Source organism: Rhizobium sp. 01T437, from assembly GCF_056398505.1.
Map to the genome: position 1 here is coordinate 113,171 of NZ_JBFTPM010000004.1, position 54,682 is coordinate 167,852.

Annotated in this window: 59 protein-coding genes (2 of these 59 cut by a window edge); 31 read left to right on the forward strand and 28 right to left on the reverse strand. The window is 60.7% G+C overall.

Going from position 1 to position 54,682, the window contains the following annotated elements; genetic code table 11:
- The 3 genes from AC1DM5_RS09160 to rcdA all read left to right on the forward strand — a co-directional run.
- A protein-coding gene (locus AC1DM5_RS09160; protein ID WP_477818301.1) for an MFS transporter crosses the window boundary here: on the forward strand, window positions 1-445 show its 3' end. 836 nt of this gene lie to the left of the window's left edge; the window shows 445 of its 1,281 coding nt (coding positions 837-1,281); the start codon falls outside the window, past its left edge; its stop codon occupies window positions 443-445.
- A 123-nt stretch (window positions 446-568) separates the two neighbouring features.
- A complete protein-coding gene (locus AC1DM5_RS09165; protein ID WP_037103740.1) occupies window positions 569-760 on the forward strand; it encodes a DUF1192 domain-containing protein in 192 nt (63 codons plus the stop codon).
- Between the two features lie 374 nt (window positions 761-1,134).
- Entirely contained in the window at window positions 1,135-1,650 is a 516-nt protein-coding gene (rcdA, locus tag AC1DM5_RS09170) for a protease adaptor protein RcdA (RefSeq protein ID WP_037103737.1), read from the forward strand.
- 135 nt (window positions 1,651-1,785) lie between these two features.
- On the opposite strand, the gene rpmE is transcribed toward rcdA, so the two are convergent.
- The gene (rpmE, locus tag AC1DM5_RS09175) at window positions 1,786-2,007 is read right to left on the reverse strand and encodes a 50S ribosomal protein L31 (protein WP_007826526.1); all 222 of its coding nucleotides are present in this window, start codon (window positions 2,005-2,007) and stop codon (window positions 1,786-1,788) included.
- 193 nt (window positions 2,008-2,200) lie between these two features.
- Here rpmE and AC1DM5_RS09180 point away from each other — a divergent pair, with 193 nt between their 5' ends.
- From AC1DM5_RS09180 to AC1DM5_RS09200, 5 genes are all read left to right on the forward strand, one after another.
- Entirely contained in the window at window positions 2,201-4,003 is a 1,803-nt protein-coding gene (locus AC1DM5_RS09180) for an ABC transporter transmembrane domain-containing protein (protein ID WP_477818300.1), read from the forward strand.
- Window positions 4,004-4,124: 121 nt separating this feature from the next.
- The gene (locus AC1DM5_RS09185) at window positions 4,125-5,114 is read left to right on the forward strand and encodes a Bug family tripartite tricarboxylate transporter substrate binding protein (protein ID WP_477818299.1); all 990 of its coding nucleotides are present in this window, start codon (window positions 4,125-4,127) and stop codon (window positions 5,112-5,114) included.
- Window positions 5,115-5,284: 170 nt separating this feature from the next.
- The gene (locus AC1DM5_RS09190) at window positions 5,285-5,473 is read left to right on the forward strand and encodes a YegP family protein (protein WP_192729246.1); all 189 of its coding nucleotides are present in this window, start codon (window positions 5,285-5,287) and stop codon (window positions 5,471-5,473) included.
- A gap of 231 nt (window positions 5,474-5,704) precedes the next feature.
- Complete coding sequence (locus AC1DM5_RS09195) at window positions 5,705-6,046, forward strand: YciI family protein (protein WP_477818298.1); 342 nt, start codon at window positions 5,705-5,707, stop codon at window positions 6,044-6,046.
- Window positions 6,047-6,053: 7 nt separating this feature from the next.
- A complete protein-coding gene (locus AC1DM5_RS09200) occupies window positions 6,054-7,304 on the forward strand; it encodes an RNA polymerase sigma factor (RefSeq protein ID WP_477818297.1) in 1,251 nt (416 codons plus the stop codon).
- Here the strand turns inward: AC1DM5_RS09200 and AC1DM5_RS09205 are convergent.
- The 3 genes from AC1DM5_RS09205 to AC1DM5_RS09215 all read right to left on the reverse strand — a co-directional run bounded on the left by AC1DM5_RS09205 (window position 7,285) and on the right by AC1DM5_RS09215 (window position 10,333).
- Window positions 7,285-8,316: a peptidoglycan -binding protein gene (locus AC1DM5_RS09205; RefSeq protein ID WP_477818296.1), complete on the reverse strand. Its 1,032-nt coding sequence runs from the start codon at window positions 8,314-8,316 to the stop codon at window positions 7,285-7,287. The two genes, AC1DM5_RS09200 and AC1DM5_RS09205, sit on opposite strands and share 20 nt — an antisense overlap.
- A gap of 3 nt (window positions 8,317-8,319) precedes the next feature.
- Window positions 8,320-9,420, reverse strand: coding sequence for a flagellar motor protein MotA (locus AC1DM5_RS09210; RefSeq protein ID WP_477818295.1), 1,101 nt, complete (start codon window positions 9,418-9,420; stop codon window positions 8,320-8,322).
- A gap of 112 nt (window positions 9,421-9,532) precedes the next feature.
- Window positions 9,533-10,333 (reverse strand): inositol monophosphatase family protein, encoded by an 801-nt coding sequence (locus AC1DM5_RS09215; RefSeq protein ID WP_113320882.1) that lies wholly within the window; start codon window positions 10,331-10,333, stop codon window positions 9,533-9,535.
- A gap of 212 nt (window positions 10,334-10,545) precedes the next feature.
- Here AC1DM5_RS09215 and AC1DM5_RS09220 point away from each other — a divergent pair, with 212 nt between their 5' ends.
- Window positions 10,546-11,124, forward strand: a complete 579-nt coding sequence (locus tag AC1DM5_RS09220) for a TetR/AcrR family transcriptional regulator (protein ID WP_477818294.1) — start codon at window positions 10,546-10,548, stop codon at window positions 11,122-11,124.
- Window positions 11,125-11,198: 74 nt separating this feature from the next.
- Window positions 11,199-11,939: a 3-oxoacyl-ACP reductase family protein gene (locus AC1DM5_RS09225; protein WP_477818293.1), complete on the forward strand. Its 741-nt coding sequence runs from the start codon at window positions 11,199-11,201 to the stop codon at window positions 11,937-11,939.
- 59 nt (window positions 11,940-11,998) lie between these two features.
- On the opposite strand, the gene AC1DM5_RS09230 is transcribed toward AC1DM5_RS09225, so the two are convergent.
- From AC1DM5_RS09230 to AC1DM5_RS09280, 11 genes are all read right to left on the reverse strand, one after another.
- Window positions 11,999-13,096 (reverse strand): protein-glutamate methylesterase/protein-glutamine glutaminase, encoded by a 1,098-nt coding sequence (locus tag AC1DM5_RS09230; protein ID WP_477818292.1) that lies wholly within the window; start codon window positions 13,094-13,096, stop codon window positions 11,999-12,001.
- 9 nt (window positions 13,097-13,105) lie between these two features.
- On the reverse strand, window positions 13,106-13,960 hold the full coding sequence (locus tag AC1DM5_RS09235; RefSeq protein ID WP_477818291.1) for a CheR family methyltransferase: 855 nt from the start codon (window positions 13,958-13,960) through the stop codon (window positions 13,106-13,108).
- 33 nt (window positions 13,961-13,993) lie between these two features.
- Window positions 13,994-14,470 (reverse strand): chemotaxis protein CheW, encoded by a 477-nt coding sequence (locus AC1DM5_RS09240; protein ID WP_113320887.1) that lies wholly within the window; start codon window positions 14,468-14,470, stop codon window positions 13,994-13,996.
- 76 nt (window positions 14,471-14,546) lie between these two features.
- On the reverse strand, window positions 14,547-16,367 hold the full coding sequence (locus tag AC1DM5_RS09245; RefSeq protein WP_477818290.1) for a methyl-accepting chemotaxis protein: 1,821 nt from the start codon (window positions 16,365-16,367) through the stop codon (window positions 14,547-14,549).
- Window positions 16,368-16,537: 170 nt separating this feature from the next.
- Window positions 16,538-18,601, reverse strand: a complete 2,064-nt coding sequence (locus AC1DM5_RS09250) for a HAMP domain-containing methyl-accepting chemotaxis protein (protein WP_477974886.1) — start codon at window positions 18,599-18,601, stop codon at window positions 16,538-16,540.
- Window positions 18,602-18,800: 199 nt separating this feature from the next.
- Complete coding sequence (locus AC1DM5_RS09255) at window positions 18,801-20,738, reverse strand: HAMP domain-containing methyl-accepting chemotaxis protein (RefSeq protein WP_477974888.1); 1,938 nt, start codon at window positions 20,736-20,738, stop codon at window positions 18,801-18,803.
- Window positions 20,739-20,963: 225 nt separating this feature from the next.
- Entirely contained in the window at window positions 20,964-22,676 is a 1,713-nt protein-coding gene (locus AC1DM5_RS09260) for a methyl-accepting chemotaxis protein (RefSeq protein ID WP_477818287.1), read from the reverse strand.
- 29 nt (window positions 22,677-22,705) lie between these two features.
- Window positions 22,706-23,215, reverse strand: a complete 510-nt coding sequence (locus AC1DM5_RS09265) for a chemotaxis protein CheW (RefSeq protein ID WP_007826497.1) — start codon at window positions 23,213-23,215, stop codon at window positions 22,706-22,708.
- The gene (locus tag AC1DM5_RS09270) at window positions 23,212-25,275 is read right to left on the reverse strand and encodes a chemotaxis protein CheA (protein WP_477818286.1); all 2,064 of its coding nucleotides are present in this window, start codon (window positions 25,273-25,275) and stop codon (window positions 23,212-23,214) included. The genes AC1DM5_RS09265 and AC1DM5_RS09270 overlap by 4 nt, the downstream gene beginning before the upstream one ends.
- The gene (locus AC1DM5_RS09275; RefSeq protein WP_477818285.1) at window positions 25,272-25,640 is read right to left on the reverse strand and encodes a response regulator; all 369 of its coding nucleotides are present in this window, start codon (window positions 25,638-25,640) and stop codon (window positions 25,272-25,274) included. The genes AC1DM5_RS09270 and AC1DM5_RS09275 overlap by 4 nt, the downstream gene beginning before the upstream one ends.
- The gene (locus AC1DM5_RS09280; RefSeq protein ID WP_477818284.1) at window positions 25,637-25,966 is read right to left on the reverse strand and encodes an STAS domain-containing protein; all 330 of its coding nucleotides are present in this window, start codon (window positions 25,964-25,966) and stop codon (window positions 25,637-25,639) included. The genes AC1DM5_RS09275 and AC1DM5_RS09280 overlap by 4 nt, the downstream gene beginning before the upstream one ends.
- Window positions 25,967-26,309: 343 nt before the next feature.
- Between AC1DM5_RS09280 and AC1DM5_RS09285 the strand changes: the two genes are divergently transcribed.
- Window positions 26,310-28,055 carry a chemotaxis protein gene (locus AC1DM5_RS09285; RefSeq protein ID WP_477974890.1) on the forward strand — a complete coding sequence of 582 codons (1,746 nt, stop codon included), beginning with the start codon at window positions 26,310-26,312 and terminating at the stop codon, window positions 28,053-28,055.
- 12 nt (window positions 28,056-28,067) lie between these two features.
- On the opposite strand, the gene AC1DM5_RS09290 is transcribed toward AC1DM5_RS09285, so the two are convergent.
- Both AC1DM5_RS09290 and AC1DM5_RS09295 read right to left on the reverse strand, forming a co-directional pair.
- The gene (locus AC1DM5_RS09290; protein ID WP_477818282.1) at window positions 28,068-29,147 is read right to left on the reverse strand and encodes a tetratricopeptide repeat protein; all 1,080 of its coding nucleotides are present in this window, start codon (window positions 29,145-29,147) and stop codon (window positions 28,068-28,070) included.
- Between the two features lie 10 nt (window positions 29,148-29,157).
- Window positions 29,158-29,811, reverse strand: a complete 654-nt coding sequence (locus AC1DM5_RS09295) for a thiamine phosphate synthase (protein WP_025669778.1) — start codon at window positions 29,809-29,811, stop codon at window positions 29,158-29,160.
- A 108-nt stretch (window positions 29,812-29,919) separates the two neighbouring features.
- On the opposite strand from AC1DM5_RS09295, the gene AC1DM5_RS09300 reads away from it, so the two are divergent.
- On the forward strand, window positions 29,920-30,684 hold the full coding sequence (locus tag AC1DM5_RS09300; RefSeq protein ID WP_007826478.1) for a sulfite exporter TauE/SafE family protein: 765 nt from the start codon (window positions 29,920-29,922) through the stop codon (window positions 30,682-30,684).
- 65 nt (window positions 30,685-30,749) lie between these two features.
- Window positions 30,750-31,010, forward strand: a complete 261-nt coding sequence (locus AC1DM5_RS09305; RefSeq protein ID WP_477818281.1) for an ArsR/SmtB family transcription factor — start codon at window positions 30,750-30,752, stop codon at window positions 31,008-31,010.
- Between the two features lie 154 nt (window positions 31,011-31,164).
- Here the strand turns inward: AC1DM5_RS09305 and AC1DM5_RS09310 are convergent, their stop codons facing one another.
- Entirely contained in the window at window positions 31,165-31,338 is a 174-nt protein-coding gene (locus AC1DM5_RS09310; RefSeq protein ID WP_007826474.1) for a YdcH family protein, read from the reverse strand.
- A gap of 230 nt (window positions 31,339-31,568) precedes the next feature.
- On the opposite strand from AC1DM5_RS09310, the gene AC1DM5_RS09315 reads away from it, so the two are divergent.
- The 6 genes from AC1DM5_RS09315 (at window position 31,569) to AC1DM5_RS09340 (ending at window position 35,495) form a co-directional block, all read left to right on the forward strand.
- Entirely contained in the window at window positions 31,569-31,772 is a 204-nt protein-coding gene (locus tag AC1DM5_RS09315; protein WP_007826473.1) for a YdcH family protein, read from the forward strand.
- Window positions 31,773-31,788: 16 nt separating this feature from the next.
- Complete coding sequence (gene purE / locus AC1DM5_RS09320; RefSeq protein WP_007826471.1) at window positions 31,789-32,283, forward strand: 5-(carboxyamino)imidazole ribonucleotide mutase; 495 nt, start codon at window positions 31,789-31,791, stop codon at window positions 32,281-32,283.
- Complete coding sequence (locus AC1DM5_RS09325; RefSeq protein ID WP_477818397.1) at window positions 32,280-33,347, forward strand: 5-(carboxyamino)imidazole ribonucleotide synthase; 1,068 nt, start codon at window positions 32,280-32,282, stop codon at window positions 33,345-33,347. Before purE ends, AC1DM5_RS09325 begins: the two co-directional genes overlap by 4 nt.
- A 177-nt stretch (window positions 33,348-33,524) precedes the next feature.
- Window positions 33,525-33,650 carry a type B 50S ribosomal protein L36 gene (gene ykgO / locus AC1DM5_RS09330; RefSeq protein ID WP_007826467.1) on the forward strand — a complete coding sequence of 42 codons (126 nt, stop codon included), beginning with the start codon at window positions 33,525-33,527 and terminating at the stop codon, window positions 33,648-33,650.
- Window positions 33,651-33,749: 99 nt separating this feature from the next.
- Complete coding sequence (locus tag AC1DM5_RS09335; RefSeq protein WP_113181450.1) at window positions 33,750-34,367, forward strand: tetratricopeptide repeat protein; 618 nt, start codon at window positions 33,750-33,752, stop codon at window positions 34,365-34,367.
- A 78-nt stretch (window positions 34,368-34,445) separates the two neighbouring features.
- On the forward strand, window positions 34,446-35,495 hold the full coding sequence (locus AC1DM5_RS09340; RefSeq protein ID WP_477818280.1) for an alpha/beta fold hydrolase: 1,050 nt from the start codon (window positions 34,446-34,448) through the stop codon (window positions 35,493-35,495).
- Here AC1DM5_RS09340 and AC1DM5_RS09345 read toward each other — a convergent pair.
- Window positions 35,447-36,250 (reverse strand): SDR family oxidoreductase, encoded by an 804-nt coding sequence (locus AC1DM5_RS09345; protein ID WP_477818279.1) that lies wholly within the window; start codon window positions 36,248-36,250, stop codon window positions 35,447-35,449. The two genes, AC1DM5_RS09340 and AC1DM5_RS09345, sit on opposite strands and share 49 nt — an antisense overlap.
- Window positions 36,247-36,576 (reverse strand): nuclear transport factor 2 family protein, encoded by a 330-nt coding sequence (locus tag AC1DM5_RS09350; RefSeq protein WP_477818278.1) that lies wholly within the window; start codon window positions 36,574-36,576, stop codon window positions 36,247-36,249. Before AC1DM5_RS09350 ends, AC1DM5_RS09345 begins: the two co-directional genes overlap by 4 nt.
- 106 nt (window positions 36,577-36,682) lie before the next feature.
- On the opposite strand from AC1DM5_RS09350, the gene AC1DM5_RS09355 reads away from it, so the two are divergent.
- Window positions 36,683-37,048 (forward strand): winged helix-turn-helix transcriptional regulator, encoded by a 366-nt coding sequence (locus tag AC1DM5_RS09355; RefSeq protein ID WP_310383568.1) that lies wholly within the window; start codon window positions 36,683-36,685, stop codon window positions 37,046-37,048.
- Window positions 37,049-37,052: 4 nt separating this feature from the next.
- Here AC1DM5_RS09355 and AC1DM5_RS09360 read toward each other — a convergent pair whose 3' ends face one another.
- Window positions 37,053-37,769, reverse strand: coding sequence for an SDR family oxidoreductase (locus tag AC1DM5_RS09360; protein ID WP_477818277.1), 717 nt, complete (start codon window positions 37,767-37,769; stop codon window positions 37,053-37,055).
- 114 nt (window positions 37,770-37,883) lie between these two features.
- Here AC1DM5_RS09360 and AC1DM5_RS09365 point away from each other — a divergent pair, with 114 nt between their 5' ends.
- Together AC1DM5_RS09365 and ggt are read left to right on the forward strand one after the other, a co-directional pair.
- On the forward strand, window positions 37,884-38,738 hold the full coding sequence (locus tag AC1DM5_RS09365) for a helix-turn-helix transcriptional regulator (protein WP_477818276.1): 855 nt from the start codon (window positions 37,884-37,886) through the stop codon (window positions 38,736-38,738).
- Between the two features lie 62 nt (window positions 38,739-38,800).
- Window positions 38,801-40,543, forward strand: coding sequence for a gamma-glutamyltransferase (gene ggt / locus AC1DM5_RS09370; protein ID WP_477818275.1), 1,743 nt, complete (start codon window positions 38,801-38,803; stop codon window positions 40,541-40,543).
- Window positions 40,544-40,551: 8 nt separating this feature from the next.
- On the opposite strand, the gene AC1DM5_RS09375 is transcribed toward ggt, so the two are convergent.
- A complete protein-coding gene (locus tag AC1DM5_RS09375; protein ID WP_477818274.1) occupies window positions 40,552-41,259 on the reverse strand; it encodes a hypothetical protein in 708 nt (235 codons plus the stop codon).
- 149 nt (window positions 41,260-41,408) lie between these two features.
- Here AC1DM5_RS09375 and AC1DM5_RS09380 point away from each other — a divergent pair, with 149 nt between their 5' ends.
- Both AC1DM5_RS09380 and AC1DM5_RS09385 read left to right on the forward strand, forming a co-directional pair.
- Entirely contained in the window at window positions 41,409-42,467 is a 1,059-nt protein-coding gene (locus tag AC1DM5_RS09380; protein ID WP_477818273.1) for an AraC family transcriptional regulator, read from the forward strand.
- Window positions 42,468-42,536: 69 nt separating this feature from the next.
- Complete coding sequence (locus AC1DM5_RS09385) at window positions 42,537-43,511, forward strand: threonine ammonia-lyase (RefSeq protein WP_477974893.1); 975 nt, start codon at window positions 42,537-42,539, stop codon at window positions 43,509-43,511.
- Window positions 43,512-43,708: 197 nt separating this feature from the next.
- On the opposite strand, the gene AC1DM5_RS09390 is transcribed toward AC1DM5_RS09385, so the two are convergent.
- Complete coding sequence (locus AC1DM5_RS09390) at window positions 43,709-44,506, reverse strand: SDR family NAD(P)-dependent oxidoreductase (RefSeq protein WP_477818271.1); 798 nt, start codon at window positions 44,504-44,506, stop codon at window positions 43,709-43,711.
- A gap of 130 nt (window positions 44,507-44,636) precedes the next feature.
- On the opposite strand from AC1DM5_RS09390, the gene AC1DM5_RS09395 reads away from it, so the two are divergent.
- On the forward strand, window positions 44,637-45,581 hold the full coding sequence (locus AC1DM5_RS09395) for a GlxA family transcriptional regulator (protein WP_477818270.1): 945 nt from the start codon (window positions 44,637-44,639) through the stop codon (window positions 45,579-45,581).
- Between the two features lie 34 nt (window positions 45,582-45,615).
- On the opposite strand, the gene AC1DM5_RS09400 is transcribed toward AC1DM5_RS09395, so the two are convergent.
- Window positions 45,616-46,422, reverse strand: coding sequence for a phytanoyl-CoA dioxygenase family protein (locus AC1DM5_RS09400; RefSeq protein WP_477818269.1), 807 nt, complete (start codon window positions 46,420-46,422; stop codon window positions 45,616-45,618).
- A 226-nt stretch (window positions 46,423-46,648) separates the two neighbouring features.
- Window positions 46,649-47,581 (reverse strand): LysR substrate-binding domain-containing protein, encoded by a 933-nt coding sequence (locus tag AC1DM5_RS09405; RefSeq protein ID WP_477818268.1) that lies wholly within the window; start codon window positions 47,579-47,581, stop codon window positions 46,649-46,651.
- 107 nt (window positions 47,582-47,688) lie between these two features.
- On the opposite strand from AC1DM5_RS09405, the gene AC1DM5_RS09410 reads away from it, so the two are divergent.
- From AC1DM5_RS09410 to AC1DM5_RS09420, 3 genes are read left to right on the forward strand one after another with little or no spacing between them, the layout of a single operon-like run.
- Complete coding sequence (locus AC1DM5_RS09410) at window positions 47,689-48,108, forward strand: tautomerase family protein (RefSeq protein ID WP_477818267.1); 420 nt, start codon at window positions 47,689-47,691, stop codon at window positions 48,106-48,108.
- A complete protein-coding gene (locus AC1DM5_RS09415) occupies window positions 48,105-48,503 on the forward strand; it encodes a cupin domain-containing protein (protein ID WP_477818266.1) in 399 nt (132 codons plus the stop codon). The genes AC1DM5_RS09410 and AC1DM5_RS09415 overlap by 4 nt, the downstream gene beginning before the upstream one ends.
- A complete protein-coding gene (locus AC1DM5_RS09420) occupies window positions 48,500-49,051 on the forward strand; it encodes a DUF4865 family protein (RefSeq protein WP_477818265.1) in 552 nt (183 codons plus the stop codon). Before AC1DM5_RS09415 ends, AC1DM5_RS09420 begins: the two co-directional genes overlap by 4 nt.
- Window positions 49,052-49,128: 77 nt before the next feature.
- Here AC1DM5_RS09420 and pyk read toward each other — a convergent pair whose 3' ends face one another.
- Entirely contained in the window at window positions 49,129-50,568 is a 1,440-nt protein-coding gene (pyk, locus tag AC1DM5_RS09425; protein WP_007822873.1) for a pyruvate kinase, read from the reverse strand.
- A complete protein-coding gene (locus AC1DM5_RS09430) occupies window positions 50,568-51,041 on the reverse strand; it encodes a DUF1036 domain-containing protein (protein ID WP_037103631.1) in 474 nt (157 codons plus the stop codon). Before AC1DM5_RS09430 ends, pyk begins: the two co-directional genes overlap by 1 nt.
- Before the next feature lie 214 nt (window positions 51,042-51,255).
- Here AC1DM5_RS09430 and AC1DM5_RS09435 point away from each other — a divergent pair, with 214 nt between their 5' ends.
- From AC1DM5_RS09435 to AC1DM5_RS09445, 3 genes are all read left to right on the forward strand, one after another.
- Window positions 51,256-52,044, forward strand: coding sequence for an N-formylglutamate amidohydrolase (locus AC1DM5_RS09435; protein WP_477818396.1), 789 nt, complete (start codon window positions 51,256-51,258; stop codon window positions 52,042-52,044).
- A 17-nt stretch (window positions 52,045-52,061) separates the two neighbouring features.
- A complete protein-coding gene (locus tag AC1DM5_RS09440) occupies window positions 52,062-52,367 on the forward strand; it encodes a DUF1244 domain-containing protein (protein WP_477818264.1) in 306 nt (101 codons plus the stop codon).
- Between the two features lie 90 nt (window positions 52,368-52,457).
- Complete coding sequence (locus tag AC1DM5_RS09445) at window positions 52,458-52,721, forward strand: DUF2312 domain-containing protein (protein ID WP_007822869.1); 264 nt, start codon at window positions 52,458-52,460, stop codon at window positions 52,719-52,721.
- Window positions 52,722-52,878: 157 nt separating this feature from the next.
- On the opposite strand, the gene AC1DM5_RS09450 is transcribed toward AC1DM5_RS09445, so the two are convergent.
- Window positions 52,879-54,682 carry the 3' portion of a peptidoglycan L,D-endopeptidase MepK gene (locus AC1DM5_RS09450; protein ID WP_477818263.1) on the reverse strand. It continues 71 nt past the right edge of the window, so only the last 1,804 of its 1,875 coding nucleotides appear in the window; its start codon lies off the right edge, out of view; its stop codon occupies window positions 52,879-52,881.

The following is a 54,682-nucleotide window of genomic DNA, read 5'->3' on the forward strand; positions in this document are numbered from 1 at the left end:
GATCTTCGTGCTGCACCCCTCGTCCCCTGCCTTCCTGATCGGCCTCGTCATCCTCTACGGTGCCGTCGCCAATACGCTCTATCCGATCGCCGTCGCCCATGCGAACGACTTTGCCGCATCGGAGGATTTCGTAAAGGTCTCGGGCGGCCTGCTGCTTCTCTACGGCATCGGCACCGTCATCGGTCCGACGATCGGAGGTCCGGTCATGTCGATCATCAGCCCGCATGCACTCTTCCTGGTGACGGCGCTCGCCCATCTTCTGATCACCGGCTATGCCATCGTCAGGAGCCGTATTCGCGCAGCCATTCCGGCAAGCGACCGCGATGCCTATACGACGATCCCGACAGCAACATCTCCTACGCTCACGCCGCAAAGCATGTCGCTTGCCGATCGCGGCTCCAACAAGTCTCCCGAAAGCGGCGATCCTGCTGTAAAGTTCGGCTGACGAACTGAAGCATGTCGCGCAAAACTGTGCAGCGGTTTTGCGATAACGACATGCCGGAAACAGAGACTTAAAGCGTGGAGGCGAATCTGAAAGATCGCGGCACGGTTTAAAGGAGGAGCGACAATGAGCTTGATGGATGACGACAGGCCGCAGAAGAAGACTGCACACGAGATCGGCTCCGATCTCTCCCTGCTTTCGGTGGACGAGCTGAAGGCGCGCGTGGAACTCTTGAAAGCCGAGATCGCGCGGCTCGAAGCCGAGGCGACCAAGAAGGCTTCCGGCAGATTAGCCGCCGAAAGCCTTTTCCGATCATAAGACTGTGAGCGAGCAACTATTGCTTCAAAATTACTTTCTCTAAGTCTTAAATTGGAACGACATTAATAAAGAATTAAGCTTTATAAGATATTACTCAAGCTGTTCAGATCCTTCTGAACCTCAGACAGTTTTCCAAGCGGTGAATTGGTCTGATTTTTCTCCCTGTTTTACCTTGAGAGCCGCTTTTGCGGCTCTTCTTTTTTGCGCTGCCCTACTCCTTTCCACGAAACTGTGGAGATTAACCTTTTCTTAAGAAACGGCTTGCGCATTTAGGTTAAAGCTACCATCTTGAAATCATAAAGACCGGCCTGGGAAACTTTTCCGCGGAAACCGGCGTTACCTGATAGTAGATGCGTGCAACAGGGATTCTTGAGATGTCGGAACTTGGATTGAATACGATCAGTTTTGCGGGTCGCGCTGCGGCATCCTCGCAGTTCAAGACGCTGTATGCAGAGGGCATGTCGCTCGTCGAAGAAACCGCATCCTACCTCGACGGCCAGGGCCGCGCAGCCGCTAAGGTGCTGCCGCGCATGGCCTCGGTCCTTTATGCGGCTGAATCGATGCGCCTGACCACGCGCCTCATGCAGATGGCTTCCTGGCTGCTCCTGCAGCGCGCCGTCAACAATGGCGAAATGTCCCGCGATCAGGTTCTGGCCGAGAAGAACAAGGTTCGCCTCGACGGCTTTAATGTCGACCGCAACGCTCCGGGCTGGGGCGACCTGCCGGAATCCTTCCGCGATCTCGTCGAACGTTCGCTCCGCCTGCAGAACCGCATCGCCCTGCTTGATCGCGAAATCTATCGCCCGACAGAAGCTGCGATCGTTCCGGACAATCAGAACAGCGTCCAGGCTCAGCTTTCCCTGCTGCAGACGGCCTTCGGCAACAACTGATCTGGCACCATAGAATTTCATGAAACCGGCTGCGGCAACGCGGCCGGTTTTTTGTTTGCTCACCGGTATAGGCCCGGAAAACAAAAAGCCCGGCACAAGGCCGGGCTTTTGAATATTCCGCCAAGCGGAGGCGAATTAGAGGCCGAGGCCGCCGAAACGCTTGTTGAACTTCGAAACACGACCGCCGCGGTCCATCAGCTGCTGGTTACCGCCGGTCCAGGCCGGGTGTGACTTGGAGTCGATTTCGAGGTTCATGACAGCGCCTTCCGAACCCCAGGTCGAGCGGGTTTCGTACTCGGTGCCATCGGTCATGACTACCTTGATGACGTGGTAGTCGGGATGGATGCCTTCCTTCATGACAATCTTCCTGCGATGCCGGGGTTCAATTTGCCGCAGACAGTTGCGGGGAAAGAACCAATTGAATAAATGAAGCCGCAGTCGTGAAGGCTACGGCTTCCCATTAGGATGCGGTGCCTATACATGAAGGGCGCCGGGATAACAAGGGCCAAGGAGCCGCAATACGCGGTCTTCGAGGGCGATCGGAGACGATTTGGCAGAGCAGGCAGAACCTGGGGAAAAGAAGTCGCGTTCGCTAAGGCCGCTCGGCAGGTTGACACCTTATGTGGCGCGTTATCGCGGCCTCGTCGCGGGCGCTCTGGTTTCGCTGGCGCTCGCCGCCGTCACATCGCTGGCTATACCGCTTGCGGTGCGCCGCATGATCGACCACGGCTTCACCCAGGCCGATGGTACCTTCATAAACAGCTACTTTGCCATGCTGATGATCATGGCCATCGTGCTCGCCGTCGCCAGCGCTCTTCGCTATTATTTCGTCATTACCATCGGCGAACGCATCGTTGCGGATCTGCGCCGTGACGTCTTTGCTCATGTCACACGGCTCTCACCCTCGTTCTTCGACGTCAACCAGTCGGGCGAGATCGTCTCGCGGCTGACGGCCGACACCACGCAAATCAAATCCGCCGTCGGCGCCACGGCTTCCGTGGCGCTCCGCAACCTGATCCTCTGTATCGGTGCGCTCGGTATGATGATCATCACCTCGCCGAAGCTCTCGAGCCTCGTCATCGTCGCAATCCCGGTCATCGTCTTTCCGCTGGTCGCCGGCGGGCGATCGGTGCGCAAGCGCTCCCGCGCGGCACAGGATACGCTGGCAGAAGCCTCCGCCTTCGCCAATGAGACGATCGCTGCAACCCGCACCGTACAGGCCTTCAATGCCGAAACCGCCGCAGCGGACCGTTACGGCTCGGCAGTCGAATCCGCCTATCAGGCCGCACGTTCCGCCGTCTCCTCCCGCGCCCTGCTGACAGGCATCGCCATTACCCTGATCTTCGGCAGCGTGGTCGCCGTTCTCTGGTTTGGCGCCCATAGTGTCCTCGCCGGCACGCTTTCGGCCGGCACACTCGGCCAGTTTCTGCTCTATGCGGTCATCGCAGCCGGATCGCTCGGTGCACTCTCGGAAGTCTGGGGCGAGCTTTCGCAGGCAGCAGGTGCAGCTGACCGCCTGACTGAGCTTCTCGACGAAGTCTCGCCGATCACCGCCCCCGCAAATCCGCAGCCGCTGCCCTCGCCTGCACAGGGCCGCGTGGAATTCGACGGCGTGCACTTCGCCTATCCATCTCGTCCAGGCAAGTCGGCCCTGCACGGCCTCGATTTCACGGTGCTGCCAGGAGAAACAGTCGCGATCGTCGGTGCATCCGGCGCCGGCAAGAGCACGGTCTTCTCGCTGCTGCTGCGTTTCTACGATCCGCAACAGGGTAGCGTGAAGATCGACGGTATCGGCGCCCGCCAGGCAGATCCGGACGCCTTGCGCCAGCGCATTGCTATCGTGCCGCAGGATGTCACCATCTTCGTCGCCTCGATCCACGACAACATCGCTTTCGGTGTTCAAGGCGCCACGCGCGAGCAGGTACGCGCCGCCGCGATCGCGGCCCAGGCCGATGAGTTCATTAATCGGCTGGACAAAGGCTACGATACGCAGGTCGGCGAACGCGGCATCACGCTGTCCGGTGGCCAGCGCCAGCGCATCGCCATCGCCCGCGCGATCCTGAAGAACACACCTATCCTGCTCCTGGACGAAGCGACCTCGGCCCTTGACGCCGAGAGCGAAACGCTTGTGCAGAGGGCGCTTGACGGGCTTATGCGTGGCCGCACTACGATTGTCATCGCCCACCGTCTCGCCACTGTTCTCAAGGCCGACCGCATTCTCGTCATGGATCAGGGCCGTGTCGTCGAGGAAGGCACACATCAGAGCCTGATCCGGCACGGCGGCATCTATGCGAAGCTCGCGAGCCTGCAATTCGATGCAGCCAACGAGGATGTGCTGGCAGCCGCCAAATAGCTGCCTCATACGTCATCGCGACTAAAGCCTGATCGATATAGCTCCCCGGACGCGGTTGCCTTAACCTCCCTATGCCCGAGGTAGGGGCCTCTGCTGTTGAAATCTGTGGGAGAAGATTCGAATGGCGCTTTCTGATATTACCCGTCGCATGAGCCTGGCGCTCGGTCTTGGCCTGCTCGCAGCGGCCACAGGCACGGCCGCATCGGCCCAGAGCTTTCCTGATCGATCCATAACCATGATCGTGCCCTTCGCGGCCGGAGGCTCGACCGATGTCGTCGCGCGTATCGTCGCGCAGAAAATGTCCGAAGATCTCGGCCAGCAGGTCATCGTGCAGAACGTTGCGGGAGCCGGCGGCAATCTCGGCGCTGACAACGTCGCGCGTGCCGCCCCGGACGGCTATACGATCCTGATGGGCACTGTCGCCACCCACGCGCTCAATCCGCTGATCCTGAAATCGACGCCTTATGATGCCGAGAAGGATTTCGCGCCGATCTCGTTGCTCGTGATCGTCCCTAACGTGCTGGTCGTCAATCCGGAACTGCCCGCAAAGAACGTGCAGGAATTGATCGCGCTGCTGAAAGCCGATCCGGACAAATACAGTTACGCCTCATCCGGCAACGGCACGCCGCTGCATCTTTCCGGCGAACTTTTTAAAAGTATGGCGGGCGTCGACATGCAGCATATTCCCTATAAGGGCGCTGGACCGGCACTGAACGACGTCATTGGCAATCAGGTGCCGATCATGTTCGACAACCTGCCCTCGTCGTCGAGCCATATCAAGGCCGGCACGCTGCGGGCACTCGCCGTAACGACCGCCGAACGCGCTTCATCCTTCCCTGATATTCCGACCATCGCAGAATCCGGTATCCCCGGATACGAGACCTATACGTGGAATGCGCTCTTTGCGCCGGCCAATACGCCGGCCGATATGATCACTCGCCTCAACGCCTCCGCCAAGAAGGCGCTGACCGATCCGGCCGTTGCCGAGCGGATGAAGGAATTCAGCGCAACGATCGTCGGCTCCACGCCAGAAGAACTCGGCGCCCATGTGAAGGCCGAGCTTGCGAAATGGAAACCAGTCGTGGAGGGCGCCCATATCCAGATGGAGTGATCGCAACGGGAGGGGACAGCGTGCCGCTAGCCCCTTCTCTCGCGCCCGATCCAACCGGCGGCAATTGGACGCCATGCAATTGAATTCTAATTAAGGTAGTGGAAAAGCTCGCAATTCTGGGCTAGCTTTCGGAAGGCTGATGCATGATTTCAGCTTACCAGGAGGGATCCATGTACAGATTTGAAGTTTACAAGGATAAGGCCGGTGAATTCCGCTTCCGCTTCAAGGCGTCGAACGGCGAGACCATGTTCTCGTCGGAAGGCTACAAGGCGAAGGCATCCGCGATGAACGCCATCGAATCCATCAAGAAAAATTCGCCTGGCGCTGATGTAGTGGATCAGACAAAGGCGGAAGCCTGATCGGAAGCGGAGGCGGCATCAGTCGCCTCCAGCACTTTCCGCTCAGCGTATTTTTCGCGCGCATTTCCATGTGATCGATTTTTTCGACCGCGATGTCGAAATGAGGACGACTGAGACCTCATTGTTTCGGAACGGCTTGCGGCCGCGCCACCGGAGCATTGCAGCACGGGTGAATTCGGCTTTAGATGCTGTCTGCCCGGTCAAACGCCCCTAGAGGATCAGGAGTTTCCGATGCAATACGCACTTATCATCCGTGAATCCGCAGAAGACTTCGTCCGCCGCAGCGACCCTGCCTACCGCGACGGCTGGACGGCCTATACCAAGGCACTGGTGCAAGCCGGGATCTTGACCGCCGGTGCCGGCCTGACCCCGCCTGAGACAGGCACGATCGTGCGTCGCAAGGGCGGGGACCATGATGTACAGGATGGCCCCTACCCGGAAGGCAAGGAATCGCTCGGCGGCTTCTACGTGATCGACGTGCCCGATCTCGATACGGCGCTCGAATGGGCCACGCGCGTTCCCGTCTCCGAACAGGGCTCGGTGGAAATACGGCCCCGGCTGCAGGTCGCGTGAGGCCGTTGTGACATCAGATGCGGGCCGTGCCGCCGAGAAGGTGGCACGGCAATCCTACGGCAAGCTCATCGCCTTCCTTGCTGCCCGCTCCCGCGATGTTCCGGCGGCGGAGGACGCACTGTCTGATGCGCTGGCGGCCGCGTTGCGGGTCTGGCCCGAGCGTGGCATTCCCGACAATCCCGAAGGCTGGCTGCTCACCGCAGCTCGCCGCAACCTCATACAGGCTGCCCGCCATCGAACTGTCCGCGACAATGCCAGAGAAACGATTGCGCTGGCTGTCGAGGAAGCCGAAGAGCGAATGAACGATGCACGAATTGGCGACTTTTCCGATGAGCGACTGAAGCTGCTTTTTGCCTGCACACACCCGGCAATTGACCGGTCCGTTCACACACCGCTGATGCTTCAGACCGTGCTCGGCATTGATGCGAAGACAATCGCACAGGCCTTCGTAGTCTTGCCGGATGCCATGAGCCAGCGCCTGGTGCGGGCCAAGGTCAAGATCCGCGACGCCGGCATTCCCTTCGCCATTCCCGAGCGGCAGGTTCTGACACAACGGCTGGCAGGCGTGCTCTCGGCAATCTATGCCGCCTACGGGCTCGGCTGGGACGGTCTTGATGGTGAAGGAGACAGTCGCACGGGCCTGACCGATGAGGCGATCTGGCTTGGCCGCGCCCTCGTGACCATTCTGCCCGAGGAGCCGGAGGTCATCGGGCTGCTCTCACTGATGCTTTATTGCGAGGCGAGAAGACACGCGCGACGTGATGGCGATGGCGCCTACATACCGCTTGAGGAGCAGGATACCGGTCTCTGGAACGAAATCATGATGGCCGAAGCCGACGCGTTGCTGCGCAAGGCGGGCACCTTCGACCGCTTCGGTCCGTTCCAGTGCCAGGCGGCGATCCAGTCCGTCCACACCACGCGCCGCCGGACGGGCACAACGGACTGGAAGGCGCTCGTCACCCTCTACCGAGCGCTCATCGCGATGAAACCGACACTCGGCTCCAAGGTCAGCCATGCCGCCGTGATCGGCAGGGTCGATGGCGCAGCCCCGGCCATCGCCCTGCTGGACGGGTTGGAACAACGGGGCATCGCTAGCTACCAGCCTTACTGGGCGGTGCGGGCGCATCTGCTGGAAGACCTTGGCGAAAGCGATGCCGCGGCAGAAGCCTACAGGATGGCGATCGACCTCAGCGACAGTCCCGCCGTCCGCACCTTCCTCACCGGCAAACTTCAGGCCGTTATTTCTCGGTCAGCTTGAGCTCGATACGGCGGTTGGTGGCGCGCGCTTCCGGCGTATCGCCCGGTGCAATAGGCTGGAATTCGCCAAAACCTGCCGCAACGAGCCGGTCCGCAGGCACGCCCTGCGCGATCAGGAACTTCACGACCGAAATCGCGCGGGCGGATGAAAGCTCCCAGTTGTCGCGGTAGCGGCCCGAGCCCGACAGCGCGACATTGTCCGTATGGCCATCGACGCGCAGAACCCAGTTGATCTCAGGCGGAATTTCCTTGGCAAGATCCAGCAGCGCGGCGGCAAGCTTTGCCATTTCCGCCTGCCCATCCGGATTGAGGTCGGCACCGCCGGATGGAAACAGCACTTCGGACTGGAAGACGAAACGGTCGCCGACGACGCGGATATTCTCGCGATCGGACAGGATTTCGCGCAAGCGACCGAAGAAGTCCGAGCGGTAGCGATTGAGTTCCTGCACGCGCGCAGCCAGCGCAACGTTCAGGCGGCGGCCGAGATCGGCGATTTTCGTCTGCGAGGTCTGGTCCTTCTCCTCGGAGGCCTGAAGTGCTGCCTCGACAGCAGCGATCTGGCTGCGCAATGCCGCGATCTGCTGGTTGAGGAGCTCGACCTGGCTGAGAGCACGGTCGCTGACCTGCTTCTGCTCATCGAGCTGCTGCGTCAGCGTTCCGATCTGCTGCTTTGCCGCATCCTGGCCGCCGGCACCGGCACTGAGAAGCGCCTGCAACCGCGTACGCTCGCCCTCGGCACTCGCAAGCGATGCCTGCAGATTGGCGACGGAATCCTGAAGATCCTGATTGCTGCCCTTCTCGAGCGCCAGCAACTGCGTGAGCTCGTTGATCTGACCGTTCAGACGCGTCAGCACCTCGTCGCGGCCGCTGATTTCGCGGCTGAGGATGAACTGGCCGACAACGAAAACCGTGAGGATGAACATGATGGCGATGAGCAGCGTCGATAGAGCATCGACGAAGCCCGGCCAGTAGTCCACCGCGCGTTGGTGGCGGCGGTTGCGGCCAAGAGGCATGGCTTACTTGCCCTCGCTCTTTTCGACCTGGCCGGACCGTTCCCGCGCTCTGTCGCTGCTGCGGTCTTGGACGCCGATGCGTTCAGCCAGACGATCGAGCGTGCGGCGCATCGCCTTTGCCTCGTCCTGCTGGACCTCGATCCAGTCGCGCAGCATCTGCTGCTCGTTGCGCATGTTCTTGACGAGCCCCTGAATGCCTTCGGCAAGGCTTGCCATGGCGGCGACCGACCGCTGGCTGGACGCGCCGTCCCCTTCGGCGACCTTTCGCAGATATTCCGACAGTGCCTTCATATCTTCCGACGAGCCGCCGGAAACGCCATCGAGCGCCGGCACCGGAATGTCGGAGCCGACATCGGTAACGGAGGAGAGCCAGTTTTCCAGCTCCGTATAGAAACGGTTCTGCGCACGTCCGGCCTGCAGATCGAGGAACCCGAGGATCAGCGAACCCGAAAGACCGAGCAGCGAGGACGAGAAAGCCTGGCCCATGCCGGAAAGCGGCATCGCAAGCCCTTCCTTCAGCGTCGAAAGCACATCGCCCGTACCATTCGAGCCGGCATCGAGCGACTGGATGACAGAGCTGATCGAGCCGATCGTGCCGATAAGGCCCCAGAAGGTGCCGAGCAGGCCCAGGAAGACGAGCAGGCCGATGAGATAGCGGGAAACGTCACGCGATTCGTCGAGACGGTTGGCAATCGAATCCAGAATGGAGCGCAGCGCGGTGGTCGATAATGCAACCCCGGACCTGCTACGATTTCCAATCAGCGCCCGCATCGGCGCGAGCAGCCGCGGATGGCGGTTCACCTTGTCGGCACTGCCAGCAGCACGGAAAGAATTGAACCAGCGTACTTCCGGGCGAAGCGACAGGACATGATTGAAAACGAGAATGATTCCAACGGCAAGAACGCCGACGATGAGACCGTTCAGGCCCGGATTATGCATGAAGGCAGTCTGCGTCTGCCGGAACAGGATTGCCGCGATGAAGCCCACGATGATGAGGAACAACACCATCGTCCAGAAGAACGACATGGGGCTGGAGAGTTTGTAAGTGTAGCCACCGGCCGTCTTCTCGGTCGAGCCGAACTCGGCCACATTCACATTTTCCATAGGTTCCTCGGCCTCCGGACTCATTACAGCCGAAGACTAGATCAACATTGTGCCGAATTGAAGTATGCGCAGGCGAAAAGCCGGACTTTACAACAGGCTGTTGCCCGGATCGTCACTTGGTCGGAACCGGCCGCTTGACGACTTCCGTGAGCGCTTTGTGGATGTGCTCGTTGCCGGCAATGATCGCACCGGTCTCCAGAATTGACGCCCCGCCGTCCCAGTCGGTCGCATAACCACCCGCTTCGCGGATGAGCAGAATGCCGGCCGCCATGTCCCAGGGCGACAGCGCCACTTCCCAGAAGCCGTCGAAACGACCGGCGGCCACGTAGGCAAGATCGAGCGAGACTGCGCCCATGCGGCGGATGCCGGCAACTTCGCCCATGACATGGCGCAGCTCGATCAGGAACTTGCCGTGATTGCCACGGCCGAGATGCGGCACGCCGCAGCCGATGACGCTGTCGGAAAGCACCCGGCGCGAGGCGACGCGCAGGCGGCGATCGTTGAGGAACGCGCCGCCGCCACGCTCGGCAGTGTAGAGCTCGTCCGTCGCCGGATTGAAGACCACGCCTGCGACGATCTCATTGTTGCGCTCGAGCGCAATGGAAACGGCAAAGGCCGGGATACCGTGCAGGAAGTTGGTCGTGCCGTCGAGCGGATCGACGATCCAGCGGTGCGCACCGTCGGTACCCTTGATCTCTTCGCTCTCTTCGCCAAGGAAGCCATAGGTCGGACGAGCCTTGAGAAGCTCTTCCTTGACGATCTTTTCGGCCTTGCGGTCGGCATTCGAAACGAAGTCGCCCGGTCCCTTCACGGATACCTGCAGGTTCTGCACTTCCCCGAAATCACGCCCCAGCGACTTGCCTGCCTTGATGGCAGCCTGAACCATGACATTGAGAAGAGCTGAACGGGCCATGTGGGCATTTTCCTTGGATAATACGGGACGCGCTGTCAGGGGCGGGATATGTCCCTGAACGCCGGAAGCGACAGCGCTGCATAGATTGGCGGCCTCAAGACCACAAAATCAGGGAAATTTCAAGGGGAATGCCGCATGGCAGGGTTGCAGCACGAAAGGATAGTTCCTAAATTATTCTGGACAGATCAGTCTAAAAACCTTATTGAGGCTTCATGGCAAGGCATAAGGAATTCGATCGCGACACCGCACTCAAGGCGGCCATCACCGTGTTCACCGAACACGGCTTCGAGGGCACGTCCACGGATGCGCTGCTGTCGGCCATGAAGATCAGCCGGCAAAGCATGTACGATACTTTCGGCGACAAGCGCAGCCTCTATCTGGCAGCGCTCGACCGCTACAATCTCGACAGCGTCTCTCAACTCGTGGCCGATCTGCGCCTCGATACGACGCCATTGAAAGCTTTGGAAGAGACACTCATCGCCTTTGCCTCCCGCCCGGAAACCGAAGCCGGCCGTGGCTGCCTTGGCGTCAGCGCCGTATGCGAGTTCGGTCGCACGGACAGTGCGGTCTCTGATCTGACCGATAAGGCATCCCGCCTGCTTTCATCCGCCGTGCAGACAATCCTCGAGGAAGGCAAGAAGCGGGGCGAGGTCGCGGACGATGTCGATACCACCGATGCCGTGCAGTTCCTCGGCTCGACCCTGTCAGGCATGAAGGTCAGCGCCCGCAACGGCGCCTCCCCCGAAGCGCTTCGCGGGATAGCCCGCCTCGCCATTCGAAGCCTCCGGTAAAAACTGGAAGTCCAAACCCGATTTCGCATGCCCAATTCCAGACTAAACAGTCCAAAAAAAGGAAGGAAACCACAATGTCCCAACTACTCTCCGGCAAGATCGCCCTCGTAACCGGTGGCTCGCGCGGTATCGGTGCCGCAATCGTCCGTCGCCTCAGCAGCGACGGCGCGGCCGTTGCGTTCACCTATTCCGCCTCTGGCGACAAGGCGAAGGCCATCGTTGCCGAAATAGAGGCGAAGGGTGCGAACGCGCTGGCCATCAAGGCAGACAGCGCTGATCCGAAGGCCGTTCAGGATGCGGTCGATGAGACCGTCTCGACGTTCGGTGGCATCGACATTCTCGTCAACAGCGCCGGAATTCTCATGCTGAATTCAGTAGAGGATTTCCCCCTCGAGGACTTCGACCGCATGTTTGCGGTCAATGTCCGCGCCGTCTTTGCCGGTACGCAGGCGGCCGCGCGCCACATGAAAGCAGGCGGACGCATCATTACCATCGGCAGCATCGTCGCCGAGCGGAGCGGTTTCCCGACGTCGTCAGTCTATTCCATGACAAAGGGTGCAGTGGCCGCCATGACACGCGGCCTTGCCCGCGATCTCGGCCCGCGCGGCATCACGGTCAACACTGTTCAGCCAGGCCCGACGGCGACGGACATGAACTCGAATGAAGCCAGCCATGAGATGCTGAAACAATTGATGGCGCTCGGCCGCATCGGCGAGGACAAGGAAATCGCCAGCTTCACCGCCTATCTCGCCAGCCCCGAAGCCTCCTTCATCACCGGCGCCAGCCTGACGATCGACGGCGGCTATCTGGCCTGATGCAGACAAGCGAACGGCGGCGCAGATACGCCGCCGTTTCATTGCTTAGTGTCCGAAATTCAGGACTTCTGCTGTGTGATCAGCACTTCGCGGGCGATCTGGTCGAGCGGCAGAATACGGTCGACACCACCCTTGGCGATCGCTTCCTTCGGCATGCCGAAAACAACCGAGGTCGCTTCATCCTGCGCGACGGTATAGGCACCGGCCTGATGCATTTCCAGCATGCCGCGTGCACCGTCATCGCCCATTCCGGTCATGATGATGCCCATCGCGTTCGAGCCGGCCGAACGGGCAGCGGAACGGAAGAGCACATCGACGGACGGGCGGTGACGGGAAACCAGCGGCCCCGGCTTGACGGATACGTAATAACGCGCGCCCTGACGCTCCAGCAGCATATGCTTGTCGCCCGGCGCGATCAGCACATGACCGCGCAACACCGGATCGCCGTCGGCTGCTTCCTTGACCTCGACTTCGCAGAGACCGTTGAGGCGCTTGGCGAAAGCTGCTGTGAATTTTTCCGGCATGTGCTGAACGATCACCATGCCCGGCGCATTGGCCGGCAGCGCCTCCAGAAATTCGCGCAGGGCTTCCGTTCCGCCCGTCGAAGCGCCGACGCAGACAACCATTTCCGTCGTCTTCGCCATCGCCCGGCCGGTTGGTGGCGGCAACATCGCATCTGCCGTCAGCTTCTTGGCCGGTCCTTCCGCCGAAGCCGAGCGGATGCTGCCTGCAGCGCGGCGCACATTGGTAAGCCGCGCATGCGAGGCGCTCTTGACCACTTCGCGGATGCGCATGGCATCATCGGCCAGGCTGTCTGCCGCACCGATCTTGGATTTCAGGATGACGTCGACGGCACCAGCCTCAAGCGCCTGAAGCAGAGTTTCCGAACCCGCTTCCGTCAGTGAGGAGCACATGACGACCGGGATCGGCCGCTGCGACATGAGCTTGCGCAGGAAGGTGATACCATCCATGCGCGGCATCTCGACATCGAGAGTGATGACATCAGGGATCTCTTCCTGGATCTTACGCGCCGCCATGAACGGGTCTGAAGCCACGGCCATGACTTCGATCTCCGGGTCTCCTTCCAGAACCCGTGTCAGCGTCTGCCTGACACTGGCGGAATCGTCGATGATGAGGACGCGGACTTTTTTGGCCATAGTATCCCCTCAGATGCGCTGGAACACCGTATTCGAAACCTGCTTCAAGGGAAGGTCGAAGCCGGTGATCGATTCCGAGTGACCGATAAACATGTAACCGCCCTTCGCGAGGCAATTGCAGAGACGGGTGAGCACCCCGGCCTGCGTCTGCTTGTCGAAGTAGATCAGCACGTTGCGGCAAAAGATCAGGTGCATCATGTCGCCAATAGGATATTTCTCATCCATCAGGTTCATGCGGGCGAAGCCGACACGGCTGCGCAGCTTCGGCGAGATGCGAACCTCGCGGCGACCCTGCTGCTTGGCAAGCATAACATATTTCTTTTGCAGGTCGCGCGGCACAGGAGCGACCAGATCTTCCGCATAAATACCCTTACGCGCTGTCTGCAGCACATCGGTGGAGAGATCGGTCGCCAGCACATTGTAGGAGACATCGCTGCGGTTCTCGACGAACTCGGCCAGCACCATAGCCATCGTATAGGGCTCTGCACCCGTCGAGCAGGCAGAACTCCATGTGCGGATCGTCCGCAGGCCGCTGTCGGCGAGCGTCGGCAGGGCGACCATCTGCATATATTCGAAATGCTTGGCTTCCCGGAAGAAGTCGGTCTTGTTGGTCGTCACGACGTCGATCAGGTGGACGGTCTCCTGCTCGAGACCATCCTCGTTGAACAGGAAATCACAATAATCGTCGAAGCTCGCATGGCGCGTGGCGCGCAGACGCCGGCGCAGCCTGCCCTCCAGCATCGTCAGCTTCGTCGGCGGCATCTTGATGCCGCTATAGTCATAGATGAACCGTGCCAGCTTGTCGAAATTACGCTTGCTGATCCTGTCACCCGGCAATTGGGTTTCTACCGCTGCCATACTCATAAAACGCGACGCTCCGAACAGGTCTTGAGGGCCTCAGGCGGCCGATTGCAGGACAGTTGCATCCTCGCGAGACAGAAGCCGGGCAAGGTCGACGATGACGACGAAGCCGTTCTCGCGGCGCACGACACCAGCGATGTAATCCGACCGCCAGCGTACGCCGATATCGGGCGCGGACTCGATCTGATCGCGACGGAAGGGCGTCACTTCGAAAACGCGGTCGGCAACGAGGCCGAGCGTCAGAAGGCGATTTTCCATCGGAACGTCGAGAACCAGCACCCGCGTGTGCGGCGTCGGCACTGTCTTCGACATGCCGAGCTTCAGGCGCAGATCGATTGTCGGAACGCCCTGGCCGCGCACGTCGCGCAGACCGAGCAGATAGTCGGGACCATTCGGAATCTTGAATGCTTCCGCATAGTCGAGGATTTCGCGCACCACCTCCACCGGAACGGCGAAGATCTCCTCGCCGAGGCTGAAGGTCACGAATTGAGCTTCCAGAGATGTTGTTGCCATGATCAACCGCTTTCCTTGGATTCGGGCGCCTCCACTATCGGAGACGCCTGTTAACATTTTGAAAGGACCCCGATGCTCAGGCGCTTTCCTTGAACTCGGCATCCCTTTCGTCGGGCCCACCCATGGAGAGGTCGAGGGCAAAACCTTTGGCGCGGGCCTGCTGGGCGGCGACCGAATTGGCGGCCGTGGTCTTCTTGCCGACCGGCTTGCGGCCTCCGGTCGGAGCCGGCGTGCGAACCGTAACCTTGGCAGCCGGAGCGCGGGACAGGCGGTTGCCAGCCATGTCCACCTTGAAGAAGGCGATCGAGGCCTGCAGTTCCTCAGCCTGGGTCGCCAGCTCTTCGGAGGTCGCCGACATCTCTTCGGAGGCGCCGGCATTCTGCTGCGTCACCTTGTCGAGCTGCTGGATCGCTTCGTTGATCTGGGCTGCACCAATATCCTGCTCGCGGCAGGCGGCGCTGATCTCGGAGACCAGTTCGGCAGTCTTGCGGATGTCAGGAACCAGACGGCCGAGCATGTCGCCGGCTTCCTGTGCTGCCTTCACCGTATCGCCGGACATCGCACTGATCTCAGCGGCTGCCGACTGGCTGCGTTCTGCAAGCTTGCGCACCTCCGAGGCGACGACTGCAAAGCCCTTGCCATGTTCACCGGCACGCGCGGCTTCGACGGCGGCGTTCAGGGCGAGCAGGTCGGTCTGGCGGGCGATTTCCTGAACGATGCCGATCTTCTCGGCGATCGTGCGCATTGCAGCCACCGCACGGTTGACGGCATCACCGGAATTCTCCGCATCCTTGGCGGATTGGCGGGCGATCTTTTCGGTCTGGGCGGCATTGTCGGCATTCTGCTTGATGTTTGAAGCCATCTCTTCCATCGAAGCGGAGGCCTCTTCAGCCGAAGCCGCCTGTTCGGTCGCGCCCTGCGAGACTTGCTCGGAGCTGGCTGAAAGTTCCTGGCTACCGGACGAGACGTTTTCCGCAGCGGCGATCGCATCGGCGACGACACCACGAAGGCGCTCCACCATCTGCTCCAGAGCAATACCCAGAGTATCCTTTTCGGACAGAGGCTTCGGAGACACGGTCAGGTCGCCGTTCGAGATCTGGTTGGCGATCTGCGCGGTGTTACGCAGGTTGCCGGTCATCCTCGTCATGGAATTGACCAGGTCGCGGATCTCGTCATTGCTCTTGTGCTCGATGTCCTGTTCGAGATCGCCGATGCTGACGGCATCCGCGAGCTGGACTGCGCGCTTGAGGCCACGGGAGATATTGAGCAGGATCCAGATGGCGGCAGCGGAGGATACGATGATCAGACCGATCGTCATCATCACGAGCATGTTGCGCGACTGCGCATACTGGTCGTTGGTGGCGGCGTCGGTTTCCGCGACATTGCCGGTCACGGTGTCGTTCAGCTTGGTGAGAATGCCGAGAAGCTGGGTCGTCACCACTTGGCCTTCGCCCATCGAAATGACGCCGGCCTGGGTGTTGGATTCGGTGGTGTTCTGCTTGGCGAGGTCGGCAACGCGATCCTGCAGCGCCGTCCACTTGCCGTAGAGATCGCCGAACTGAGCTATGCCATTCCTGATGTCAGGGTCTTCCGAAGTGGCAAGGCGAGCCTGCAATGTCTTGATCTGCTCGCGCTGCTGCGAGATCTCATCGACATAGCCGGCGATCTTGGTCGCATCGGTATTGATGATCGCATCCTTTTCGGCGCGGATGGAACGCATCACGGCATCGGAGAGATCACCGGAATCGCGCAGATTGGCGACCGGACCGGCAACCATGACCGAGATGTCGCTATTCAGCGATGAGAGATTGTAGATCGAAAGACCGGCCATGGCGCAGGTCAGGAGAACGATGAAACCGAACACCAGGCTCAGTTTGAGTTTGATCGTGAAGCGCATTCCAAGACCCCTTTAGGACTGCAGCGGATATCCCGCGAAATGACACATTGTGCCGCCGTAAAAACGCTTCATGCGTTGCCGGCCGAGCCGGTGTGCCCCGGCGCTTCCATGCGCCGGCCCTAACGGGGCCGCTGTTGCCGCGGCCCCAATGCCTGTCCGCCGGGAAGCGCCTATGCGCTTTCCCGGAAATCATCGTCCGCCGTGTCCGGTCCGCCCATGGACATGTCCAGGGCAAAACCCTTGGCCCGGGCTTGCTGAGCGGCAACGCCGTTGGCGGGAGCCGCCTTAACGACCGGCTTGCGGGCTGCAGATGGAGCCGGGCTACGCGTGGTCACCTTGGCAGCCGGTGCGCGACCCTGACGGCCGCCCGTCGCCATTGCCTTGCCACCCGCCGTATCCACTTTGAAGAAGGCGATAGACGTCTGCAGTTCCTCGGCCTGGGCAGCGAGCTCTTCGGAGGTCGCAGACATCTGCTCGGAAGCACCCGCATTCTGCTGGGTGACCTTGTCGAGCTGCTGGATCGCTTCGTTGATCTGCGACGCACCGACATCCTGCTCGCGGCATGCAGAGCTGATCTCCGCCACGAGTTCCGCCGTCTTTCTGATGTCGGGCACCAGGCGGCCGAGCATGTCCCCGGCTTCCTGGGCGGCAGTGACGGTATCGCTCGACATGGCGCTGATTTCCGCTGCCGCCGACTGGCTGCGCTCGGCAAGCTTGCGCACTTCCGAGGCGACGACCGCAAAACCCTTGCCGTGTTCGCCGGCGCGCGCGGCTTCGACGGCGGCGTTGAGCGCGAGAAGGTCGGTCTGGCGAGCGATTTCCTGAACGATGCCGATCTTCTGGGCGATCGTACGCATGGCCTCGACGGCGCGGGAAAYAGCGCTCCCGCTCATCTCCGCATCCTTGGCGGATTGACGCGCGATCTTTTCTGTCTGGGCGGCATTGTCGGCGTTCTGCTTGATGTTGGCGGCCATCTCTTCCATCGAGGAGGAGGCTTCCTCGGCCGCCGAAGCCTGCTCGGTAGCGCCCTGCGATACCTGCTCCGAGCTCGCCGAAAGCTCCTGGCTGCCGGCCGAAACATTCTCGGCGGCTGCAATTGCGTCGGCGACGACATCGCGCAAACGCTCCACCATCTGTTCGAGCGCGGTGCCGAGTGTATCCTTGGCCGAAAGCGGCTTCGGAGACACCGTCAGGTCGCCGGCGGCAATCTGCGTAGCAATATCGGCGGTGATGCGAAGGTTGGCGACCATGCTTTGCATCGCGATGCCGAGCGTATCCTTCGCCGAAAGCGGCTTGACCTCTACCGAGAGGTCGCCTTCTGCGATCTGGTTGGCAACATCGGCGGTGGCGCGCAGGTTGTTCACCATGCCCAGCATGGCAATACCGAGCGTATCCTTGTCGGAGAGCGGCTTCGGTGTAACGCTGAGGTCACCGTTCGAAATCTCGTTTGCGATGCCGGCGGTATTGCGCAGATTGTCCGTCATGACGTTGATCGTGTTCACCAGATCCTTGATCTCGTCGTTGCTCCGGATCTCAACCTTCTGGTTCAGATCGCCGATGGCAACGGCGCTGGCGACGTTCATGATCTTGCGCAGGCCGCTGTTGATGCCGAGCGCGATCCACAGCGCGGCAGCGAAAGCGATGACGGAAGCGCCGATGGCGATGCCGATCAGCAGGTTTCTGGTGTTGCCGTAGAGGGTTTCCGTATCGTCGTCGGCTTGGGTCATCGACTTCTGCTGAAGCGCGACAAGCGTCGTAAAGACGTCTTCCAGCTCCGTGACGATGGCGCGAACCTCTCCACCGGAATAGGCCGTGGCCGCTGCCCTGTCGCCACTTTCCTGGATGGAGGCGACTTTTTTGGAACCCTCCACGAAACGTTTGCTCAGCTCGACCAGCCTGTCCCACGTGGGCTTGCCGTCGGCTGTTGCGAGCTGTTGGCCGCCTGTCGCGAATGCGAGCATTTCATCCATGCTCTTTGCCGACTTCTCGTAGTTTTTCATCGCCGTTTCAGGATCCATTTCCAGAAGGGCGTTCTTCTGCCACCGGATGGCATCGAGCTCGGCAGCTTTGGCTTCCAGAGCCAGCTCCAGTCTCTTTGAAGGACCTGCGATTAGGTTGCCGACAGCGTCGTTCAGCGAGCTGAGGCTGATAATTCCAAAGACTGCACTACCCACTAGTAACAGTATGACGAAGCCGAACGCGGCTGCGAGCTTGAGCTTGATCGTGATACGCATCGCAATACCCCTATTTGAAAGCGACGGAATAAGTGTGGACCGGTGGTTTCCTGGGCGCGGCGTCACGCAGCAAAAACATTCCGGAGGCGAAGACAGTTATCGAAGAAATTGCGACCTTGCGTCCGGCGTTCCTGGGCACCGGAAGCTTGTGTCAGGGGCCATAAGCCTGGTCCCTGACGGTATCGGAGTGAGAAAGCGCTCAGGCGCTTTCGCGAAAATCATCGTCACCAGCGTCCGGGCCACCCATCGACATATCCAGGGCAAAGCCCTTGGCGCGTGCCTGCTGGGCGGCGACCGTATTGGCGGCAGCGGTCTTCTTGCCGACAGGCTTACGGATTGCTGCCGGAGCCGGGCTGCGGACCGTGACCTTGGCGGCCGCCGCGCGGGACTGGCGGTTGCCGGCCATGTCCACCTTGAAGAAGGCAATCGACGTCTGCAGTTCCTCGGCCTGGGAGGCGAGTTCTTCCGAGGTCGCAGACATCTGCTCAGAGGCACCGGCATTCTGCTGTGTCACCTTGTCGAGCTGCTGGATCGCCTCGTTGATTTGGGCTGCCCCGATATCCTGCTCGCGGCACGCCGAACTGATCTCGGAAACCAGCTCCGCCGTCTTGCGGATGTCGGGCACCAGGCGGCCGAGCATATCGCCCGCCTCCTGGGCGGCTTTCACCGTATCGCCGGACATGGCGCTGATTTCAGCGGCGGCCGATTGGCTGCGTTCGGCAAGCTTGCGCACTTCCGAGGCGACGACCGCAAAACCCTTGCCGTGCTCACCGGCACGTGCCGCTTCGACGGCGGCATTCAGCGCGAGAAGGTCGGTCTGGCGGGCGATCTCCTGGACGATGCCGATTTTCTGCGCGATAGTGCGCATGGCGTCGACGGCGCGGGAGACGGCTTCGCCGCTGGCTTCCGCATCCTTGGCCGACTGGCGGGCGATCTTCTCGGTCTGGGCGGCATTGTCGGCGTTCTGCTTGATGTTGGAGGCCATCTCTTCCATCGAGGCCGAGGCCTCTTCGGCGGAGGCGGCCTGCTCCGTCGCACCTTGAGAGACCTGCTCGGAGCTTGCCGAGAGTTCCTGGCTGCCCGCAGAGACGTTCTCGGCAGCCGAGATCGCATCGGCGACGACGCCGCGCAGGCGCTCCACCATCTGCTCGAGCGCAGTGCCGAGTACATCCTTTTCGGAAAGCGGCTTCGGTGAAACGGTCAGGTCGCCGTTCGAGATCTGATTGGCCACTTCGGCAGTTGTGCGCAGGTTGGTCACCATACTCTGCATGGCGATGCCGAGAGCATCCTTGTCCGACAGCGGCTTTGCGTCGACCGAGAGATCCCCCATGGCGATCTTGTCGGCAAGATCCGCAGTGCTGCGCAGGTTGGCGGTCATGATATTGACCGTGTCGATCAGATCCTTGATCTCATCATTGGTCCTGATCTCAACCTTCTGCTCGAGATCGCCTTTCGAGACGGCTTCCGCGATGAAGGCAACCTTCTTCAGGCCGCGGTTGATACCGAGAGCGATCCAGACCGCGATGGCCGTCGAGAAGACGAACAGCACCACCGCCATGCCGATCAGGGCGCTGCTGGAATTGTCGTATTGGACATTCGTCGCTACATCGGTGGCGTGAAGATCTTCAACGATATGAGTGTTGAGTTCGCCCACGATCTTCAGGAGATTATCGGTGATCTTGGCACCGTCGCCCATGGAGATCTGAGCGGCATGCGCGTTGCTTTCAGCAGTGTTCTGGGTTGCCAGATCAAGAATCTGGTCCTGCATCCGTGTCCAGTTCGGATAGACCGAACGGAATTCTGCAAGCTTGCTGACGACTGCCGGATTGGTCTCCTTGTCGAGCTCGGCCAGCCGGTCGTCGATAGTCTTCCGTTCCTGCGCGACCGTGTCCCGATATCCGGTGATGGCAGCCGGATCCGTGTTCATAACGGCGTTCTTCTCGGCGCGGATCGATGCGGCGACCGCATCAGAGAGCCCACCCGAATTCAAAAGGTTCTTGRCAGGACCAGCAACGATATCGCTGATGGCGGCATTGAGTGAATAAAGATTGGAAATGGCAAGACCTGCCATCCCAAGCGCCAGTAATATTACGAGACCAAAAGCAATACCTAGCTTCATTTTAATGGTGAAACGCATCTCTATCCCCTGAAAGCGGAAAATACTGTCTCGCAAGGCGGCCCGTGAGCAGATCGCCAGTAAGGAAAATCAATGAAGAGCCAAAAAAGGGGGACAGCGAGTGATTCACTTCCCAGCAGTCGGACATCTAGTGATCACGACGCTAACGCATACACACGTTGCGGGATATTTCGGTCCGAGGCCGCCGAGGCGGCCGCGGAGAGTTTCGGTTGACTGCGAAGCCGCTTAAGCGCTTTCGCGGAAATCGTCGTCACCGGCATCCGGGCCGCCCATCGACATGTCCAGAGCAAAGCCCTTGGCGCGTGCCTGTTGGGAAGCGACGGTGTTGCCGTGATTGTGGTTATGCGTCGCCGGAGCTGGCTTGCGTGGCGCAGCGGCCGGAGCCTTGACCACCTTGGCAGTCGTCTTTGCCGCGGTCTTCCGTACGCCAGCACGGGTCGTGCCTGCCGTATCGACCTTGAAGAAGGCGATCGAAGCCTGCAGTTCCTCGGCCTGAGCAGCAAGCTCCTCCGAAGTGGCCGACATTTCTTCCGAAGCACCGGCATTCTGCTGGGTTACCTTGTCGAGCTGCTGGATCGCTTCGTTGATCTGCGAGGCGCCGATATCCTGTTCGCGGCAGGCGGCGCTGATCTCGGAGACGAGTTCGGCGGTCTTGCGGATGTCAGGAACCAGGCGACCAAGCATTTCGCCGGCATCGCGGGCGGCCTTGACCGTGTCGCTCGACATGGAGGAGATCTCCGCGGCTGCCGACTGGCTGCGTTCTGCAAGCTTGCGCACTTCCGAGGCGACGACTGCAAAGCCCTTGCCGTGTTCACCGGCGCGCGCGGCCTCGACGGCGGCGTTCAGGGCGAGCAGGTCGGTCTGGCGGGCGATTTCCTGAACGATGCCGATCTTCTCGGCGATCGTGCGCATTGCATCGACGGCGCGGTTGACGGCATCGCCGGAAGCTTCCGCGTCCTTGGCGGACTGGCGGGCGATCTTTTCGGTCTGGGCGGCATTGTCGGCATTCTGCTTGATGTTGGCAGCCATCTCTTCCATCGAAGCGGAGGCCTCTTCAGCGGAAGCCGCCTGTTCGGTCGCGCCCTGCGAGACCTGCTCGGAGCTGGCCGAGAGTTCCTGGCTGCCCGAAGAAACGTTGTCGGCGGCAGACAAGGCATCGGCGACGACACCGCGCAGGCGTTCGATCATGACATTGACGTTGCCGAGCAGTTCGCCGATTTCGTCATGCGTGGTGATTTCGGCCATCTTCGTCAGGTCGCCTTCGGCAACTTCGCGGACAACGGTGTTGGCGCGGCTGAGACCCTTGCTGATGGTATTCGCAATCCAGAAGGCAGTGAGGACAGCAATCAGCAACGCTGTGGCGGCAACCGCGATCATCATCATGCGCGTCGTGCCGTACTGCTGCTCGGCGTTGTCATCCGCATCCTGCATACGCTGTTTTTCGAGCTTCAAGATTTCATCAAGTGTGGCGTCGATATCGTTGGCTGCCTGGCGAGCCGTCGTGACCGAGACAGTGTTGGCGCCATCCGTATTGCCGCCCTTGATGAAATCTCGGATCTGGTCGTCGGCTTCATTGAATGCCTTGGAGAGTTCGGCAACGCGTTCCCAACGCGCTTTGCCTTCCACGGTCGCAAGCTTCGTCACGGCAGCGAATGCGTCGGCGAAGTCCTTGCGGGCCTGGTTGCCCTTTTCGATTGCACCGGAAGCGTCGTCGGCATTGCGTGCGGTCAGAAGGTTCTTCTGCTGGCGGATGGCTTCGAGCTGGGCGATATTGATCTGTTGCGCCAGATCGAGGCGCGCGGCAGGACCGGCGAGAAGATTGCCGATTGTGTCGTTCAGCGAACCGAGGCTGAAGATGCCGTAGGCGGCGGTGCCTATGAGCATGAGAATGATAAAGGTGAACGTAGTCACCAACTTTGTCTTGATCGTCAATCGCATCGTCTTAACCCCTAATGATTGGCCCCCGGCTAGTTGACGGCCCCCGCCGTCTCATGCCTCGATGAGAAAATCGCCTGCAAATTCGGGAGGATGATGAACTCGCCCCCCCTCTTGACCAGGCAATTGATGTAGTCCGCCCGCCAACGCATACCCACGCTTGGCGGCGGTTCGCTGGCGCTCTTGGTCAGCGTCGTCACCTCGTTCACCTTGTCGGTACGCATTCCAACGAGCGTCTGCTCCCCCTGCAGATCGACCTCGATGACGATGATGCGGCTGTCGATCGTCGCTTCCGAAGCTTCCATCCCAAAGGCGAGACGAAGATCGGCAAGCGGAATGACCTTGCCGCGGAAGTTGATGACGCTAGCGACGAAGGGCTGGCTGCCCGGCACCGCAGTCTCGGGAAGCAGATCCAGGATTTCCTGAACGATGACCGCTTCCAGCGCGAAGGTTTCGCCATTGAGATCGAAGGTCAGAACTTCGATTTCGTCGGCGTAATTCCAGTGCTTGTCGAATTTTTCGGCTGTTGCTGCTGTGCTCATCCTGCCACGCGCAATTGCGCCTCCTGTTGCTGACCCGCGGCAACGAGATGCCCGACGTCAAGAATGAGGGCGACGCTGCCGTCGCCGAGAATGGTGGCGCCAGAGAAGGTCGCCACGTCGTTGTGCAGTTTCGACATCGACTTGATGACCGTCTGGTGGTCGCCGATAATCTGATCGACCACGAGGCCGACACGCTCGGTGCCCGTCGAGATGACGACCACCTTCTGATGCACGTCCGGCTTGGTGCCGGTGCGGAAGAGATCGCGAAGCCTGAGGAACGGCACCAGGCTGTCGCGCAGCGAGATGAAGCTGCGGCCGCGCGAACGGAGATCTTCTTCCAGCGACAGTTCGAGGCATTCCTCGACCGCCGAGAGCGGGATGACGTAACGGCCGGAACCGACACGAACGAGCAAGCCATCGATGATGGCGAGCGTCAGCGGGATACGGAGAGAGACTTCCGAGCCCTGCCCCGGTAGGCTGACGATCTCGATCGCGCCGCGCAGCGCCTCGACCGTCTTCTTGACGACGTCCATGCCGACGCCACGACCGGAGAGATTGGTGATCGTTGCAGCGGTGGAGAAGCCCGGCGCGAAAATGAGCTGCAGCAGTTCCTGATCGGAAAGCGGCTGGCCGGGCGCAATCAGGCCCGAGGATTCCGCCTTGGCGCGAACCCGCTCGCGGTTGATGCCGCGGCCGTCATCCTTGATCGAGATGATGACTTCGCCGCCGGACTGGTGGGCGGACAGCGTCACGGTACCGGCTTCCGTCTTGCCGGCGCCAAGGCGTTCGGCTGGCGGCTCGAGGCCATGGTCGATCGAGTTGCGAACGAGGTGCACCAGCGGGTCGGCGAGACGCTCGATGACGGTCTTGTCGACTTCGGTCGTTTCGCCCTCGGTGACGAGTTCGATGACCTTGCCGGTTTCGCGGGCGAGATCGTGTACGAGGCGGCGGAAGCGCGAGAAGAGCGTTCCGACCGGCACCATGCGCAACACCATCATCGTGTCGCGCAGCTCACCGGAGAGACGTTCGATTTCTTCCGAAACCGAGCGTAGGGCAATATCCGAACTGGAGCTCGCCAGCTGACTGAGGCGCGACTGGGCAATGACGAGTTCGCCGACGCGGTCCATCAGCTCGTCGAGACGCTCTGCCGGAACGCGGACGTTTTCCTGCGCCTTCGCCTGGGCTGCCGCCTGAGCCGGCGCCGGCGTTTCACGCTTCACCGGAACCGCCTCGACTGGGCGGAACTCAGGAGCAGCGGTGGGCACCGGTGCGACAGGTGCTGCGGCAACCGGAGTGGCCGGAGCAGGAGCGACGTCCGTCTTTGCCTCGGCCGGTGCGGCTTGCGGGCCGGCGATTTCCTGAACGTCGAGCTCCATGTCATCCATGACGAAGATGAACACGTCGTCGATGGCGGAACGGTCCTGTTCGCTTGTCAGAATGACGTCCCAGGAAACGTAAAGCTCAGTCGGAACCAGATTATCGAGCGGCGGAATGCCTGACGTGTTTGCGCGGACGGTGCATTCGCCGAGATCGCGCAGCTCATCCAGAAGGCCGAGCGGGTTGGTGCCGTTGGCCATGGAATTCGCTGGCAGGCTGAAACGGACGCGCCAGGTCGTTTTCTTCTTGGTGGGAGCGGCGACGGCAGGTGCTGCAGCGGCAGGTGCGACAGCCTCCTTGACTTCGGCCTTGCCCCCGACGGCGGCCTGGAGCTGGGCAAGCAGCTTGTGACCGATGTCGCCGTGATCGGCATCGGGCTGTTCGACGAGGGCGCGCATATGATCCTGCGCGGCAAGAACGGCGGCGACGAGCTCGGCGGTTGCCGGAACCTCACCCTTGCGGACGCGGTCGAAGGCCGTTTCGCAATGATGGGTGAAAGCGGCGAGCGCCTCGAAGCCGAACATCGCACCCGAGCCCTTCAACGTGTGAAGGCCGCGGAACACGGCGTCGACGAGGTCCTTGTTTTCGAGGTCGTGGTTGAGGTCGAGAAGGCCGGCTTCGATCGCCTCGAGGCATTCGGCCGCTTCGGTACGGAATACTGCGACTGGATCAAGCGAGCTCATCTGCCAAGAACCTTCTTCACGATCTTAACGAGATTTTCCGGATCGAACGGCTTGGTGAGCCAGCCGGTGGCACCGGCGGCCTTGGCACGGGCTTTGAGGTCCGCGTCGGATTCCGTCGTCAGGAAGATGATCGGCACGCCGGCCTGGGCGGGCAGCTTCCGCAATTCTTCGATCATCGTCAGCCCGTCCATGACAGGCATGTTGAGGTCGGTGACGATCAGGTCGAAATTGCCGTTCTTGGCTGTTGCCAGACCCTCGGCGCCATTGACGGCTTCAGTGACCGTGTAACCGGCATTGGTCAGCGTGACCTTGGTGGTCAGCCGGATGCTGGCGGAATCGTCGACGGTCAGGATGTTTGCGCTCATAACGTCACCTCTTTATGCAACCAGAACTTCTTGTCTTCTTCATCGAAGGCCTCGGTAAATCCGGCGCGCTCAAGGACCTTGAGAAGCGGACCGCTGGCCGGAGCCGAAAGGGTAAAAGTCTTGCCTTCGGCCTTTGCCTGACGGCGGGCGGCTTCGATGAGCTGAAGAAAACTCAGATCCGCTTCCGCGTTTTCGGGAAGACTTAGAGTAATGTTATTATTGTCGCGAAATCGATCAATAATCTTCGCATATACTTCCGAAGCATTACGAATGCTCAGAACTTCCGGAAGGGATATAGATTCGCAATATTGTGCCTGAGTATCCAATGCAGCCTCCATGGTCGGAGAAATACTTAACGACCATAAAAGGACTCTCATGACAGGCTTAACAGTGCGTAAACAGCGGTTGTAGGAAAGTGCAATTACCGCGAGTCTGGACTCCCTGAATTATCATCCAGGATAACTTATACTGAAGCTTTCTCATATGGTAAAATACCACGAAAAAACAGTTAGATAAGCTGCCCCCACCGCAGAACCTATCAATTCTTGCCGAATGCCTTCATAGGTTGTTAATCACAACGTTTACGAGTCTGTGGCGTTTACCTGCCGTTTCCATCCTGCCCGTAAAAATAGAGTCAAATTGCCTGTGTTTATAAGTAAAGGTACAAAAGTGGCAAACGCGACGGCATCAGCACAGACTGCGCACTACGCATCAGGTTCGGATATCAGCCGTACCCTGGAATCGGCCCGCGCCCAGGTCGAGGAACGCTTCCTCGAAGGTGGCACCGTCCTGCTGTCCGTGATGGATGTCCTCAATCGTCTGTTGACGTCACTGGACCAGATCACCAAGGCGCTGGACAACAATGAGGCGAGTGACACCAGCGCCGATCTCAATGCGACCGTCCAGAATCTGATCGAACTTCCTAGCGCTGAGGAAAACCGCCAGCAGGCTCTGGCGGCACTTGCCCAAACCGGCTCGGAACTGCACCGGCATGTCGCGGATATGCAGGAAACGATGCGCTACCTGCGCACCTTCGCGGTCACGGTAAAGATAACGGGTGCGGGCCTCGCCGAATTCGCGGGCTTCGCCCAGGAAATCCTCGAGCGCATCTATTCGGGGACGGATGAAGTCAATCGCTTCGCCACCCATCTCGACAGCCTGCAGAAGGAGGTTAAGCTCGCCCTCTCCTTTGGCAACAGTCTCTCCAAAAGCTATGCCGACACGGTTCCTGCCGTCGCCAAGGCCCTTAAGGACGACGCAAAGAAGATTGCCGATCACCGCCAGAACCTTGGCGCCATCGCCCGTGACGTAGGCGCCATCGCTCGCGGCGTACAGGGCAAGGTCGCATCTACGCTTTCGGCGCTGCAGATCGGTGATATCACCCGTCAGCGCATCGAGCATGTGCAGAACACCTTTTCGTTGCTGGAGGATTTCTTCGCGAGCGAAGACGGCGCCAAGCTGGATGGCGATGCGCGCAAGCGGCTGCAGAACGTCATTCACCACCTGACGGCCGCGCAGATGGCAGACATGTGCACCGACTTCCAACGGGATTCGCGCAATGTCGTAAAGACCATCGCGAGCTTCAGCCAGGATACGCAGCAAATTCTGAGATTGCGCGACCAGATGAGCGGTCAGAGCGACGGCAGCGGCGGCAATTTCATGCGTGCGCTGGAATCAAGCGTCTCCGCTGCCCACGAAATCGTCAAGCAGGTCGATACGGCAAGCCGTCAAGCCGACCAGGTCAGTCAGTCGACGCTCGGCACGGCCGCAACCCTTCTGCAGTCCATCGAGGCGATCCGCGCGGTCAAGACCGATATCCACTATATGGCGCTGAATACCAACCTGCGCTGCAGCCGTCTCGGCGAAGAAGGCAAGTCGATCAACGTCGTCACCGCCGAGTTGCGCATCTTTGCGGGCAAGCTCGATGATTCAGCCGATGCCATCGTCAATGGCCTGCCGGCGCTCGAGGCCTCGGCCGGACGTGTCGCCCCTGCCGCCGGCACCAAGAATGGCGGCCTTGCCGAAAGCCTCACCTCGGCCGTCGGCACGATCCGCGCTGCGGCCAACCTGATGGAAGACGAGCTCAAGGTGCTTGCCGAACATGGCCGCGAGGTCGCAACCAAGATCAACCTGCTGATCGGCAAGCTCGACTTCCAGCATGATCTCGGCGACGTGCTCGCCCGCTGCGCCGACGTGCTGGAAACCGTGGCCGGCGACCAGATCGCCGATATTTCCGACGTTGCCGAAGCAATCGCCCCGCTCGACCGCAGGATCTTCAAGCTCTACACCATGGTGCAGGAACGCAATGTCCATCGCGACATCATTCCCGCCACCGAGGAAAAAACGGCAGCGGCTCCTGCTGAGCCCGCCAAGGCCCAGAGCGACGAGGATCTGTTCGAGGACGCCCTTTTCTAGAAAGACCGCGGGTTAGTTGATGCGGCGGAACTTGTTCGCCGCATCGATCGCCGCCTTCTGCTGGTCGTCCTCGATGCCGAGATAGAAATCCTCCAGCGATGGGTCGCTCAACCCTGCCCGTCGCGACAGGACATACCATTTGGCAGCCTCGATCGGATTTGGCGGCGTACCGATCGCATTGATGTAGAGATGCGCGAGCTTGTTTTGTGCAGCGACATTGCCCCTATTGGCGGCAATCTTCAGCCATTCGAAGCCGCGCACGTAATCCTTCGGCCCGCCGACGCCGTTGACCAACCAGATACCCATGTCGAGTTGGGCCGTATCGAAGCCCGCGCGCGCCGCGCGCGCCATCCACTCGCGGGCCAGCTGCTTCTTGTCTTCGGGCAGGTCTGGCACCTGCTGGTAGATCTGCGCTACCGCATATTGCGCGTCTGCGACGCCCTGCTCCCCCGCCTTTTCATAATAAGGCAGGGCAAGTTTCAATCCCTTGTCGCCGGGATTGTCGGCGACGAGCGTCTGCGCCCAATTGAATTCTGCGGATGAATTTCCGGCATCGGCCGCCTTGCGCATATATTCGTCGGCTTTCGCCTTGTCCCGCGTGACGTTATTGCCCTCCATGAGGAGCAACGCATATTTGAACATGGCAGTCGGATCGCCGCCCTCCGCCGCCTTGCCGTACCAGAAGGCAGCGTTCTTCATGTCCCGCTTGACACCGAGGCCCTGCGACAGGATTTCGGCGATCAGGGTCTGGGCCGCCGGATCGCCGAGTTGCGCCCGTGGCAGTGCCTTGTCCATGGCGGTCAGATAGTAGCCACGCTGATAGGCGCCGAACGCCTCGTCGATCTGACCCTTATATTCCTTTTCAGGTGGCAGGTCGGGCAGCTTCGCACCCATACGATCGAAAACCCCAACACCATCAGACGGCACAATACCCTGCGGCTGCGGTCGGTCGGTACGGAATGTCTGGCTGGGCGTCGCCGAGGGCTCGGTAGTCGCCTCATTTGCCAGCGCCGGCACAAATTCGGGCCAGACCGCCAGCAAGACGGTCATACAAAGGAGAGCGCATCTCGAAAAGCGGGCGGGGATCGGCATAAGCGCGATATCAATCCTCAAACCGTGGCGCTTTTTCGTCAAGCAAGGCATTGATTTGAGCCACGATCGAGGGCGCCTGAGCCGGCTCGGCAAACACGCCCATGCGCATCGCCACAAACTCGGCCCCAGTCTCCGCAACGGCAAGCGCGGAAGCCGGATCAGTGCCGCCCATGACGATGCACGGGATTTCGATCATCGACGCCCACCACTCGGCAAGCGCCAGGTTTTTCGGATGCGCCTCCGGCTTGATGTCGCCGTCGAGCTTGCCGAAGAAGATATAGTCAGGCCGCTCCTCGCCGACTGCCAGCGCCGTATGCCGGTCGGCGGCATTGCCGCCGCCGACGATCAGCTTGTCCGCATAACGATCGATCGCATCGGCAATCTCGCTTGCCGGTCCGGCGATGTGCAGGCCATCGGCCTTCGAACGGCCGACAACGCGGCTGTCGCCGGCAATCAGCGCAGCCGCACCGGCGTCCTGAATGATGGGCACGAGCTTTTCAGCGTGTTTCTGGAAGCTGCCGTCATCGAGACCGTATTGCGGCAGAATGACGGACGCGACATCGCCACCCTTCAACGCATCGGCAACGATCGTCGCCCTTTCATCGGCATCGGCGATATCGGGCACAACGAGAACAAGGCGGCAGCGGTTTTCCGGTTCGGTCATGAAGTCTTTCCATCTGCGGCGGTTTTTCCCGCTCTATGACGGATCCGCACTCGTTTTGAGTGAGTAATTCCGATAGAGGGGGCTTGCAAGGGGAGGAACTTCAAAAGCATGCCGCAAGATCTGTCATTCTACTACGCCGCAATCCCGGCTGTCATTCTTGTCGGGCTTGCCAAAGGCGGGATGGGCGACGCTTTGTCGCTGATCGGCCTTCCCTTTCTCGCCCTCGTCGTAGCACCCGTCGAAGCCGCCGCGATCCTGCTTCCCATCCTCGTCTTCATGGACATGATATCACTGGTCATCTGGCGCCAGCACGGCGACTGGACGACGCTGAAGATCATGCTGCCGGGCGCCCTTCTCGGCATTGCCTTCGGCTGGGCCACCTCCGCTCTCGTCCCGGGCAGCATGCTGCGCATTCTCATCGGCGCCGTCACCGTTGCTTTCTGTCTGCGTTATTTCTGGAACAATTTCGGCCCTGGCAAAGGTATAGTCATCCCGCCACGACCCCAGCGCCCGGTACTGGCAAGCCTTTGGGGCACGTTTTCCGGTTACGGCAGCTTCGTTGCTCATGCCGGCGGCGCGCCTTTCCAGATCTACGCCCTGCCGCTCAAGCTGCCGCCACGCGAATTCACCGGCACCAGCGTGCGCTTCTTCGCCATTCTGAACGCTGTAAAGCTCGTTCCCTATTTTGCGCTCGGCCAGCTCGACACCCGCAATCTTCTGGCCTCTGCCACGCTCTTGCCCTTCGCCCCGCTGGCAACGATTGCCGGTGCATGGTGTGTGCGGCGCATGAAGCCGCAGATATTCTACCCCTTCATGTATGCCATGGCGCTGATCGCTGCTTCCCTCATCCTGCGCGAAGGCTTGCTCGAATAGGGTTGTGTTCCGTTGCGATGCACAATTTCCTTGCTGCAAAGGCCTGTTTGACGTAGCTTTTTGTGATGTCGAACACGGACCCCTTCGCTGCGATTGCCGATCCGAACCGGCGGTTCTTGCTGGAGGAATTGCGGCGCGCACCGAAGACCGTCAATGAGCTTGCCGTGGGCTTGCCGATCAGTCGTCCTGCCGTGTCGCAACACCTGAAAGCGCTGCTCGAAAGCAACCTCGTTTCCGTGACCTCGGAAGGAACGAAGCGCATTTACACGGTCAATAACCGTGGCTTCGACAAGCTCAATCTCTGGCTGGATCAGTTCTGGGCCTAAGGCGCCCCTCATCGTAAAAACGCCAGCCCGATGCCGCATGCAAGGGACTGGCGCTTGATTTCGGTTATTCACCGGGTCTTGCTTGATAGTCTAGAAAATTGGGGAATTTACCTTTTCTTTCACAAGACAGATGTCCGGCAATATCCTGGAAAGATCAATGGACGGATGACTTGAGACGCTCGATCTCGTCCTTGATGCGCAGCTTACGGCGCTTGCATTCGGCAAGTTCAGTATCGGAAATAGAGGGAGATGTTCTCAGGGCATGCAACTCCTCCTCGAGAGCGACATGCTTTTTCTGGAGCGATTCAAGATGAGCTTGAACAGTCATTTGACCCTTCCTTCCTCTTACCCTTCCCCAGCCATCCATTGCTGGAGATCCAAGGTGTCAACCAGCGGACTGTGACACATTTTTAAAGGCTTGTCGAAGGCCAAAAGATGGAGACTAAGCGGCAAATTCATGATCAACACTAACTTCCCGTTACCTCTATTTGGTGATAGGAGCTTGCGGAAATTATCGGCAGACCGGACAAGGTCCGAAGACGATTATGGGGAATACTAATGGCCGATCAGGAACAGGCGGAAATCAGGCTCATGGTGGCGCGTCTGCGCCAGGAGCATGAGGATTACGACGCCGCGATCAACGCCATGATTGAGACGGGCTGCGATGCCCTGCGCATCCAGCGCATGAAGAAGAAGAAGCTGGTCATCAAGGACAAGCTCTCCAAATTAGAAGACCAGATCATCCCTGATATCATCGCCTGAAGGAACGATTGTGACGATGACAGACAGACCGCCAGTCGCCATTATCATGGGCAGCCAGTCCGACTGGGAAACCATGAAGAATGCTGCCGATACGCTGGAGGCGCTGGAAATCGAGTATGATGCGCGCATTATCTCGGCTCATCGCACACCCGACCGGCTTGTAACCTTCGCCAAGGGCGCACGTGCCGAGGGCTTCAAGGTCATCATCGCAGGCGCAGGCGGCGCGGCTCACCTTCCGGGCATGACGGCGGCAATGACGCCTCTGCCGGTCTTCGGCGTGCCCGTGCAATCAAAGACAATGTCCGGCCAGGACAGCCTGCTGTCCATCGTTCAGATGCCGGGCGGCATCCCCGTCGGCACGCTTGCCATCGGCAAGGCCGGCGCGATCAATGCAGCACTTCTTGCTGCGGCAGTTCTTGCCCTTTCGGACGAGGAAATCGCAGAGCGCCTCGACGAATGGCGCGAGCGCCAGAGCGCCTCCGTCGCCGAATATCCGATGGACGATCTCTGATGGTCAGGACAATAGGCATCATCGGCGGCGGCCAGCTCGGCCGCATGCTCGCCATGGCCGCAGCCCGGCTGAACTTCCGCACAATCATATTGGAGCCGCAGGCCGACAGCCCTGCCGCTCAGCTCGCCAACCAGCAGATCGTTGCTGCCTATGACGACCCTTCAGCGCTCGCCGAACTGGCTGGGCTCTGCGATGTCGTAACCTACGAATTCGAGAATGTGCCTGTCGCCGCTGCCGAAATGCTGGCAAAGAGCGTGCCTGTCTATCCGCCGCCGAGGGCATTAGAAGCTGCGCAGGACCGACTGGTCGAAAAGCGCTTCATCAATGGTTGCGGCATCCCGACGGCTCGTTTCCATGCGATCGACAGTCAGGCCGATCTCGATTCGGCGCTAACGGATTTCGGCAGCCAGGGCGTGCTCAAGACCCGCCGCCTCGGTTATGACGGCAAGGGCCAGAAGGTCTTCCGGTCAGCAGCCGACAGTGCTGAGGGCGCCTATGCGGAACTCGGCTCGGTGCCGCTCATCCTCGAAAGCTTCGTCGCCTTCGAACGGGAGGTCTCGATCATCGCCGCGCGCGCCACCGACGGCACTGTGCTCTGTTTCGACCCGGCCGAAAACGTGCACCGCAACGGCATCCTGCATACGTCGACAATTCCGGCGACAATCTCCGCCGCCACCGCCGATGCGGCGCGCAAGGCTGCCGAACAGATTCTCACCGCGCTCGATTATGTCGGCGTCATCGGCATCGAGTTCTTCGTGCTGGCCGATGGCAGCCTGATCGCCAACGAGATGGCGCCTCGCGTACACAATTCCGGCCACTGGACGGAAGCCGCCTGCGTCGTCTCGCAATTCGAGCAACATATCCGCGCCGTCGCCGGCCTGCCGCTCGGCAATCCGCACCGCCATTCCGATTGCGTGATGCAGAACCTGATCGGCGACGATATCCTTGCCGTTCCGGACTGGCTGAAGCGTGACAACACGCTGGTGCATCTCTACGGCAAGACCGAAGCGCGCGCCGGCCGGAAGATGGGCCACGTGACGACACTGACGGGCAAAGCCTGCTGAGCCGTTCGCCCTGCCGGCGCCTGAAACCCACGGAAAAAAGCCTTCACGTGGTTGACACAAGGCGGAGGTCGGGTTATCTGCTCCCCCACCTAAAGAGCGCGCCCAGCCGGCGCGCTTTTGATTGTTAAATGACACGGGCGAATGTGAATTCCCCCAGAAACATCGCGGATCAGAAAAATGAAGATCAAGAATTCGCTCAAGTCGCTCAAGGCGCGTCATCGTGACAACCGTCTCGTTCGCCGCAAGGGCCGCATCTACATCATCAACAAGCAGAACCCGCGCTACAAGGCTCGTCAGGGCTGATTGCGCGTATCCGGTTTGCCTGCCCTCAGGCGGGCATATCGGTTGGTCGCTTCGGTGATCACGCCAAATTTGTTTGATCTTCAGCGATGGCGGGCTAATATGTCCGCCATGCGCTTTTTTGCCTTGACCTCAGCGGCGCTGCCGCTTGCCCTCACCCTGTTCGCTCCTGCTCTCCCCGCTATGGCTCAGCAGAAGGACGTTATCGTCGAACAGCCGGCCGATTCCGATTCGTCTCCAAAGCAACGTCTCGACCAGCTCTATGGGCAGCTGAAGCGTGAGCGCGACCCCGACAAGGCAAGCAGCATCGCCAATCAGATCCGCATGGAATGGAACGATTCCAACAGCGCGACGATCAATCTCCTGATGCAATGGGCCGACAAGGCGATCGAGGAAAAGCGCAATCCGGCAGCGCTCGATTTTCTCGATGAAGCCATCGCCCTGAAACCCACCTATGCCGAAAGCTGGAACCGTCGTGCAACGCTGAACTTCGTACTCGGCAACTATCGCAAATCGATGGCCGACATCGAACAGGTGTTGAAGATAGAGCCCCGCCATTTCGGCGCCCTGTCAGGCATGGCGGCTATCCTCGCCACCACGGGCAATGACCAGATCACCCTCAAGGCCTGGGAGCGCGTTCTGGATGTCTACCCCGCCGATCGCACCGCGCAGGAGCAGGTCAGCACGCTCTCGGAAAAGCTTGCCGGCAGCCGCACCTGACAGATCCGGCGCGCACTTGACGGCGTAGGAAGGCGCACAATCTTAGCTCAATGATATCGTCACTGTGCGGTTAGTGCCATGCTTGCCGAAATCTCTGCCCTCCTCGCTCCCATCGCCGCCGCCATCGGCTATTCCTCCTACAAGGCCCGCCAGTTCGAACACGCCTATCCCAATATCGGCGAACTGACTGATATCGGCGGCTATCACATGAATGCCGTGCATGTTCCGCGCCCCGACACCGCCGATCTTCCGCCCCTGGTCTTCATTCACGGAGCAAGCGGCAATTTGCTCGACCAGACCGGCGCCTTTCGCGAACCACTGGAAGGCCGCGCCGAGATGCTCTTCGTCGATCGACCCGGTCACGGCTACTCGGAACGTGGCGGGCCGGAGAACGCGCTGCCCTCAGGCCAGGCCGATGCCATTGCCAAACTGATGGAAAAGCGCGGCATCGAAAAGGCTGTTATCATCGGCCATTCCTTCGGCGGCGCAATCGCCGCGGCCTTCGGTGTCCGCCATCCCGAGAAGACAGCCGGCCTGCTGTTCCTCGCGCCGGCCTCCCATCCATGGCCAGGCGGCATCGACTGGTATTATCATGTCGCGACAACACCGCTTGTCGGCTGGTTCTTCAATCATGCGGTCGTCGTGCCCCTCGGCCTGCGGCGGCTGGAACGTGGCACGCTGAACATCTTCCATCCCAATCCCCGGCCTCTCGATTACGTTGCCAAGACCGGTCCGTCGCTGGTGCTGCGGCCGCGCGCCTTTTACAACAACGCCACCGACTTCAAACGGCTCCATGAATATCTGACGGCCAACGCGCCACACTATTCCGAAATATCAGCGCCAACCGTCATCATCACCGGTGACAAGGACGAAATCGTCTGGGAGCATCTGCATTCGCGTGGATTGGCGCGGGATATCAAGGGGTCGGAACTTATCATGGTCAGGGGCGTCGGCCACAAGCCTGACTATCTTGCGACCGACGTCGCCATTGCCGCCATGGAGAAGATTGCCGGCAAGCCGCGTGATCTTGCAGCGATTGCCCGCAAGGCGGAAGAGCGGCTTGCCGGCTCTTCCATCAATCAGACGGTCGGAACGGTGCCACCGTCGATCGTATATTCCGCACCATGAATGGAGGCGGCGCGGGGCGAGGCCAGGAAGGCCACGAGCTCCGCCACCTCTTCCGGGCGGCCCGGCCGGCCGATCGGTATGCCGCCCAGCGATTCCATCAACAGCCTGCGGCCACCATCTTCATCGGTGCCAGCCTCATCAGCGATGCGCCGGATCAGGGCGGTGGCAGCCGTGGTCTCGATGAAGCCCGGCGCGATAGTATTCACGCGAACGCCCTTCGGCCCGACCTCTTTCGACAATCCCTTGCTGTAATTCGACAATCCTGCCTTGGCCGCCGCATAGGCAAGTGTGGCTTCATATAGCGGCAGCCGCCTCTGGATCGAGGAAATATGGATGATGACGCCGTGGCCACGCTCGATCATGCCGGGCAGGAATGCCCTATCGAGCCGCACCGGCGCGAGCAGATTGGCATTGATATCCGCCTGCCAATGCGCATCCGACAGCGCTGCAAAGCCGCCGCTTGGTGCCGATGAACCGCCGACATTGTTGACGAGAATATCGAGACCGCCGAGGACCTCCAGCACCCTCGACGCGACGCTATTCACGCCTTCCGCCGTGCTGATATCCGCCTGAACAAAGAGCGCAGAAGTCTGCCCTTCGGGCAGCGGCGAACGTGCGGTCGTCGCAACGCGTGCGCCGGCTACGGAAAGTCGCCGCACGATCGCTTCGCCCATGCCCTTCGTGCCGCCTGTGACAAGAACGCGCTTGCCGGTGAACTCGTTCGGATCGAACGAAAATGCCGGTACGACAGTCATGCATTGATCTCCAGATGCTTGATTGCGCCGCCGGCAAGCGTGAAGTGATAGTATAGTGTGACAGGGCTGCCCGGAAAATTCCCGGAGACCAGCGCAGCCACAACCGGCTTATCGGCGTCGCCGGAAATCTCCCTGGCATCGACCGTCACACCATATTTGCGCGTCGTCTCCTCCATCCATTCGCGGATGTCGACATGACCGCGCCTGTCCTCGCCCTCATCGTGTACGCTGGCATCTGCCGCAAAGCAGGCAAGCATGCCGTCGACATCCTTCTGATCCTTGGCGGCGTAATAGGCGGCCAGCGGTTTCGGAAGCTGTATACTCATTCGGAAACTCCTCTTCGGTTGCTCCGCGAAAAAAATGGGCATAGGCTTACCAGATGACAAGAACCTACAAAAAAGTCAGGTACTTACCTGAAAGTAAGGTACTGCGATGACACCCTATTCCGCCGCAACCGGCGTCGAAAACGTGCTGAAGATTCTGGAAGGGCGCTGGAAGCTCATCATTCTCTTCCACCTCTTCGGCGGCAAGGTGCTGCGCTTTTCCGATCTCGAACGCGCCATTCCCGCCATCTCGCAAAAGATGCTGATCCAGCAGCTCCGCCAGATGGAGAATGATGGCATCGTGCTGCGCATCGTCCATCATCAGGTTCCGCCCAAGGTGGAATATCGCCTGACGGATTGGGGTCAGGCCCTTTGCCCCGCCTTGGACGCCCTGTTGAAATGGGCCGCCCTGAAGGACAAGGATCTGACCGGCATGGTTTTCGCACCCGAGGAAGCCGTCGACGGGACCGTTTGAGCGTTCAAGCCGCGAGGTGAATGCCGCCATCGCAGGTCAGGACATGACCGCTCATGAAGCCGTTCGAGACCAGGAAAGCGACGGCCTTGGCGACATCATCCGGCTGGCCGATGCGACCGACCGGCGTGCGCCCGGCAAAATCCTGGAACACGGCCTGGCGCTGTTCGGCGGGCAGGAAATCCCACCACGGCGTATCGATTACACCGGGCGAAACGCCATTCACGCGCAGTGGCTTCAACTCGGCGGCGAGCACCCGCACCATCGCCTCGATCCCCGCGTTGACGGCGGCAAGGCCTGCGGTTCCCGGCATCGCGGCCTGCGCACTAACGGCGGACACGAAAGTAATGCTGCCGTCTGGCCGCAGGAACGGCAGAGCCGCCTGCGCCGTCGCCGCATGCGGGATGAGCTTCGTCTTGAAGCCGGCGAGCAGGTCGGCCATGTCGAGCGTCGCGAAAGGACCGGCGCCATGGCCGCTGCCCAGCGCCAGCACGAGATGATCGAAGGATCCGAGACCTTCGAAGGCCTGCTTCACGGTGGCGGGATCTCGGGCATCAATGGCAATCATTCCGATCTCGCCGGAAAGATGATCAGCCGATGCCTTGAGCTTCGCCTCGTCCCGTGCAGCGATGGTGACCCGAAATCCTTGTTCCAGAAGCAGTCTCGCTGAGGCAAGGCCGATACCCGAAGAGCCGCCGATAACGACTGCGTGCTGCAATGACATGAGAATACTCCTTTGGATGATCGAACTTCCGGCTTTCATTGCCGGGAGCGCTCTCATCTTGCGGAGTCCCAAAATCGCAAACAGGCCTAATTTTATCCTGGTATCGATACTGATATGATCGTCGCCATGGATCAGAAGCTGGACACGTTCGAAGCCCGCCGTCGCGAATTAGCGGCCTTCCTGCGCTCGCGCCGTGAGCGCCTCCGCCCGGCCGATGTCGGCCTGCCCGACGGTTTTCGCCGCCGCACGCCGGGGCTCAGGCGCGAAGAGCTCGCCATGATCGCCGGTGTCGGCACCACCTGGTACACCTGGCTGGAACAGGGGCGCGACATCCGCCCCTCCCCGCAGGTGCTGAATGCGCTCTCGGATGCGCTTCGTCTTGATGAGGCCGAACGCCTGCATCTCTTCACCCTAAACAGCCGCCAGTCGCCGCAGCCGCTTTCGTCAGCGGCGGAAGTGGTCGATGAGCCGCTGCGCCGGATGCTGGATAATCTGACCCAGCAGCCGGCCTATGTGCTGGGTCGCCGCTGGGACGTGCTGGCCTGGAACCGTGCCGCCGACCTGCTCTTCGGCGGTTATGATCGGCTGGGGCCGGACGAGCGCAACACCATGCACCGGCTGTTTGCCGATGATTTCCATCGCAGCCTGCTGGTCGACTGGGAGGCCGTCGCCCGCGTCTCGCTCGCCATGTTCCGCGCCGACAGCGCCCATTATGCCGGCGACCCGGATTTCGAGCGGCTCATCGGTCTGCTCCAGCAGGCAAGTCCGGAATTCCGTGCCTGGTGGCCACGCCATGAGGTCGTGGCTCCGCTCACCGGCATGAAGCGCCTGAACCATCCGGTCAAGGGCCTGATGTCCTTCGAGCATACCGGCCTTGCGCTGATGAGCCAGCCGGACATGAAGCTGATCGTCTACACGCCTCTCGACGAGCACGACACGAACAGGAAACTCGCCGAGCTTCTTGCCTGATCATTGCCTGCCGCAGAAGTGACGCCATATCTTTCCCATCGCCGTCCTTTGAGGGGAAATTCATGGACCGCCTTCCCAGACAATCCGTCGCCATTCTCGCCGCCATTTCACTTTGCCTCGCGCCGTTGCCGGTTTTTGCCGCCTCGCCGGCACCTGTCGAAGCTGAGCATGGCATGGTCGTCACCGCCCAGCATCTGGCAACCGATGTCGGCGTCGACGTGCTCAAGAGCGGCGGCAATGCCGTTGATGCCGCGGTCGCGGTGGGCTACGCACTGGCTGTCGTCTATCCGACGGCCGGTAATCTTGGCGGCGGTGGTTTCATGACGATCCGGATGAAGGATGGAAAAACGACCTTCCTTGATTTCCGCGAACGCGCGCCGCTTGCCGCAACCAAGACCATGTATATCGATGCCAAAGGCGACATTGTCCCACGCGCCAGTCTCGATGGTTATCTCGCCGTCGGCACACCAGGTTCGGTCATGGGCTTTGAGACAGCCCGCGAGAAATACGGTACCAAGAAGCGTGAAGACCTCATCGCCCCCGCCCTGAAATATGCGAGGGAAGGCTTTACGCTGGAGCAGGGCGATGCAGCCACTTTCGCGAGCAGCGCCAAACGGCTCGCCAAGGATGAAGAGGCCGCAAAAATCTTCCTGAAGGCCGGTGGCAGCCCGTATGCGTCGGGCGAAAAGCTGGTGCAGCCGGATCTTGCGGCTGTCCTGCAATCCATCTCCGAAAAAGGCCCCGATGCCTTCTACAAAGGTGCGCCTGCCGAGGCAATCGTCAATGCCAGCCAAGCCAAGGGCGGCATTCTCGCCAAGGAGGATTTCGAGCAGTACAAGGTGCGGGAACTGAAGCCGATCGAGTGTAATTACCGCGGCTATGACATCATTTCCTCGCCGCCGCCCTCCTCCGGTGGCGTCATTATCTGCGAGATCTTGAACGTCCTCGAAGGCTATCCGCTCTCTTATCTCGGCTACGGATCGGCAGAAACCGTCCACATCATGGTCGAGGCCATGCGTTATGCCTATGTGGACCGCAACGCCGCACTCGGCGACCCTGACTTCATCGACAATCCCGTCTCCAAACTGCTGGACAGAAGTTATGCGGCGTCAATTCGTGCCAAGATCGATCCGTACAGGGCCGGCACCTCGGCCAATCTGAAGCCGCTCGGCGGCAAGGAAAGCACCGAGACGACGCATTATTCTGTTATCGATGACGAGGGCAATGCAGTCGCCGTGACCTATACGCTGAACGGCTCCTTCGGCGCCGGCGTCGTCGCACCCGGCACCGGCGTGCTGCTCAACAACGAGATGGACGACTTCACCTCCAAGCCCGGCGTGCCGAACCTCTATGGCCTCGTACAGGGTGAAGCCAATGCCATCGCGCCGAAGAAGACGCCGCTTTCTTCCATGAGCCCGACGATCGTCACCAAGGATGGCAAGCCCTTCATGGTGATCGGCAGCCCCGGCGGTTCGCGCATCATTACGATCACCCTGGAAGCGATCCTCAACGTTGTCGATTTCGGCATGAACATCAGCCAGGCGGTCAACGCCCCGCGCATCCATCATCAGTGGCAGCCGGACACCGTCTACCTGGAGCCTTTTGCGCTCTCGCCGGATACCGAAAAGGCGCTCGCCGCCATGGGCTACAAACTCGATGGCGGCGTTGATGCTCCGGTCTGGGGGCAGGCCGCCGGTATTCTCGTCGGCGGCAAGAGCCTTGCAGCCATCCAGAAGGGCGGCGGCGCCCGCTACAATGGCGCAATGGACGACCGCGCGACCGAAGGCTCAGCCAGCGGTTATTGAACAGCCGCTTAGCGGATCCTGACCCGAACGAAATCGCCATCGATCTCGACACGTGGCATGGCGCCCGGCACGCTTGGCTGCAGGGCATCGACCCAGGAAGCCTTTGCCGTCACCTTGTAATCGACCGGCGCGCTGTCTCCGAAATCAAGATAGGCATCGAGAGCACGAGCGCGGATCGATACTCTCTCGTCCGCTTCGACCCTGTCGAAATCGAGGGAAGCCCGCACGGCATCGGCGCGAATATCGATGCCCCCGGCATGGCCGTCCAATGTGATGTCAGCCGCCTTTCCGGCAATCGCGAGCTCGGAAAAATGCCCTGTGAGCCTTGCCGTAAAAGCGCTCTGATCGATCCGGAGAGCAGCACCAGCAGGCACATTGGCATTGACCTCGATCACGCAGTCGGACGGGTCCAGCCACGACGATGCGGCGATATCGATATGCAAGACCGTGTTTTCGACCCGCATGTTGCTGTTGTCGCGGCAATCGGCAAAATACCAGCTCGAATACCAGGACGAGAACCAGCCCTTCCGTCGCCCGCTGAGTGATGCGCCATAGGGCTGGTCGCTTCGCGTGGTGATGTTGATCGAGCTTGCGTCACCGCTGATGGCAATCGCACGCACGCCGGAAAGATCGGGAATTGCAGTTGTCGATACCTTGTCCGGCAGAGCGGCTGCAGAAGCTACCAGAAGCACCGGCATGACAAGAAGAATGATCATCGGAATCCGTCCATGAATGAGGCCCTCCCGTCGAGGGCACTTTCAGGATGGATTTTCAGCCCCTATTTCGAGACCTCGATCACGATCCGGGTCGACCGCGAACGCAATCGGGTTCATTCTGGGATCATTGTTCCTGCCGGATATCGCCGATGATCTTCGTTCCCTTGCCCTTCGTCGTGGCTCTGCTGCTTGCCATCCTGCTGATCCGCATGCTGCGGCAGGGAGATGGATCGCTCGCCGAAAAGCGGCCTTTCCTGCTGCTGATCGGGTTCTACATCCTCCAATCCGTAGTGATCGGCATCCGCTGGGGTTACGACGTCATCGCGATCATGCCGATTCAATCGCTGATCGCGACAACAATCGCGGCCCTCGCCTGGGTCTGCTTCAAGGGGCTTGCTATGGAAGAGCAACCCACCCTTTCCCGTTTCTGGCCACACCTTTTGCCGACGGCCTCAATCGTCGTCTTGATCGCGCTCTATCCAGAGCCGATCAGTCTTGCCATCATTCTGATCTTTCTCGGTTATGGTGCAGCGCTGCTCTGGCTTGCCCGGCACGGTCCAGATGCGCTCGTCGCCTCCCGCCTCGACGGTGCGGTGCTTTCCTATCGTTCGCTGCAGATCACCGGCTTTGCCCTCATCGCCTCCGCCGTCACCGACGTCATCATCAGCTTCGATTTCACCAAGACCGGCGGCATTCATGCGGGCGCGATCGTCGCACTCGGCAACGTCATCGCGCTGCTGATCCTTGGCACCGCTGCTTCGGTGGCGAGTAGCGGCAGCAGCATGGAAGCGACATCTGAGGAGCCACCGCCGCCGCCGGCAACAGAAGAAGACGAGGCCGTCGCCGCCGCACTCGATACGCTGATGCGCGCCCGCCAGCTCTATCGGGATCCCGATCTCAATCTCACCCGCATTGCCCGCAAGATGAATCTCCCGGCCCGGCGCGTCTCCACGGCTGTCAACCGCATCCACGGCATGAGCGTCTCGCAATATGTGAACGACTTCCGCATCCGCGCCGCCTGCGAGCAACTGGTCGGCACCGATCATCCGATAACGCAGGTGATGTTCGACTCCGGCTTCATCAGCAAGTCCAATTTCAATCGCGAATTCGCGCGCATGAATGGCGAAAACCCCACACAATTCAGAAAGCGGCGCGTCCCGCGGGAATCGGGTGGCGCTGCGTCCAATGTCATATTCATGTCACCGTGACAAAGTCGCCGTTCACAAGCAAAGATGCGCGCTCTATGCATGAGCGGCATTAAAGCAGAAGAGATTCCCATGGCCTCCATTGAAATGATCGTTGCCGCCAGGGCCCGCCTGCGCGGACATGCGCGGCGCACGCCGCTTCTCTCCTCCCCCTTTCTCGATGAAATCGCCGGCCGGCGACTGCTTGTGAAGGCCGAATGCCTGCAGCATTCCGGCTCCTTCAAGTTCCGCGGCGGCTGGTCTGCCGTCTCGGGCATTGATCCGGAGCTGCGCAAGAAGGGCGTCATCGCCTTCTCCTCCGGCAATCATGCCCAGGGTGTTGCGCTTGCCGCCCGTTTGCACGGCGTCCCCTCCGTCATCATCATGCCGAGCGATGCGCCGAAGCTGAAGATTGCCAATACGCGCGCCTTCGGCGCCGAAGTGGTGCTCTATGACCGCGCCAACGAAGACCGCGACGAAATCGGCGCGAGACTTTCGGCCGAACGCAGACTGACGCTCATCAAGCCTTTCGACGAACCGCTGGTCATTGCCGGCCAGGGCACGACCGGGCTGGAAATCGCCGAACAGGCGGAAGAGGAAGGCGTCAGGAATGCCGAAGTCCTCGWTCCCTGCGGTGGCGGCGGCCTGAGTTCGGGCATCGCCCTGGCATTGGAAGCGAGTGCACCGAGCTTCCGTGTCCGTCCCTGCGAACCTGAAAATTTCGACGACACCACGCGATCGCTTGCATCGGGCAAGATCGAGCGCAACGCCACCATGAGCGGATCGATCTGCGATGCGATCGTCACGCAGCAACCGGGCAACATCACCTTCCCGATCCTCAAGCGTCTGGCCGGACGGGGTATTGTCGTGACGGATGATGAGGCGCTACGCGCCGTAGCCCTCGCCTTCACCCGCCTCAAGATCGTCGTCGAGCCGGGCGGAGCCGTCGCTCTTGCTGCCGCCCTCTTCCACGGCGACCAGCTGGATAGCGACACGGCCGTTGTCGTCACCTCCGGCGGCAATATCGACGCCGACGTGTTCACCACTGCGCTGGAACGCTTCGGCTAACGCTCGATAACGCTCTCGAAGACCCTGATCGCGATCGGCGACGACCTCGATCATGATCGGGGTCTCCCTCACCTGGGAAACAACGAAAACCTCGTCTTGCCGTCATGTGGCGTCTTCGTTCCGAGGTTTCCAGGAGACATCTTCTCACCCTGCTGCTGTCGACCTGCCGCGGACGATGTCTTCGCTATCGATCGTCTTCAGGCGATCTTGTAGCGCGCGGCCGGAGCCGAACGCGACAGGTTCGGCATCAGCGCCTGGCGGGCCTGTTCATAGCCAGCAAGCAAGCCGGCATCTTCAAGCGCCGGGATCGTCGCAAATTCTCCCTCGGCAAGACCCGCCAGCGAGGCATCGACCATGTTTTCCGCCGACATGACGATCTCGCCCGGCAGATGCTCGACCGGCGTGCCCGCAATGCCCCAGAATTCGGTCGCCGTGGCACCCGGCAGCACGACCTGAACGCGGATATTCTTGTCGGCAAGCTCGTGCTTCAGCGACTGGCTGAAGGCGAGGACGAAGGCCTTGCTACCGCCATAGACACCGTTGAGGACCTCGGGCGCGATTGCCACGATCGAGGCGATGTTGATGATTGTGCCGCCACCGCGGGCAACAAGGCCCGGAACAGCAACATAGGTCAGCCGCGTCAATGCCGTCACGTTGAGTTCGATCATTTCCTGCATCTTGTCGACGTCGGACGCGAGCAGCGGCGCCGTACCGCCGAAGCCGGCATTATTGACGAGCATGGTAATGCTCTGATCTTCCTTCAGCACCTTCTCGACCTTGGCAAGATCGTCCTTCTTGCCAAGATCGGCGGAAAGCGTCTCGACGGTCCGGCCCGTCTCATCGGTCAGCCGGCTTGCCAGCGCCTTCAGCCGCTCGCCATTGCGGGCGACGAGGATGAGATTGTAGCCCTGTTTCGCCAGCCGGTGTGCATAGATCGCGCCGATGCCCGAAGAGGCGCCTGTGACCAGCGCCGTACCCTTATGTTCTTGTGCCATGATCGTTTCTCCATTTCGTGCGCCAGCCCGATTGCCTTGCGCTTGAGGAGAGTTTTACGCCCGATTGCCGATGTCCCAAATGTCATATATACCACCTTTTAAGACATCCACTTTTCAGGACATGATGACCATGCAGCAAATCGGCTTCCTGCTTTTTCCCGGTTTCCAGATCATGAGCCTTGCCGCCGTCTCGGCCTTCGAATTCGCCAATCTCGAGATCGGCGAGAAAGTCTACGACATCCATTATCTCTCGGAGACCGGCGGTCCCATCGCCAATTCGCTGGGCATGATCGTCGAAACGGAAGCCTTCGGCGATCCCGGTTTCGACACACTGATCGTCGCCGGGGCGCCGGACATCAAGCTACCCAACGAGGCGGAAGCAAAGTTCATTCGCTCCGCACTTGCCGCCACTCGTCGCCTCGCATCGATCTGCACCGGCGCTTTCCTGCTCGCCGATGCCGGCATTCTCGACGGCCGCCGCGCCACGACCCACTGGTATCTCGCCCGCGAACTGCAGAGCCGTTACCCTGAAATCAGGATGGAAGAGGACCGAATCTACATCATCGACGGTTCCGTCTGGACCTCGGCGGGTATGACGGCGGGTGTCGATCTGGCTCTGGCCATGGTCGAGAAAGATCACGGCCTGGAAATCGCCCGCGCTGTTGCCCGCAAGCTGGTCGTCTATCATCGTCGCGCCGGCGGCCAGTCGCAGTTTTCCGCCCTTCTGGAACTGGAGCCGAAATCCGACCGCATCCAGAAAGCGCTTGCGCATGCCCGCAGCAATCTGAAATCCACGCTCTCGGTGGAAGAACTGGCGGAGGCCGCGCATCTGAGCCCCCGCCAGTTCAGTCGTGCCTTCCGCGCCGAAACGGGCCAATCACCGGCAAAAGCGGTCGAGAACCTGCGGCTGGAGGCGGCCCGCCTGATGATGGAACAGGGCCGCCATCCGATCGAGGTCGTCGCCCGCGAGACCGGCTTTGCCGATCGCGAGCGCATGCGTCGCGCCTTCCTGCGGGCTTTTGGCCAGCCGCCGCAGGCGATCCGCCGGGCGGCACAGCAGGAACTGCTGGCGTGATGCACCCGGCAAAGCCGGATGCATCTTCTCTGTCCTAGCCTTGTTGAAGCGCCCTGCGGATGGCGATCTCGACAGGCGAGTAGGCGCCGTCCTCACGCGTAAGCCGCAAGGGTTCTAAAGGCGCAAGGCCGGGCTGCGCCATGAAGCGCGGTTCCTTGCCGCGATGCATCTGCGCGGCATGGATCAGGAAAGGGTGGCACAGATAGACGGTGCCCGCCTGCCCCGTTGCAAGAGCAAGCGACCTCTCCTCACCGACATGCTCCAGCCACAGATGCGCCATGCCGGCTTCGCCAGCCGGCTCCAGTAGCTTCGCGATATCCTTGTGCGACCCGACCCGGATACGCGTCGGCGCGTCGTTCTCGCCGACATCAGAGAACAGGAAGAGCATCAGGAGCGCCCGTCCGCGCGAGGTGATGTTCACCCGCCAGACGGAAAAATCCCGCTGTTCATTCGGATCGCCTTCGTCCCCCGGAAAGCTCAGGTCCACATGCCAGCCGGCATCGCCGGGATCGTCCGGATGCGGAAAGCGGACCGGGAAGCTGCCAAGACCGCTGCGCGGCTCCCAGCGTCCCTTGCCGACGAGCTGATCGAAAGCCGAATGCAGCAGGGGCGTGTTGACTGCCGTTTCGAACGGCCCGCCGCCGTAGCCGGCAAGCCGGACAACCGGCCGCACCCAGCTTCTCGGATCGTCGGCATCGAAGGGAATGTCCCGCCACATGATGGCGCGGGCTTCCTCGGCCACGTCGCGGGGAAAAGCATCATCGACGCGTACGAAGCCGTCCTCGATGAAGTGCTCGATCTGCGCGGCGCTCAGCGCCGGCGGGTAACCAGTAGATGTCATGAAATATCTCTCTATCGCCAAACCCTGCCGGCATTGTCCATCGGCCGAATGCAGGGTGGTTACAGTCCACGGCAACGAGCCAGCCAGCAGGCTGGTGAAGCGGCCGCACCTTCCTTTGCCCGAGGGCAGAGCCTTAGAGGCTCAAGAAGAAGACCGTAGCGATGTTGAGAGCGATCATTTTCATAGCGATCAGAGGCTACCGGCTTCCAAGGGGAGGGTCAATATTTCACCCGAACCTTCGCAGCGCTTTCTCCTGATCGGATGGAATGGAAATATCTCGCACTGCATCGTGCACCGACTGCAGCACCAGTTCCGCCAGCCGGCTCGTTGCAGCATCCGGCTCCGCTTCCGCTCGATGCAAGACCAGCCCCAGCTTCGGCAGTTGCGGCAGGCCGGCTTCGCCTGACGCCAGCATCCGCACCTTGGCAGGCAGCCCGACAGGCGTGCGCACCGTAATACCCAGTCCTGCAGCGGTTGCCGCCCAGAGGCCGCCGAGGCTTGGACTGACGAAGGACAGCCGCCACGAGATACCGGCCTCGTCCAGCACTTTCGTCGCGGCATTCCTGAGCAGGCAGGGCGCCTCGAGCGAGGCAAGCGGCATCGGCTCACCGCTTCCAGCCGCCCATGTCGGCAAGCCATTCGCCGGGCCGATCCAGCGCATCGGCACATCGGCAATGTGCTCGCAATGGGCGGTCAAAGTGCCGGTGCTCCAGGCGAGCGCAAGATCGAGCTTCCCCGTCGTCACCCGTTCCAGAAGCTCGGCATTGCGCACCACACGCGCTTCGATCCGCACCTTCGGATGCGCTCGAGCAAAGCGTCCGAGCACCTCGGGTAGCAAGTTCTCACCGAAGTCCTCCTGCAGGCCGAGCCGCACCCAGCCTTCCAGCTCGACACTCTGCACCGCAGCGACTGCCTCATCGTTCAGATCGAGCAATCGCCGGGCGTAGGCAAGCATCGTCTCTCCGGCTTCCGTCAGCGCCAGTCCGCGCCCGGATTTGCGGAAAATCGGCGTGCCAGCCTGCTCCTCCAGCTTCTTAAGCTGTGCGCTGACCGCCGAGGTCGAGCGCCCCAGGCGATCTGCCGCCCTGGCGAAATTGCCAAGATCCATGCCGGTCGCGAATGTCCTCAGGACATCCAGGTCGAATGTAATCCGTCGCATTTCACAATCCCGATTTTCAGGATAATTCATCCATAAAATTCTGATTTTCAGCACCATGGTGTCGTGGCATGCTTCTCCTGTCAAGACAAAGAACAAGGAAGCATCCAATGCCATTCGCTCGCATTTCTCTTCTGAAGGGCAAATCACCGGACTATCTGCGTGCGCTCTCGGACAGCATCCACAAGGCCATGGTCGAGACCTTCAATGTGCCGCCGGCCGACCGCTTCCAGGTCATCCACCAGCATGAGCCGGGCGAGTTGATCTTCGATCGCAATTACCTTGCCGGTCCGCGCTCGAACGATTTCGTGCTGATTTCGATCACGACCGGCAAGCCGCGCACGACGGAAATGCGCAAGGCTCTCTTCCGCCGAGCCGTCGAACTATTGCAGCAATCCCCCGGCCTGCGCCCGGAAGACGTGATGATCGTCATCTCGACCAGCGAACCGGACGAATGGTCCTTTGGCGACGGCCTTGCACAGATGGCCGAACCCGGATGGGAAGCGCGCGCCTGGGGAGTTCCGGCATGAGCACGGCCAATCCGAGGACGATGACGATCCGCCGTCCCGGCAGTGCCGTCCGTTCTCCCGAAGGCATTTCGAATGCGCCCTTCTGGGTCGAAATGCTGCTCGACAGTGAGATCGATGGCGAGAACACCGCCATGCGCGCAACCCTCGATCCCGGTACCGTGACACACTGGCATACGCATCCGCGCGGCCAGCTTCTTTATGTCCTCTCCGGCGTCGGTCTCGTGCAGCGGGAGGGTGCACCCGTCGAGGAAGTCAGAACCGGCGATGCAATATGGTTCGCCCCGGACGAGCTTCACTGGCATGGGGCGACAGCTGACAGCCCTTTCGGATATCTCAGCATCCAGGGTTTTGAGAAGGGACGCTTCGTCGACTGGTCTGAGGAGACACGGCCATGATGGCCATGCAATATTCCTTCACCTTGCCGGCAGATTACGACATGGAGATCATCGATCGCCGCATCCGCGACAAGGGGCCGGCGATGGACGGCTTCCCGCACCTCGGTTTCAAGGCTTTTCTGAGCGCTCGCCGCGGTGAATTCGGCAGCCGGGAAAATCTGTATGCGCCTTTTTATCTCTGGGACCAGCCGGAAGGCGCCAGCAACTTCATCTGCGGTCCCGGCTTTGCCGCGCTGACGGACGCCTTCGGCCGGCCGCGCATTCGCCATTGGATCGTCTGGCATGCGCATGTCTCACCGGACCTCGCCAACGCCCGCTTTGCTCGCAGCGAACACCTCCCTATCGAACCGCATGTCTCACTGCCCGACTTACGGCAGCAAGAGGTTGATCTGGCAAAGCAGGAAGCCGGCGGCAAACATGTGCTCGCCCGCGTTGCCGCCTTTGACCCGCATGACTGGACGATGGTCCGTTTTGGCCTCTGCGCGGAATCCCCGCCCGCGCAGGGCACCAACCAGGTCTATCGCGTCGGTCACCTCTCCCGCGGCTAAGGCACCAAATGCAGAATCGAAAAGCAAAAAGCGCCCCTCTTTCGAGGAGCGCTTTATATTCTCAAGCCTGAAAGCGATCAGATGCCGCTCTGGCCGTCGGAGCCGATATAGGCGATGCGCAGCATGTTGGTTGCGCCTGGTGTGCCGAGCGGCACGCCAGCGGAGATGATGATGCGATCGCCCGGCTTGCCGAAACCTTCTGCAGCAACGATGCGGCAGGCGCGGTTGACCATGTCGTCGAGGTCGGTCGCGTCATGCGTGACGACGCAATGCATGCCCCAGACGACGGACAGACGGCGCGCCGTCTTGATGATCGGTGACAGAGCGATAATCGGCACCTGCGGACGCTCGCGCGAGGCGCGCAGGCCGGTCGTGCCAGAAGAAGTGTAACAGACGATAGCCGACAACTTCAGTGTCTCGGCAATTTGGCGGGCGGCAAGCGAGATAGCGTCGGCGCCGGTTGCTTCCGGCTGGGCGCGCTGCGCATAGATGATGCCCGGATAGTGCGGATCCTTCTCCACGGTGCTCGCAATCGAGGCCATCATCGAGACGGCTTCGACCGGATAAGCGCCAGAAGCCGATTCGGCCGACAGCATGATCGCATCCGCACCTTCGAAGACGGCGATCGAAACGTCCGAAACTTCGGCACGTGTCGGAACCGGCGAGGAGATCATCGATTCCAGCATCTGCGTGGCGACGATGACAGGCTTGCCCGAACGGCGGCAGGAGCGGATGAGTTGCTTCTGGATGCCCGGAACGGCTTCGAGCGGCATTTCAACGCCGAGATCGCCGCGGGCCACCATCAGCGCGTCGGAAAGCTCGATGATCTCCTCGATGCGTTCCAGCGCCTGCGGCTTCTCGATCTTCGACATAATGCCGACGCGGCCACGGGCGATCTTGCGTACTTCGGCAAGGTCGTCGGGACGCTGGACGAAGGAAAGCGCCACCCAGTCGACATCGTCGGTCGCGAGAACTGCGTCGAGGTCGACACGGTCCTTGTCGGTCAGCGCGCCAACGCCAAGCAGAGTGTCGGGCAGGCTGACACCCTTACGGTCGGAAATGCTGGTACCGGCGATGACCGTCGTAACAATGCTCTTGCCGTCGCACTTTTCTGCGCGCAGAGCCAGCTTGCCATCATCGATCAGCAGGCGATGGCCCGGCTGAACGGCTTCGAGAATTTCAGGATGCGGCAGGAACACGCGGGTGTTGTCGCCGGGGGTATCGTTGTTGTCGAGCGTAAATGTCTGGCCGGGCTTCAGCTCCACCTTGACATCGGCAAACTTGCCGACGCGAAGCTTCGGACCCTGCAGGTCAGCCAGAATGCCGATCGGCCGGCCCGAGCGGGCTTCGACGGCGCGAATGCGCTGCACGAGCGTGCGCATCACATCATGGCTCGCATGGCTCATATTGATGCGGAAGATATCCGCACCCGCCTGGTGCAGCTTCTCGATCATCGACTCTTCGGAGGAGGCGGGGCCGAGGGTGGCGAGGATTTTAACTTTGCGGTTACGCTTCATCAATTCTGGCTTTCTTGCGTCCCTGGGGTGTCGGAGAGTTGAACCATCCAGCTTCCCTGGCGGCCCGTATCGTATTCCTTAAATCCCATTTTCTGATAACCCCGGGCGTAGCAGTCCTGCACACCCGTGATCTTGAATTCGTTTTCCGCTACGCACATCTGCACGTCACCCGTCCATCGGCCTCCCCGGGCGGCGTCTTCTGCGTAGAGGTAATAGTAACGCGACTGCAACTCTCCCTCGATCAGCGTGGCGCAGGTCGTTGCCGGCACCTGCCACCAGCCCTCCGTGACCCAGCCGTCTTTCGCTCTATATCCGATCGCGACGCCAACCAGATTTTGCGTACCGTTGCATACACGGAAATCCGCACGCGCGGCATCGGCAATGAAGAACGGCGAGACGGCTGCAAGAGCGAACAATGCGAGACGGACCAGCGGCCCGGACCGCGTGAGGAAACTTGGCGCGGCTTGGATCAACACGGCTCCCAAATAGCTCCACGGTTATTCGTTATCCGTGTCTTCTTGCGCCGCCATCAGGCGAAAGTCAACGCAATGCTAATCGATTATATTTCCTTTCATAACCGCCGATCGGGCGCATCTTGTCGCGTTGGTCCGCCCATCACGCTTGAACCGGCCGAACGCGCATGCAATCACTGGGCGAAGACGCGAAATGACAATTGGCAATTTCCTGATGGATCACTTCCAATCCTTCGAAATCCTATCCGGCCAACATGACAAAGGCATGGTGATCCTCGGCGATCATGCCATGAACCGTCTGCCCGAACGATATGGCCGACTTGGCCTGCCGGAAAGCGCCTTCTCCAGGCACATCGCTTATGACATCGGCATTCAGGGCCTTGCCCGYAAGCTGTGTGCACAGCTGGGCGTGCCGGGCGTGCTCGGCGGTTTTTCGCGCCTGCTGATCGACCCTAACAGAGGCGAGGACGACCCGACGCTGATCATGAAAATCTCCGACGGCGCCATCATCCCCGGCAACCATCCGATTACTGAGGAGGAGTGGAACTACCGGATCGAAACCTTCCACAGACCCTATCACAATGCCGTGTCGGAGACGATCGATAGCGTGGCGAACGCGACCGGCAAAGCGCCGCTGGTACTGTCCCTTCACTCCTTCACACCTGCCTGGAAGGGTGTTCCCCGCCCCTGGCATGCTGCGGTGCTCTGGGATAGCGACCACCGGGCCGTCGCCCCATTGCTTGAAAAACTGCGGACCGATCCCGATCTCGTCGTCGGTGACAACGAACCCTATGACGGTGCCCTGAAGGGTGACACCATGTATCGTCATTGCATGATGACGGGCATCCCGCACGCGCTTCTGGAAGTACGCCAGGACCTTATCGGCAGCGAGGCCGGCATCGCGGAGTGGGCGGCGCGTCTGGCACCCGTCTTTGCGGAGATGAACGCCGATCCGGCCCTGCATGCATACAGCGTGCACGCTTCACGCACAGGCCCCTATTGAGTGAAAGGACTTGGCCCATGACCCCGCTCAGCAAGGAACAACAGACGGAATTCGAGGCAGCCGCCTTCCGCCGGCTCATCACGCATCTTCGCGAACGCGCCGACGTGCAGAACATCGATCTGATGAATCTCGCTGGCTTCTGCCGCAACTGCCTGTCCAACTGGTACCGTGAAGCTGCGGAGGCCGAAGGCGTCGCTATGACGAAGGACGAATCGCGCGAGATCGTCTACGGCATGCCCTACGAAGACTGGAAGAACATCCACCAGACGGAAGCATCGCCTGTGCAAAAGGCGACTTTTGAGGTGAACAACCCGCACAAATAGCCCACCCGCTCTCAAATCGTCTTGACGCTGGCGGCACTTCGCGGCAGTCACAGGCAACCCGAATGCATATCCCGAAATCAGGAGAACACGATGTCTGATGCACATGGCGTCGCCCGCGATCAGCTTCGCGCTTTTGTCGAGCGCATTGAACGCCTGGAAGAAGAAAAGAAGACCATCGCCGACGACATCAAGGACGTCTATGGCGAAGCCAAGGGCATGGGCTTCGACACCAAGATCCTCAAGAAGGTCGTTGCGCTCCGCAAGAAGGACGAGCAGGAACGCATGGAAGAAGATGCGATCCTAGATACCTACCTGCACGCCCTCGGCATGATCGAATCCCCGCCAGAAGGCTGAGGATCATCCAACCGCATTTTCAGAGAGCCGCCGTTTTGGCGGCTTTTCTTTTGATCTCATCAAAGTACCAGCGTCGATTTTCGCCGTGCCTCCGGCCCAAAAACGAAAGCCGCCGGAGACGATCCAGCGGCTTTTGTTTATTCGAAATATGGCCGGATCAGCGCGTGTTGAACTTACGCACTTCCATGAAATTGACGGCCGTGCCGCTGAAGCGACCAGGATCGATCGAAGCAGTCTTCTGGAAGCCTTCGGCATAAACCGAAGTTGGCTGAGCGCGCAGCTCCTGGCTGACAAAGCGCGGTGCCTGCACCTTCTTGGACGCCATTTCCAGGCGGGCATTGGTAAGAGCCCACTGCGAGATCATCTTCTGGGTCAGCTTCGGCTCCGTACGCACCGTCTGGCGGCTTTCGTCGGCGGCTACCGCTTCCTGCTTCGTCGGACGACCACCCTTGGTGGGAAGGCCCTGCGCGACCGGGCTGTCGACGACGACAGGCTTCGGCGCCGCGGCAGCAGCAGCAAAGCTTGCGGACTTCGTCATCGGAGCAAGTGCCGCAAGCTGCAGCGGCGGCTTGTCGAGTGCCGGCGGATTCTTCGGCGCGGCGGCGTTGATTGCCTGCTCCACAGTCTGCGGCTCAGAAGGTGCGTTCATAGCGACCTCAGCGCCACCGCTCTGATCCTGCTGTTTTGCAAGTGCTGCCGCCATGGCGGGCGAAAGCGTATCCTGATCAGCTTCGTCTTCACCCGCTTCAGGATCGGCATTCTGTGCAGCAAGCAGGTTTTCGGCAACGGCCGGACGTTCGGCTGGGGTCGGAACGCTCGTCGACATCAGGCTCGGATCGACAGAGGCAAGTTCGGCATCACCCGGCGCACGACGCTGCCCAAGGAGCGACGGAACCGGAATGCTGTAACCGCTGAGATCGGCGAAATGCTCCGGTTCCTGCGGCTGGCCTGCCGGCATGGCGGCAAGCGCCTGCTGGGCGGCGTTGCCTGCAGATGGCGGCACTAGAGCATTGGCAACCTCGTTGCCGGCAAGCTGGTTGCTGAAGGTCGGGCGAACCTGCGGCACCGGTGCATTGACGCTTGCAACTTCGGTCTGCGGCTCCGGTTCAGCAGCCGGAACAGCTTCAGCCTTCGGCGGCGTTGCCTTGGCGACGGCCACCGGTGCGCTATCCTCCGAATTATCCTCTTCTTCGTCGGCGCCACCGCCAAAGAGGACAGCAAACAGTGTCTTTTGCTTGCGAGGCTCTTCATCCGAAGCGGAACCGGAGGCGCTAGCCATCATGATCTGGCTGCCGTTCGCCATGCGGCGCTTGTAGTCAGCCATTGCCTGCTGGTAGCCCGGCAGCGGCTTGCCATCGGCAGGAATATGAATGGTATTGCCGTCAGGGAAGAGCCTGACCAACTCGTCGCGGCTCATGCGCGGCCAGGCGCGAACGCCGCCGACATCCATATGCACAAAGGGCGAACCGGACTTCGGATAGAAACCGACGCCGCCGACCTGCATCTTCATGCCGATACCGCGCAGCGTGGCGAGCCTCACGTCGGGAATGAAGAAGTCCATCGCCTTGCCGAGCATATGCTGGCTCTTTTCGGCGACACCGGAATTACGCGAACGACCGCGCAGCATCTCGTTGGTAGCCGGCGAGCGGAAACCGCAGACGACGTTGATGTAATCCCTGGAGCCGGACTGGCGATAAACTTCCCAGATGAGGTCGAAGAGACGCGGGTCCATCTTCGTCGGCTGATTCTTGCGCCAGTCACGCAGGAAACGGTTGAGCTGCTCGAGACCCTTGGGGTCGAACTTGCCGTTGCGCTTGTAGGTGATAACAGCCTTTTCGCCGGTATGGATGAAATAGAGCTTCAGGCTGCGGGTATCCCCGGCAGCCTGAGACGGTGTGCTAACGAATACCGGTGAGGAAACCGCGAGTGCAATGAGGGCGGCCGCTGCCGTCCTAATTGCC

What these genes read in the sequence shown, in the direction of transcription:
- AC1DM5_RS09380 (WP_477818273.1), top strand. Translation starts at nt 41,409, where the DNA reads ATGATCTTCGTTCCCTTGCCCTTCGTCGTGGCTCTGCTGCTTGCCATC.
- AC1DM5_RS09165 (WP_037103740.1), top strand. Translation starts at nt 569, where the DNA reads ATGAGCTTGATGGATGACGACAGGCCGCAGAAGAAGACTGCACACGAG.
- AC1DM5_RS09290 (WP_477818282.1), bottom strand. Translation starts at nt 29,147, where the DNA reads ATGCCGATCCCCGCCCGCTTTTCGAGATGCGCTCTCCTTTGTATGACC.
- AC1DM5_RS09210 (WP_477818295.1), bottom strand. Translation starts at nt 9,420, where the DNA reads ATGGAAAATGTGAATGTGGCCGAGTTCGGCTCGACCGAGAAGACGGCC.
- AC1DM5_RS09445 (WP_007822869.1), top strand. Translation starts at nt 52,458, where the DNA reads ATGTCTGATGCACATGGCGTCGCCCGCGATCAGCTTCGCGCTTTTGTC.
- AC1DM5_RS09310 (WP_007826474.1), bottom strand. Translation starts at nt 31,338, where the DNA reads ATGACTGTTCAAGCTCATCTTGAATCGCTCCAGAAAAAGCATGTCGCT.
- AC1DM5_RS09390 (WP_477818271.1), bottom strand. Translation starts at nt 44,506, where the DNA reads ATGGCACAAGAACATAAGGGTACGGCGCTGGTCACAGGCGCCTCTTCG.
- AC1DM5_RS09440 (WP_477818264.1), top strand. Translation starts at nt 52,062, where the DNA reads ATGACCCCGCTCAGCAAGGAACAACAGACGGAATTCGAGGCAGCCGCC.
- AC1DM5_RS09305 (WP_477818281.1), top strand. Translation starts at nt 30,750, where the DNA reads ATGTCGAACACGGACCCCTTCGCTGCGATTGCCGATCCGAACCGGCGG.
- rcdA (WP_037103737.1), top strand. Translation starts at nt 1,135, where the DNA reads ATGTCGGAACTTGGATTGAATACGATCAGTTTTGCGGGTCGCGCTGCG.
- AC1DM5_RS09270 (WP_477818286.1), bottom strand. Translation starts at nt 25,275, where the DNA reads ATGAGCTCGCTTGATCCAGTCGCAGTATTCCGTACCGAAGCGGCCGAA.
- AC1DM5_RS09275 (WP_477818285.1), bottom strand. Translation starts at nt 25,640, where the DNA reads ATGAGCGCAAACATCCTGACCGTCGACGATTCCGCCAGCATCCGGCTG.
- AC1DM5_RS09395 (WP_477818270.1), top strand. Translation starts at nt 44,637, where the DNA reads ATGCAGCAAATCGGCTTCCTGCTTTTTCCCGGTTTCCAGATCATGAGC.
- AC1DM5_RS09350 (WP_477818278.1), bottom strand. Translation starts at nt 36,576, where the DNA reads ATGAGTATACAGCTTCCGAAACCGCTGGCCGCCTATTACGCCGCCAAG.
- AC1DM5_RS09335 (WP_113181450.1), top strand. Translation starts at nt 33,750, where the DNA reads ATGTCCGCCATGCGCTTTTTTGCCTTGACCTCAGCGGCGCTGCCGCTT.
- AC1DM5_RS09260 (WP_477818287.1), bottom strand. Translation starts at nt 22,676, where the DNA reads ATGCGATTGACGATCAAGACAAAGTTGGTGACTACGTTCACCTTTATC.
- AC1DM5_RS09230 (WP_477818292.1), bottom strand. Translation starts at nt 13,096, where the DNA reads ATGGCCAAAAAAGTCCGCGTCCTCATCATCGACGATTCCGCCAGTGTC.
- AC1DM5_RS09375 (WP_477818274.1), bottom strand. Translation starts at nt 41,259, where the DNA reads ATGATCATTCTTCTTGTCATGCCGGTGCTTCTGGTAGCTTCTGCAGCC.
- AC1DM5_RS09235 (WP_477818291.1), bottom strand. Translation starts at nt 13,960, where the DNA reads ATGAGTATGGCAGCGGTAGAAACCCAATTGCCGGGTGACAGGATCAGC.
- AC1DM5_RS09420 (WP_477818265.1), top strand. Translation starts at nt 48,500, where the DNA reads ATGATGGCCATGCAATATTCCTTCACCTTGCCGGCAGATTACGACATG.
- AC1DM5_RS09295 (WP_025669778.1), bottom strand. Translation starts at nt 29,811, where the DNA reads ATGACCGAACCGGAAAACCGCTGCCGCCTTGTTCTCGTTGTGCCCGAT.
- AC1DM5_RS09315 (WP_007826473.1), top strand. Translation starts at nt 31,569, where the DNA reads ATGGCCGATCAGGAACAGGCGGAAATCAGGCTCATGGTGGCGCGTCTG.
- AC1DM5_RS09355 (WP_310383568.1), top strand. Translation starts at nt 36,683, where the DNA reads ATGACACCCTATTCCGCCGCAACCGGCGTCGAAAACGTGCTGAAGATT.
- AC1DM5_RS09195 (WP_477818298.1), top strand. Translation starts at nt 5,705, where the DNA reads ATGCAATACGCACTTATCATCCGTGAATCCGCAGAAGACTTCGTCCGC.
- AC1DM5_RS09225 (WP_477818293.1), top strand. Translation starts at nt 11,199, where the DNA reads ATGTCCCAACTACTCTCCGGCAAGATCGCCCTCGTAACCGGTGGCTCG.
- AC1DM5_RS09410 (WP_477818267.1), top strand. Translation starts at nt 47,689, where the DNA reads ATGCCATTCGCTCGCATTTCTCTTCTGAAGGGCAAATCACCGGACTAT.
- AC1DM5_RS09415 (WP_477818266.1), top strand. Translation starts at nt 48,105, where the DNA reads ATGAGCACGGCCAATCCGAGGACGATGACGATCCGCCGTCCCGGCAGT.
- ggt (WP_477818275.1), top strand. Translation starts at nt 38,801, where the DNA reads ATGGACCGCCTTCCCAGACAATCCGTCGCCATTCTCGCCGCCATTTCA.
- AC1DM5_RS09205 (WP_477818296.1), bottom strand. Translation starts at nt 8,316, where the DNA reads ATGCCTCTTGGCCGCAACCGCCGCCACCAACGCGCGGTGGACTACTGG.
- AC1DM5_RS09240 (WP_113320887.1), bottom strand. Translation starts at nt 14,470, where the DNA reads ATGGCAACAACATCTCTGGAAGCTCAATTCGTGACCTTCAGCCTCGGC.
- AC1DM5_RS09245 (WP_477818290.1), bottom strand. Translation starts at nt 16,367, where the DNA reads ATGCGCTTCACGATCAAACTCAAACTGAGCCTGGTGTTCGGTTTCATC.
- AC1DM5_RS09365 (WP_477818276.1), top strand. Translation starts at nt 37,884, where the DNA reads ATGATCGTCGCCATGGATCAGAAGCTGGACACGTTCGAAGCCCGCCGT.
- AC1DM5_RS09405 (WP_477818268.1), bottom strand. Translation starts at nt 47,581, where the DNA reads ATGCGACGGATTACATTCGACCTGGATGTCCTGAGGACATTCGCGACC.
- AC1DM5_RS09345 (WP_477818279.1), bottom strand. Translation starts at nt 36,250, where the DNA reads ATGACTGTCGTACCGGCATTTTCGTTCGATCCGAACGAGTTCACCGGC.
- AC1DM5_RS09190 (WP_192729246.1), top strand. Translation starts at nt 5,285, where the DNA reads ATGTACAGATTTGAAGTTTACAAGGATAAGGCCGGTGAATTCCGCTTC.
- AC1DM5_RS09340 (WP_477818280.1), top strand. Translation starts at nt 34,446, where the DNA reads ATGCTTGCCGAAATCTCTGCCCTCCTCGCTCCCATCGCCGCCGCCATC.
- AC1DM5_RS09215 (WP_113320882.1), bottom strand. Translation starts at nt 10,333, where the DNA reads ATGGCCCGTTCAGCTCTTCTCAATGTCATGGTTCAGGCTGCCATCAAG.
- rpmE (WP_007826526.1), bottom strand. Translation starts at nt 2,007, where the DNA reads ATGAAGGAAGGCATCCATCCCGACTACCACGTCATCAAGGTAGTCATG.
- AC1DM5_RS09360 (WP_477818277.1), bottom strand. Translation starts at nt 37,769, where the DNA reads ATGTCATTGCAGCACGCAGTCGTTATCGGCGGCTCTTCGGGTATCGGC.
- purE (WP_007826471.1), top strand. Translation starts at nt 31,789, where the DNA reads ATGACAGACAGACCGCCAGTCGCCATTATCATGGGCAGCCAGTCCGAC.
- pyk (WP_007822873.1), bottom strand. Translation starts at nt 50,568, where the DNA reads ATGAAGCGTAACCGCAAAGTTAAAATCCTCGCCACCCTCGGCCCCGCC.
- AC1DM5_RS09220 (WP_477818294.1), top strand. Translation starts at nt 10,546, where the DNA reads ATGGCAAGGCATAAGGAATTCGATCGCGACACCGCACTCAAGGCGGCC.
- ykgO (WP_007826467.1), top strand. Translation starts at nt 33,525, where the DNA reads ATGAAGATCAAGAATTCGCTCAAGTCGCTCAAGGCGCGTCATCGTGAC.
- AC1DM5_RS09400 (WP_477818269.1), bottom strand. Translation starts at nt 46,422, where the DNA reads ATGACATCTACTGGTTACCCGCCGGCGCTGAGCGCCGCGCAGATCGAG.
- AC1DM5_RS09185 (WP_477818299.1), top strand. Translation starts at nt 4,125, where the DNA reads ATGGCGCTTTCTGATATTACCCGTCGCATGAGCCTGGCGCTCGGTCTT.
- AC1DM5_RS09300 (WP_007826478.1), top strand. Translation starts at nt 29,920, where the DNA reads ATGCCGCAAGATCTGTCATTCTACTACGCCGCAATCCCGGCTGTCATT.
- AC1DM5_RS09265 (WP_007826497.1), bottom strand. Translation starts at nt 23,215, where the DNA reads ATGAGCACAGCAGCAACAGCCGAAAAATTCGACAAGCACTGGAATTAC.